The sequence below is a fragment of the Paraburkholderia sp. genome (genome assembly GCF_026225065.1).
In the GTDB taxonomy this organism is placed as follows: Bacteria; Pseudomonadota; Gammaproteobacteria; order Burkholderiales; family Burkholderiaceae; genus Paraburkholderia.
Genome location: NZ_JAMFSB010000367.1, coordinates 1 through 51426, shown reverse-complemented (window position 1 = coordinate 51426; position 51426 = coordinate 1). Strand labels below are relative to the sequence as shown.

Below are 51426 nucleotides of genomic sequence, written 5' to 3'. Positions count from 1 at the left end.
TTGCAACAGCCATTGTTCGCTTTCTTGTCCGTCTTCTGTTTCGTCATCGCCTTTGCCGGTCAATTTCCGCTCAGGACCAATTGTAAGCATATGCAGCCAATTGACACAACACAAGCATATGCTGATAATTGTCGCCTGTCGTATTGGAACTTCGCTGCCACTGGTCGGGAGAGCTGATATGCCGCTCGCACGCGTCGAATTGAAGAAAGGGAAAGATTCGGATGACCGAATGCTGAACGTCAAATGGGATCGCGAAGATGACTAACATCGCAGCCAGTGATGCCGCCGACCCGGCACAGCGCGGGGCAACTGGAGTGCCCGTTGCAGGCCTGACGCCGTTGTGGGTCGTGGTTGGCCTGGCGATGGGGCCGGCGGTGGCGCTCGGTCTGGCTCGCTTTGCCTATGCGCTGCTATTGCCCGCGATGCGCGCCGATCTTGGTTGGAGCTTCGCGGACGCAGGTTCGATGAACACCGCCAATGCAGCGGGCTACCTGGTGGGTGCGCTGGTGGCGGCGCCCTTGGGAAAGCGTGCAGGCGACAAGGTCGTTTTCGTCGTCAGCCTGTTGCTGACCTCGCTCGCTGTCGGCGCAGCGGGTTTGACCGCCCACTTTGCAGTGCTGCTGGCATTGCGTCTGGCGGCAGGCTTCACCGGCGCGCTTGCCTTCGTGTCTGGGGCGGCCTTGACTTCCGCAGCGGCAGTGGGTGGCTCGAAAAGCCGCGCGCCGACACTGTTGGGGCTTTATTTTTCCGGCGCAGGTGTCGGCGTGATGGCGTCCGCGCTCGCGGTGCCGCCTTTGCTTGGGGCGCTAGGCTGGCGCGGTGGCTGGCTCGTATTGGGCGCGCTTGCGCTTGTGGCCACCCTATTCGGCTCGCTCGTGGTGCGGCACGCTCCCGAACCTTCCTACGCGCCGGCGGGTGCGGCACGCGGGGGCTGGTCGCCGCGTTTCATGGCGCGCAAGCTGCTGGCCTACGGCCTGTTCGGCGCGGGTTACATCGCGTATGCGACTTTCATCATCGCCTTTCTGCGCAGTGAAGAAGGATTCACGAGTGCGGACATCACCCGCTTCTGGTCGATACTCGGTCTGGCGTCCGTGCTTGCCGCGTTCGCGTGGGGGCCGGTCCTCGGCCGGCTGAAAGGCGGTTGGGGAACGGCGGCCACGCTCGCAGGCGTGATGATTGGGGCCGCGGTGCCGCTGATATGGCGCGGAGCCGCCGGTGCGTATCTTTCGGCAATACTCTTTGGCGGCTCGTTTCTCGCCGTTCTCGCCGCTGTGACATCGTTCGCACGCCGCGCGGCCAAGCCGCATGCCTGGACAGCCGCGATTGCCGCGCTGACGATCGCTTTCGGGCTGGGTCAGTGCATCGGTCCGCTGTTGAGTGGCGCGCTCTCGGATGGGGCCAGTGGCCTGCGGGCCGGGCTCTGGCTTTCGGTAGGCATCCTTGCGGTTGCCACTTTCGTTGCGATGCTTCAACCCGAACCGGCGGAGCAGCGATAAGAGCGCAACCTAACGCACATTTGCTCCGGCGTACTTAATAAATTCCCGGACGGCATAGGCACGCTCATGTCGTCGAAACGTAAGGGCTATCTCCGAGACAACAGGTTTGCCGCCAAGCGGTCGATAGACCACGCCCGGTAAGCGCAGGCAGTCGCACAATGTCCGGGGTACGACGGCCACAAAGCTGCCAAGCGAAACGCACGCGAGTACCGCAGCCAGCGGGCCGGGTCTCGGCCCCAGTTTTGGCTGGAAGCGTCCACGCCTGCCTACCTCAAATGTGCCGAACTCCTGCTCTGGGAGCGCGAAGCACGCATCACGCAGTTGCGACGGATTGATGACCGCATGATCTGCAAGCGGCGAGTCGTCCGGAAGGGCTAGCACGAACTCGTCCTGATAGACGCTGACGGCCCGTATTTCCTCCGGAAAGTCCAACGGCGGCCGTATGTAGGCAACGTCCAGTCGGCCGTCGGCAAGCATCCCCGGAATCTGGGTCATCGGTGCTTCGATGAGCACGACATCTACCTTAGGGCGGTGCTTGCGGAAGCCTCGTATGGTCTTCTGCATGATCCCCGCAAAGGCCGCCGAGGCTATGAAGCCGATCTGGATGCGGCCCAGTTCGCCTCGTTCCGCCAGCTCTGCGAGTTCCTGACCGCGCTGAAGCGAGGCGAGGGCAGCTGTCGCTTCGGGCAAATACGCTTCCCCTGCCGCTGTCAACGCAACAGAGCGCTTGGTCCGATGGAACAGACGGACCTGGAGCAGCCGCTCCGTCTCCTGAATCTGCTTGGTAAGGGACGGAGGCGCGATGCCGAGCTCTTCGGCTGCGCGAGCGAAATGGAGGTGCCTCGCGACTGCGATGAAGCAGCGAATGTGGCGCAACTCGAGTTTCACAGTATTAATCCTTTTGTGAATATTTTCGTGTCATTAGCTTGTCAGCTGGAAAGAGGCGAGTGGCTGACATTTTCGCATGGCAACTGGCACAACAGTCAGCGCCGCTGCCGGTAAAAATTTTTGCGCTGAGCGGAATGTTTGCGCCAGCGCTGTGTTTGCTCCTAAGTACACCAGAGTGCAGCGTCCGTTTGGCGCCCCGCAAGAATCGACCGAATGATGATCGCCTGGGTATGGTTCGTCTATCGACTCACCACAATGAGGTGAACGAAATCAGCGAATCTCGTCCTACACATGCTTGGGAGAAGTTTCATGAAGTTGAGTTCGTTTGTTCTCGCGGGTTTGACCTGCGCCACGCTGGTGAGCGCCACGACGTCATTCGCGCAGGACAGCGCTGCGGCCCCGTCCGCACCGATCAGGAATGTCGTGCTGGTTCACGGGCTGTTCGCAGACGGATCGAGCTGGCAGAAAGTGATTCCGCTGCTGCAGGCGAAGGGTCTGCACGTGACCGCGGTGCAGAATCCGACCACCTCGCTCGACGCGGATGTCGACGCGGTCAAGCGAGCGCTTGCGCAACAGGACGGTCCGACCTTGCTGGTCGCGCACTCGTACGGCGGCATGGTGATCAGCCAGGCTGGCGACGATCCGAAGGTGGCCGGCCTCGTGTACATCGCGGCGCGTGCGCCGGACGCCGGCGAGGACTATCCGGCGCTGACGAAGAAATTCCCGGCCGCACCTGCGTCGGCGGGGCTGCAGTGGTCGGCGGATGGCTACGGCAAGCTGTCTGAGCAGGCATTCGTACATGACTTTGCGGGCGATCTGCCCACCGTTGAAGCAGAAACGTACTACGCGGTTCAGCAACCAATTGGCAAGGCGATCACGATGGCGAAGACGAGCGTCGCCGCGTGGCACGACAAACCCACCTGGTATGCGGTGTCGACTGAAGACCGGACGATCAACCCCGATCTGGAGCGCTTCATGGCGAACCGGATGCACGCGCATACGATCGAACTCGATTCGAGCCACGTGTCGCTGCTGTCACATCCGACTGAGGTCGCGAACCTGATCCTCGAAGCGACCGGTCAGCAGAAGTGAGACTGTCGTCAGGCCCGTCCGCGCCATGCGACGAAGGCGACACCGGCAATCGCCATCAGTCCACCAGCGATCGTCGTCAGCGCGGGGTGCTCCCCCGTCAAAAAGATCGATAGTGCGATCGCGATCGCAGGTACCAGATACAGGAAATTGGACGCCCGGGCCGCGCCGAAGTGGCCGAGGGCGATGGTCCACGTCGCGTAACCGAGCGCGGCCGGAAATACGCCGAGCATGAGGACGGCCCCTAGGGTTCCTGCCGATGCGGAAGGTGCAGCAAGCGCGCTCATGGCGCCCGGCAACCACGGCGATAGCAGCAATGCCCCGGCGAGCAGCATGTAGGCGGTGCTCGCGAGCGGACCGTAGACCGGGATCAGGCGGCGCTGTAACACGAAATAGGCTGAGGATGCCAAAGCAGCGAGCAGGATCAGGGTTGCGCCGCTGCCGGGCTCGAGGCCGCCGGGTTGGCCGCATGCAATCAGGCCGATGCCTGCAAAGCTGAACAGCGAGCCGATCCAACCCCATCGATTGAGCTTTTCGCGCAGGAAAACCGTTGCCAGAATGGCGGTAAAGATGGGCGAGGTGCTCATGATGAAGGCCGCTGCGCCGGGCGCAACGGTCAGTTCGGCCGTGTTCAGAAGCGCGTTATAGCTCGCGATGCCGAGGAAGCCGGACAGTACGAAGAGCAGCGAATCGCGTAACGACGGTCTTTTCGGTCGCCGATAAATCAGCCACCCCACGACCAGCACCGCTGCTGTCGCGAAGCGTGCGGAGGCGAGCTGCATCGGCGAGAGACCTTGCAGACCGAGCCGGATGAAGGGAAACGCGGCGGCCCACGACAGGATTGTGAAAGCTACCGCGGCAGCCGCCGGAATCGAATTCGGCGTGCCAGGCAAGCTCAGTGAAGCGGACGTATTCATGGCGTTTCCCGGTAATGGAATTCGGCTGAAATTCCCTTACCCAAATTGTCTGCGATGACGTCACGCGTGATAAGTGAGGCCGGCGGCGATAGAGAATCCGGGATTACCGGACAATGACGAAATCCATACGCCGTAACTTCTGGTAATGGGATGCTGCCCGATGTAGGTGTTTCGTCATTGAAACGACGCAGTAAACGTCGCATGCTGGCGATGTTGTCAAATGGCGCGCGCGCACGAGTCTCTTTCCTGTGCGGCCGCACATCAGAACATCGACCTATATACGGGGAACATCATGTCCATTTCCAGCATTGCCTCCGCTGGCAGTTCTGCCCAAAGCGTCAGCAGCAAGCCGGCTGCGCAGCAGACATCTGAACCGAAGCGCACACATGGCGGCGGTCACCATGGCCACAAGGTCGCGACGGACGCAGGGTTGAGCACGTCGTCCACGAGTAGTGGATCGTCGACGTCGACCGCCTTGAACAGCATCCTGGGCAGCAACATCAACACGACGGCCTGATCGCACCCCGGCCACTCAGCCAACCTGGCAGCGAGCCGGTTGGTTATAGTTCTCTCAGCGAGGCTGCTTGATAAATGCCTCGAATGCCGCCGCATGGTCAGGATGCCAACGCGACAACGCAGGGCGGTTCTCGACGATATCGCCGGCCGCCCAAAGAATGCGCCGCTCGTCGAGCGCTCGCGGCACGTCGTTGTCCGGGCAGAGGATGTAGAAGTCGCCGGCTTCCAGACGCTCCAGCATGAACTCGACGGTTTGCTCCGGCGTCCACGCGGCGGCCGGCTTCTCGTCGCGGCCATGACGTGTCAGTTCCGTGAACACAAAGCCGGGAATCAGCAGGTGAGCGCTGAGCTGGCAACCCTCGGTATTGCGCAGTTCGTGCTGCAGTGCCTCAGTGAATGCTTTCAGCCCTGCTTTTGCGACGTTGTAGGCCGGATCGCCCGGTGGCGTGGTGATACCTTGTTTCGAACCGGTGTTGATCACTAATCCTGGGCGGCCGCGTTTGATCATCTCCGGTACGAACACCCGAGTGCCGTGGATCACGCCCCACAGGTTGACGCCAAGCACGCGCTCCCAGTTTTCGGCGGGACCGAACATCTTGCTGCCCGGCTGAATGCCCGCGTTGTTCATCAGCACGTCCGCCCCGCCGAATCGTTCGACGACTGCATCGTGCAAGCGCTGCACGTCGGCGACAACGCTCACGTCGGTTTCGAGCGCGAAGACATCTTGTTTGCCGTTCGCGCTTAGCGCGGCGATTTCGTCCACTGCATGCGCGATGCGCTCCGCGCCGAGATCGGCGATGCAGACACGCAGGCCGAGTTGTGCGAAGCGTTTGGCCGCAGCAAGGCCGATGCCGGCCGCGCCGCCAGTGATCACGGCAACTGCGCCGGGAGTGAGAGCAGAATGAGTCATCGGAAACCTCGCTGGTGCTGGAATCGTGGTGCCAAACCATCGACGTCCGCGATTTTGATCGGTTCGAACAGGGGAGCTAATGATCCTAGCATGATCGATTGTTTTGCGTGGCCGTCCGGGTTGGCGCAAGGCACAGCCATTCTCGCGGGGCATCGCAGTTCGTTCACCCGGTGGGACGCAAATTTTTTTATCTACTGAATCTTCGTAAACATTCTTTCCGCGCTGTCGTGAGCTTGTAATAATTTCCCATCCGCCAGCGGCGCGAGACCGGGGCTGCAATGAAGGAGACAAGCGATGAACTGGTACGCGTCGTTTAGCAAAGCGGAGCGCACGACCTTCCATTCCGCCTTCACGGGCTGGGTGTTGGACGCCTTTGACTTCATGGTGTTCACCTTTGTCGTTACCTCGCTGATGACATTGTGGGGCGTCGGCAAGGGCGAGATCGGCTTGCTAAGCACGGTCAGTCTGCTTTGCTCCGCCGTCGGAGGATGGGTGGGCGGCATCCTTGCGGACCGGTTCGGCCGCGTCAAGGTGCTGCAGTGGATCATCGTCTGGTTCTCGGTGTTCACCTTCCTGATTGGCTGGTCACAGAACGTCGAGCAGCTGTTTGTCCTGCGTGCGTTGCAGGGATTCGGCTTCGGCGGCGAGTGGGCCGTTGGCGCCGTATTGATTGGCGAGATCGTTCGACCGGAGCATCGTGGCAAAACCGTCGGCGTGGTGCAAAGCGGCTGGGCCATCGGCTGGGGCCTTGCCGCCATTCTCTACACGGTGGCGTTCTCTGTCCTCCCCGAAGCGCTGGCATGGCGCAGCATGTTCTGGGTGGGGCTTGCTCCGGCATTACTGGTGTTTTATATCCGCAGGCATGTGGCGGAACCTGAGAGCTTTAAAAAAGCGCAGCAGATCATGCGCTCGAGCGCGAGACGCCCCTCGTTTCTGCAGATCTTTGCACCCGGCATCTTGCGCACAACGGTATGTTCGTCGCTGATGTGTTCCGGCCTGCAAGGCGGGTACTATGCGATCGCCACCTGGATTCCCACTTTTCTACGGATGGACAGGCACCTGTCGGTGATTGGCACCGGCGGCTACCTGGCTGTGCTGATTACCGGTTCGTTTATCGGCTACGCAAGCGGTGGCTATATTTCGGACCGGATTGGCCGGCGCGGCAATATGTTGCTGTTCGCGTTCCTGTCTGCGGTCATCACGATCGCCTATACGAAGGTCAACTTCAGCAATGCACAAATGCTCTACCTTGGATTCCCGCTTGGATTTTGCGCGTCGGGAATCTTCGGCGGAGTCGGCGCGCATCTCACGGAACTGTTTCCCGCCGCGCTTCGCGCGAACGGTCAGGGCTTTGCATACAATTTTGGCCGCGGTATCGGCGCTTTGTTTCCGGCTCTCGTCGGTATCCTGAGCGCGAAGACCGGACTGGGAAACGCGATTTGCATTCTCGCCGTCATCGCCAACGTGGCCGTGTTTATGACGGTGTTAGCGTTACCTGAGACGCGAGGACGACGGCTCGATGATGCCGATCATCTGATCCCCGCCCAGCAGCCGGAGTCCACCGCTGAGAAGTCTCTGCCGCACGGAACGTGAGCCATGCGGGGCAAGCTTCGTCTTTAAGCCTGTTTTGGAGCCGCGCGCGTTATGGCCGCGCGGACCGAGCAATCCAACATGCAAGGATCCCTAAATGACCGGTTCAACGGAAAATCATGATGCACCACTGTGTCCGCCACCCGCTGCTGTGCAATCGGGACCGTCCACCTTCGTCATGCCGCCCGGCGCCGTGGATACCCACGCGCACGTGATCGGAGAGCCGCCGCGTTATCCGTGGATGCCCGATCGCTCGTACACACCGCCACCAGCCCCCCCGGCGGCCTATCTGAAGATGCTCGACGACACCGGCTCGCAGTATGGCGTGCTGGTCCAGGTGAGCGTGCATGGGCAGAATAACGCGCTGCTGCTGGAAACGCTGCGGGCGAATCCGGACAGGTTGCGCGGCGTGGTGGTGCCGTCGCTCGGTCTGGGCGACGCCGCGTACCAGGACATGACCGACGCAGGTGCGGTTGGATTGCGCCTGAACGTGCTGTTCGGCGGAGGCGGCATCGGTTTCTCGCAACTGGCCGAGTACGACGCATTGGCGCGCGATTGGGGCTGGCACATTCAGTTCTTGCTGGACGCGCGGAGCTTGCCTGAACTGGCGCCGCAACTCGACAAGCTGCGCTCGCCAATCGTGATCGATCACATGGGCCACATGCCGAGCGCAGTCGGAGTGGCGTCCGAGGGTTTCAAACGTCTGCTGGCACTGGTACGCGACGGCGCGTGGGTCAAGCTTTCCGGCGCATACCGGCTGAGTACCCAGGCGCCTGCTTACGCCGACACCGCCGATTACGCGCGTGCGCTGATCGCGGCGGCGCCGCACCGTTGCGTGTGGGGCTCCGACTGGCCGCATGTCGCCTTGTGGGGCGACATGCCGACCGTCGGGCAGTTGCTCGATACGCTCGCCGTATGGGCACCGGATGAGCAGACCCGTACCGCGATTCTGACGAAGAACGCGCACCGGCTATACGGCTTTCGCTAGCCGAGCCTCACACGGTCTTGAGAATCCGCGGCCTGGCCTCGTTTGCCGTCACGGCGTCTACTGCGGGCCCCGGCGCAGTCGCGCCGTTCGCTCCACGCATGGACAGATACCGCAAACAGCAAACTCGCAGAAAGGACGCGAAATTGGTCGGCAACTCACCGCGCAGCGCGATCAGTTCGTCGTACAGTTTCACGGCGAACTGGCTGGTGGTCATGTTTTCACGTCCGGCGATCTCGTGAAGCACGTCCCAGAACAGGTTTTCCAGCCGCACCGTCGTGATGACACCGTGAATACGCAGCGAGCGCGTGCGCGACTCGTAAAGAATCGGATCAGCGTTGATGTAGATTCCACACATTGCGGGTTTGCCTCCTGAAGCGTTAGATCGAGCGCTTGCTCATCTGCCCGGTGATGTAGTCGGCCTGTCTTATCGCCAGTGTCACGATCGTCAAGGTGGGGTTTTCGGCGGCGCCGGTCGTGAACTGGCTGCCGTCGGAGATGAACAGGTTCGGCACGTCGTGGGTCTGGCCGTAGCTGTTGCAGACGCCATCCTCGGCCTGGGCACTCATGCGCGCGGTGCCGAGGTTATGCGTGGACGGGTAGGGTGGCACGCGGTACACCTTTTTCGCGCCGGCCGCTGTGTAAACCGCTGTGCCTTGCGTGAACGCGTGTTCGCGCATTGCCTCGTCGTTCGGATGGTCGTCGAAATGCACGTTGGCCACGGGTTGCCCGTATTGGTCCTTGACGTCGCCATTCAACGTGATTCGATTGGTTGCGCGTGGCATGTCCTCTCCGACAATCCACATCCCTGCGGTGTAGGCGTATTCGTCCATGGCTTGCGTGAACTTTGGACCCCATGCGCCGGGATCGAGGAACGCGGCGTAAAACGGCAGCCCTAGCGAGATGGTTTCCATATGGTACCCGCCGGCAAAGCCACGCTTCGGATCGAACACGGCTTCGTCCTCGATAATGCCGGCCATCGTGGTGCCCTTGAACATGTCGACCTTCTCGTCGAACACCGCGTACACGGAGCCCGTGGTGTGACGCATATAGTTGCGCCCCACCTGACCTGACGAATTGGCGAGTCCATCGGCAAACCGCCCCGAGTGCGAATTGAGTAGCAGGCGCGGCGTTTCAATCGAATTGCCCGCTACCGCAACAATGCGCGCTTTCTGCCGTTGCAACTGGCCGTTGCTATCGTAGTAGACCACTTCTTTCGCTTTGCCGCGAGCATCGTGCTCGATGCGAACCACGTGCGCTTGCGTGCGTAGTTCCATATGACCGGTTGCCTGAGCGCGCGGCAGTTCGGTGTACAGGGTCGACCACTTGGCGCCGGTGCGGCAGCCCTGGAAGCAGAAGCCGCGCTGAAAGCAGTGACTGCGGTCGTCGCGCACCGTGCTGTTGATCGCCATGTGCCCGGTATTGCATTCCTTGTAGCCCACCTTCGTGGCGCCGGCGGACATGACCTTGAAATTGTTGTTGCCCGGTAAGCCGGGCAAGCCGTTGGTGCGGGTCACGCCCATTTTCTTTTCGGCGCGGTCGTAGTACGGGTTGAGTTCTTCGCGCGTCAACGGCCAGTCGAGCAGATTGGCGTCCTTGATGTCGCCGTAATTCGTCTTCGCCTTGAACTCGTGAGGCTGGATGCGCAGGCTTGCCCCGGCCCAATGCGTGGTCGTGCCGCCTACGGTCTTGCAAATCCATGCAGGCAGGTTAGGAAAATCCTGGGCCACACGCCACGTTCCGGAGGTGGTGCGCTTGTCTGTCCATGACAGCATCTGGAACGCGCCCCATTCGTCGGTAAGGAAATCGCCTTGTGTGTGCAGTGCGCCGGCTTCCAGCACCACGACGTTGACGCCCTTCTGCGCGAGTTCGTTCGCGAGCGTGCCGCCGCCCGCGCCAGAACCGATAATGACGACGACGTGGTCGTCGTTGTGGGAGAACTTCACTTTATTGTTGTCCTGGTTCATCATTCGTCTCCATGCGTTTTCTATCGCGGTGTGGTTAGCTATCCGAAGGGATCGGGCCGCTGTCGGAGGCTGGCGGATTAGGCAGCCACGACAGACTGTTGAACCCCTTGTACAGATAACCGGCGTCACCTTCGGATGCCCCGTATCCAAAATGCGTGTACGCGAGCGTGTTGGCATACAGCGAAACCACTGCGGTGCTGCGTACGGTGTTGAAAAACGGCGTGCCGGCCATTGATGCAACATCGCGTGCCTGAGACGCGGTGTCCCGCTTGGCCCAGTTCGAACCGCCGAGCGCATCGAGTTGCTGGACACCGCTCGCGAGTTGTTGCTGCACCATAGGGTCTTTGCGCGCCTTTGCGTCCAGGTCCTTCACGACGAGTGCGTACACGGCGTCGTCAAGTGTTGGATGGGGATAGACCTGGCGCGTGAAAGCGAGAATCACCTCACCCTGGTGGCTGTCGAGGCCCTGCAATTCGACCGCCCAGACGCGGCTTGGCGCGAGTGCGGCGAAGATCGAGGAAAGCGCTAGCGTGCCTGTGATGACACCCGTCCCCCTCAACAACTCCCGGCGCGTAAGCGGGATTTTCAGCACGACCGAAGCCGCGTGCTCTGCGTGTTCCATATGCTCATGGGGTTCGGCACGTTGCACGTGGCCGGACGCGATGGGGATCACCCTTGTATTCATCGTTGTCTCCTTGGTGTGATTTGAACCGGGCACTACGGCGACGGGTTTTATTGGTAATGGCCGTGGCGCTCCAGGACTTCAATCTTGTAACCGTCTGGATCCTGAATAAAGAAGTAGCGGGCGAGCAGTTCGCCGCTGTCGTTGCGAAACTCGCGTACGTCGGTGGGGGACATGCCAAGTTCGACGAGACGCTGGCGCTCGGATTTGACATCGTCGACACAGACCGCGACATGGCCGTAGCCATCGCCGTGTGTATAGGGCTCGGTGCGCCCTTTGTTCCAGGTCAGTTCGATTTCCTCATCCGTTTCTGCGTTGCGCAGATAGGCGAGCGTGAACTCGGGAAAATCGAGCCGGTGCGAGACCTCGAGACCGAACGCCTGGCGGTAGAACTGCAGCGAACGTTCGAGATCCACAACACGGATCATCGTATGGATTAACTTGGCCATTACCGTATCCCCCTCCTTGTGACTCAAGTTTAGGTGGAGGGATCGGTGGGAGGGTAATGCCCGGCTAAACGGCGCTAGGGACTTGCCCTATGCTGCACGCGCGACGGATCATCAGGCCGGGCGGGTTTGACGATGCGTGAGGGGCATGTGGGGGCAGCGTCGCGAGGCAGCGTGCAGTGCAACACAGCACAGCATGCGGGGCGTATCTTCGGGCGCCGTCATCGATGGGCCTGCTGACCGGTCACGCCGCGCTTCGGGCGAAGCAACGCGTCAAGGTCGCGCAGGCCGAGCCGCGGACGAAAGTACCATTGCAATCTATGCAGGCGCGATGCCGATACAGGTCGCCTGGCATGTGAACGTGATTCTGATCTGTTCATCCTGGTCCTCTGGACAGCGTGCATTAACTACTCGCGTATCGACCGGAATGTGTCCGTGCTTTAGGTTTCGAAAGACTTCGAAAGTTAAAAGAGTGCGAAGAGTACGTGACGCGAACTGAGACGTTTGCGTTTCACGCTGTCCAAATCGCTATCGATGGAATGGAACTTGCACTCTCCGGGTTGGAAGCAGGGCTATGAAGCCGAATCGAACTCACCAGGGAGAAAGGACATGACATTCAAAGTTATCGTGCTGACCGCGAGCATTGTCTTGATGGCAATGGCCGGAGAAGCGACCGCTGCGGGATGCCTGAAAGGCGCAGCGGCTGGAGGCGTTGCGGGCCACTTTGTTGGCAACGGTCACGCAGCGGTTGGCGCGGCAGGGGGATGTGCGGTCGGCCATCATATGGCGGCGAAGAAGGCGAAGCAGGATGCGGCTAGAACACAGGACCAGCAAGCGGCTCAGCAGGGGCAATCGCAGGCTCGGTAAGCTTGCCCGGCAATAAATTCCCGCGGGTGGTTAGCTTTGCTGCTGCAGGGCTAACCTGCTTGAGGTTGTCGCGGCTACGCAGAGCCCGAGCATCGTAAACATCAGATCATTCGTTGACAGGCTTCACCTGGCGCCGAGGCTTCTCGCAGGCTGCTCGGCTTTAGGAAGGAGCGCGCCGATCATAAAGCCTCTCTCCGTTCTGCTCATGATCACACGGCCTCTATGTTTGGTGGCGGTGAAATTGACAAATGCCAGACCCAGACCGAATCCGCTTGCTTCATTGATCACGCCGGAAGGCAGCCGGACAAAGCGTTCCGCGACACGGTCGGTTTCCCTTGCCGGAATGCCCGTGCCTTCATCCTCCACACCTATAAGCAGGCCCTCACGCGTATCCGCGAGGATGCAGCGCACGGTAGCGTCACGCGGTCCGTATTTCAATGCATTGTCGAGCAGGTTGGTGACGAGGCGGGTCAATAGCAGGCTGTCGGCAAGACACACCAGTGACGTGTCTGGCGCTTCAATGGAGATGCGGCATCCTTTAGCGACAGCCTTCTCGTAGAGCTGGTCGACGGCGACGATCAGTATCTCGTTCAGGTTGACTATTTCGAATTGCCGCGATTCCGACTGTGCACGCGCCAGATTGAGGAAGCCGTCCGCCAGTTCCAGTGCATTGGTGGCATGCGTGGCAATACGTTCGAGCAGCGGCGTGAGCGTGCCATGTTCCATGCGATAGAATTCGAGCAGCGCCAGAATGGACGTTTGCGGCGAACGCATGTCGTGGGAGAGAAAATCCATTGCATCGTCGCGCTGACGCAGACTAATGTAGGAAGCCGAATGATATCGGATTCGTGCGATCAGCTCGATTGAATCGGGTAGTTTGACCAGGTAGTCGTTGGCGCCGGCAACGAATGCTGCGCTTTTGACCGTAGGCTGTTCCCGCGAGGACAGCACGATAACCGGCACATTTGCCGTGACAGGGTGAGTGCGATAGCTGCGCACGATATCCAGCCCATCTATGCCTGGCATGATGAGATCCTGAAGGATCACCGTGGGCCTTATCCGGCACGCCATGGAAAGGGCTTCGCGCCCCTCGGTGCAGACATGGAGGTGGATGCCGGTTTCGTTCTCGAGGGCGCGTCTTATCACCTCTCCAACAATCGGTTGATCGTCGACCAGTAACACGGTTGCGACAGGGACGATTGGAGTCTGAAGTGTATCCATGGTGGCGATAGGCGATCGGACGAACCCGAGCGCGGTCCAGATCGAAACGTTCGGGAAAGGAACGCGGCGATGTCCAGGCTGGTCTGGTTATATTTCGCGGCAGAGAGCCCAGTTTAAAGGCAACGAACACCAGCCGGGAGATCGGGTTCGTTAAGGATTGTTAATTGATCCCATATCGCTATGGCGCAATCCGCTGGTGTCGGAGAGAAGCGGCCTAAACGGCAGGGATAGCTGGATTTTTGAAGCGCTCGACCAGAAAGTCTACGAACGCTCGTGCGCGTGCGGACTGATTGCGTTTGCTTGGATAGTAGACAAAGAGGTCTGCCGAGGGCTGCACAAACTCTGGCAGAACAATGCGCAGTCGTCCGCTCTCCAGGTATTTCGCCAGGTCCCATTCCGAGCGGATCAAGATGCCGTGTCCGTCGAGCGCCCAACCCAGAACGATGTCGCCGTCGTTGCTTGACAGCGTGCCTTGCACTTTTACCACCTCGGTGTGTCCTTTGTGCATCAGGCGCCAGATTCCGTAGGCGTCGTCGTTCTGGCGATGGACGATGCACTGGTGATCGGAAAGGTCGGCAAGCGTCGCAGGCGTGCCGTGCTGCTCCAGATACCGTGGCGATGCGCAGAGGAATCTGCGATTCGACATGACGCGCCGCGCGTTGAGCCGCTTGTCGGGCAGCGAACCGAAGCGGATGGCAAGGTCGACACCGCTTTCTACAAGATCGATCGGCCGGTCGGTAACGTCAAGCTGCACTTCCACATGCGGATGACGTTTTGCGAACTCGGAAACAAGCGGTGCGATCGTGGTGCGGCCGAACCCCAGCGTCGCGTTTACGCGCAGCAGTCCTCGCGGCATTGACCGGCTGGACGAAACGGCATCTTCCATCTCCCGCACCTCGGCCAGAATCCGCGTCGCGTGGTGCAGGTAGGTTTCACCCTCAGCGGTCAGGCTGACGCTGCGCGTGGTGCGGTTCACCAGTCGCACGCCGAGCCGCGCCTCCAGCTGGGCGAGCCGCTTGGTCGCTGCGGGCGGCGTCAGATCGAGTTCGCGTGCGGCTGCGGTCAGATTGCCGTGTCGTGCGAGCAGGACGAAAAACTGCAGATGGGAGGCTAGGTCAGTCTTCACCGTAAGTTAATAAAGAAGTCACTTTCAGTGAATCATAACGCTACTCGCAGGGCATAACCTAGCGGCTCTTACAGCCCGTTGCATCGACGACGCGCGATGCCGCCAGGAGACCCGCATGAAAATCGTTGAAATCCGCGAAAAAACCGTCCTCATCAGCTCACCGATCCGCAACGCCTATATCGACTTCAGCAAGATGACGCTGAGTCTGGTCGCCGTAGTGACCGACGTCGTCCGTGACGGTAAGCCGGTTGTCGGGTACGGCTTCAACTCCAACGGCCGCTACGGGCAGGGGACACTGATGCGCGAGCGCTTCATTCCGCGTCTGCTCGAAGCCGCTCCGGACACGCTTATCAATGACGCTGGCGACAATCTCGACCCCCACAAAATCTGGGCCACGATGTTCTCGAACGAGAAGCCGGGCGGTCACGGCGAGCGTTCGGTCGCCATCGGCACGATCGACATGGCGGTCTGGGATGCCGTCGCGAAGATTGAAGGCAAGCCGCTCTTCCAGTTGCTGGCCGACCGCTACGGCAATGGTCAACCCGAGCGTAAGGTTTTCGTGTACGCCGCGGGCGGTTACTACTACCCGGGACAGGATCATGGAAAGCTCAAGGACGAGATGCGCAGCTATCTCGACCGGGGCTATACGGTGGTGAAAAAGAAAATTGGCGGAGCATCGCTCGACGAGGACCTGCGTCGCATCGATTCGATCCTGAGCGTGCTGGGCGACGGCCAGAAGCTTGCGGTCGATGCCAATGGCCGCTTCGATCTCGACACCGCGATTCAATATGCGAAGGCGTTGTCGCAGTACGACCTGTTCTGGTACGAGGAACCGGGTGATCCGCTTGACTTCGAACTGCAAGCGACACTGCGCAACTATTACGCCAATCCGATGGCGACCGGCGAAGACCTGTTTTCGATGCAGGACGCCCGCAACCTCATCCGCTATGGTGGCATGCGCCCGGATCGCGACTGGTTGCAGTTCGACTGCGCGTTGAGCTACGGGCTGGTCGAATACCTTCGTACGCTCGACATGCTTCGTCAGCATGGCTGGTCGCCGAGCCGCTGCATCCCGCATGGCGGTCACCAGATGTCGTTGAACATCGCGGCTGGCCTTGGGCTTGGCGGCAACGAGTCGTATCCGGATCTGTTCCAGCCGTATGGTGGGTTCCCGGATGGCGTGAAGGTCGAGAATGGCCATATCACCATGCCCGATTTGCCGGGTATCGGCTTTGAGGGCAAGGCCGATCTCTTTGCGGAGATGAAGAAGCTTTCCGCGTAAGCCGTCAGCGAAACCGCGCCGGCTCAAAGTGCCGGCGCAGCGTCCATATAAAAGCAAAGAGGACGACAGGAGACAGACATGCTGGTTTCAACGATTGGAAAGTATCTTTCCAGGCTTTATGTACAGGTCCTGATTGGCATTATCGCCGGCATTCTGGTCGGACACCTCTATCCTGAGACCGGCGATCAGCTCAAGCCGTTAGGGGACCTGTTCATCAAATTGATCCGGATGTCGCTTGCGCCCATCATCTTCGCTTCGGTGGTGGTCGGCATTGCGCGCATGAGCGATCTTCACGAGGCGGGTCGAGTCGGCGTCAAAGCGCTTCTTTACTTTGAAGTCGCATCCACCATCGCGCTCGCCATCGGTTTGCTCGTCGTGAACGTCATCAAGCCTGGCAGCGGGATGAACATCGACCCGGCGCATATCGATAGCGCGTCGATTGCAAGCTACACCCACGCGGCGCAGCAGCACGGTACGCTCGATTTCTTGATGAGTATCGTGCCGAACAGCATCGTCGGTGCGTTCGCTAACGGGGACATGCTGCCAATCATCTTCTTCTCAGTGTTATTCGCGATCGCCCTCGCTAAACTGGGGCCACGTACCGCGCCGCTGGTCGACATGCTCGATATGTTCCTGCAGGGCATGTTCGGCGTGGTTCGAATCGTCATGTATGTCGCACCGATCGGCGCTTTCGGCGGCATGGCGTTCACGATCGGCAAGTACGGGATCGGCACGCTGGCATCGTTCGGTCAACTGATGTTCTGCCTTTACCTGACTTCGACCGTCTTCGTGGTCGTCGTGCTAGGCGCCGTCATGCGGCTATGTGGGCTGTCCTTGTGGAAGTTTCTCCGTTACATCAAGGACGAAATCCTCATCACGCTCGGTACGGCTTCGACCGAAGCGGTGCTGCCTCAGATGCTCATTAAAATGGAGAAGTTGGGTTGTTCGCGGCCCGTCGTTGGAATGGTATTGCCGACGGGTTACACGTTTAATGCGGATGGCACGGCAATCTACCTGACGATGGCGACTATCTTCATTGCGCAAGCCATGAACATTCACCTGACGATCTGGGATCAGCTGTTGGTGATGAGCGTGCTTCTGCTGACCTCCAAGGGCTCCGCCGGTGTCGCGGGTGCTGGCTTCGTCGCACTCGCGGCCACGCTGTCGACCATGCACAAGGTTCCTGTGGCCGGCCTGGTGCTGTTGCTAGGCGTCGATCGTTTCCTCAACGAAGCGCGCGCCGTTACCAATCTGATCGGCAACGGTGTGGCAACCATTGTGGTGGCGCGATGGGAGGGCGCGCTCGATATGACGACGGCGCGAGCGGTACTCGATCGCGATATTGATACCGGCATTGATGCTTCGACCCCGCCCGTGAAAGATGAAAGTTTTTTTAGAAATTAAATTCTATTTTATAAATGGCTTTGATTTATAAATTTCAATTAGCCGACGCTTAAATTTCAAGCGATAAGCTTCCGTTAATTCTGTTGCGTCTTATGAGAGGATGCAGCGCTGGATGTAGTTAAATTGAGACATGAAGCGCGCGGCTTCGCGGTTCACGGGCCTGCGATATCTCCTCTCGATGCATGCGTTTTTAGTACCGTCCATTGAGTAGCCGCGTCAATAGCCATTGAATTCAGGAACGTTAAAGTTTTATGAATTTTTGCCCTCAAAAACAGGAAGGCTGATTTCCACGATTTGCGCAGTCATTGCAATTGGGCCCAACCCTATACTCCACCCGTTTTCATGGCGGTCGCCGATCGCTAGATGGGAAACACGAACTTGAATATGGGGTGAGGTTTTGATCAAGATGCGATATCTGGCCGCTGCGTCGGCCATGCTTTTGGCTGGAGCGGCACACGCGCAAAGCAGCGTCACGCTCTTCGGGCTCATCGATACCGGCGTCGTTTACCAGAACAACGCGCGCGTGTCGGAATCGAGCGCCACGTCGCCGGGGGCTAGCTCCTGGTCGATGCAAAGCGGCAACGTCTTCACGTCGCGTTGGGGTCTGCGCGGCTCGGAAGATCTTGGCGGCGGGCTTGCCGCGGTCTTCTGGCTCGAGAACGGTTTCAACGTTGACAGCGGCGCCCTGAAGAACGGTGGCGACCTGTTCGGCCGGCAAGCCTGGGTCGGTCTGCGTTCGGAACAGTACGGCACGCTCTCACTCGGTCGTCAGTACGACTTCATGGTCGACTACGTTGCACCTTTGAGCGCGACTGGTTCGGGCTTCGGCGGCAACCTTGCGTCGCACGTGTACGACAACGACAACCTGAACAACGACTTGCGTCTGAACAACTCGGTCAAGTTTAGCAGCGCTTCGTATGGCGGCTTCAAGGCAGGCGCGATGTATGCGTTCTCCGGCGAGGCGGGTGACTTCTCCAACAATAGCGCGTACAGCCTGGGTACGAGCTATACGTATGGTCCGTTCAATGTCGCGGCCGCGTACCTGCAGATCAACCGCACGGCGCAGTCCGCACTGGCGAACGCAACGGGTGCAGTCAGCACGGGCGACGGCGACCAGCTCACGACGGGTGGCAGCCAGCAGATCTACGGCGCGGGTGCCCAATACAAGTTCGGCAAATCTTCAGTTGGCGTGGTGTGGACGCATTCCGTCACCGACAACGTGACGGGCATCTGGCAAGGCGGCAGCACTTCCACGGGTGCGATCGGCGGCAGCTATATCAAGTTCGACAACTTCGAAATCAACGGCCGCTATTTCGTGATGCCGGACTTTAGCCTGGGCGTGGCGTACACGTACACGACGGGCGGCTTCGGCGGCGCGACGAAGGGCTTCACGTCGGCCACGCCGCATTGGAACCAGGTGATGGCTCAGGCCGATTACTTCCTTTCGGCTCGCACCGATGTCTACCTGGAAGGTGTCTATCAGCGCGTTGGCGGCGGCAACGGCAATGCAGCGTTTGACGCCAGCGTCTACAGTCTGGATCCGTCCTCGAATAACACGCAGGTGGTTGTTGCGGTTGGTTTGAAGCACCGCTTCTGATCTCGTAGCTAGCGGTAGGCACGGCCCTGCAGGGCGCCGCGAGGCGTGTTGCAGGGCCGTGGTTTTTGCAAACTTCCCCGCGCCGCCGATATGAGGGTACGGGTTGCGCGCTTTTGAGCGTGACTTGTTAGCGGCGACCGCTGCGCCCCCACACATACCGCACCCAACGCTGCCATCTGCTGCGCGGCATGGTATTAGCATCATGGCCGGCGCGCGCTTCACGATCGCGTTCGACGCTCTTTTGCACCTGTTCGTGGATCTGGCGCAACGACATGCCGCCAGGTCCTTTCAGTTTGTCGGGATCAGCATCAGTGTCGGGATCAGGATCGGGGAGGTCTGTCATGGGAATGACTTGTCAGGAATGGATCGCCCCGATCTTGAGCCTTCTGGACGTTCACGGCAAGCGGGCACTGCCGAGGCGCTACCCGTCTTCCGCGCGGTATGAGTCTTTTCGCGGGGGAACAACTTCAAATCCGCAGGGACTGGCACAATCGGGGCGACCTTCGATCCTTTGGGAATCCTCATGCCAGACCCCGCCCCGGCTTCACGGCGTATTGCGCCGCTGTTTGCCCTGTTTCCCTTCCTGCGTCCTTATGCCGGACGCTGGGCACTCGCGTTTCTCGCCCTGATCACCTCGGCCGGGGCGACGCTGGTGTTGCCGGTGGCGTTCCGATACCTGATTGACCGAGGCTTTGCGAGCGGTGAACGCGTGCACATCGATCGCTATTTCCTCGCGATGTTTTTCGTTTCGCTGATCCTTGCTGCCGCGACGGCGCTGCGCTTCTATCTGGTGTCATGGCTAGGGGAGCGCGTCACGGCCGACTTGCGGCGCGCAGTCTACGAGCACGTGCTGGGGATGAGCCCGCAGTTCTTTGAAACCACGCAGACCGGCGAAGTGCTATCGCGGCTTACGGCTGACACCACGTTGATCCAGGCGGTGGTCGGCACGAGCCTTTCCATGGGCTTGCGCAACTTCTTCATGCTAACCGGCGGCGTGGCCATGCTGGTGGTGACCAGTCCCGTGCTGTCGGGCTATATCATCGCCACGCTGCTCGTGGTGGTCGCGCCTATCATCATCTTCGGACGGCGCGTGCGGCGGCTCTCGCGTGCCAGCCAGGATAAGATCGCGAACACGAGCGCACTGGCGGGCGAAGTGCTCAACGCCATGCCGACTGTGCAGTCCTATACGCAGGAGCCTTTCGAGGCGAAGCGGTTTGGCGGCGCGGTGGAAGTGGCCTTTGAAACTGCGCTCACGCGTATCCGGGCGCGCGCGTGGCTGACCGCCGTGGTGATCGTGCTGGTGTTTAGCGCGATCGTCTTCGTGCTGTGGCTCGGGGCGCAGGCGGTGCTGGCCGGCCGCATGACCGCCGGCCAATTGTCCCAGTTCATTCTCTACGCGGTGTTCACCGCTGGCGCCGTGGGGGCGATCGCGGAAGTGTGGGGCGACCTGCAGCGTGCAGCTGGCGCGACTGAGCGGTTGCTGCAACTGCTGGCCGCACGCTCGCCGGTGGTGCAGGCCGAATCCACTATTACGTTGCCGGCGCGCGGGGACGGCATCCGTTTTGACAACGTGAGCTTCTCGTATCCGTCACGTCCTGGCATCGCTGCGCTCTCCGCGCTCTCGCTGCATGTGCGTGCGGGCGAGCATGTTGCGCTGGTGGGACCTTCCGGCGCCGGCAAGACCACCTTGTTCCAGTTGCTGCTGCGCTTTTACGACCCACAGGGCGGCACGATTCTGATCAACGGTGTGCCGACGGGGCAGGTGCCGCTCGATGAACTGCGCCGCGAGATTGGTGTGGTGCTGCAGGAATCTGTGATCTTTTCGGGTAGCGTGCTCGACAACGTTCGCTACGGTGCGCCCGAAGCGACGCTCGCGCAAGTGCAGCGCGCCGCGGAAATGGCCGCGGCGGCGGGCTTTATCGAAGAACTGCCGCAAGGCTACGACACGTTTCTCGGTGAACGCGGCGTGCGGCTTTCAGGTGGACAGCGGCAGCGCATCGCAATTGCTCGCGCGATCCTGAAGAATCCGCCCATCCTGTTGCTCGACGAGGCCACCAGCGCGCTCGATGCCGCCAGCGAACGGCTCGTGCAGAAAGCGCTCGACAATGCCGCGCAAAACCGCACCACGCTCGTCATTGCGCACCGGCTCGCGACCGTTCAGCAGGCCGACCGCATTGTCGTGCTGGAACATGGCCGCATCATTGCGCAGGGACGTCATGCCGAACTCCTTCTGAGCTCACCGCTTTATGCCCAGCTTGCGGCCTTGCAGTTCGGCGAGCCGCTGGCGCAGACGGCCGCGGCCGGGAGTCATCAACCGAACTTCTGATAACATCTTGCCCCTTCCAGCCAGTACGGCTGGGCTGAACACAACCTGCAACGGCGGTGACCCAGCGAGGGCGGCATGTCTCAGATCGTGGTGGAAGGGCTGGCTAAAACCTATCGCATCGCAGAACGGCAACCGGGCCTGCTCAGCATGGTCCGGCGTCGCTGGCGCGAGGTGGAGGCGCTCAAGGACGTCAGTTTCAGCCTGCAGCGCGGCGAACTGCTCGGCTTTATCGGCCCCAACGGGGCCGGCAAGTCCACCACCATCAAGATCCTCTCCGGCATCCTGCGGCCCACTTCCGGCAAGGTCGTGGTCGAAGGCCGTGTGCCGTACAACGATCGCATCGCGCATGTCGCGCGCATCGGTGCGGTGTTCGGCCAGCGCAGCCAGTTGTGGTGGGACCTGCCTGTCATCGACGGCTTCGATCTGCTGCGCGACATCTACCGCGTCGAACCTGCAGCGTACATCAGGACTCTTGACGAACTGGTCGCCATGCTGCGGCTCGAACGCATACTCGATCAACCTGTGCGGCAACTGTCGCTCGGGCAGCGGATGCGCGCCGAGCTTGCCGCGGCGCTGCTGCATGCACCGCCGATTCTCTTTCTCGATGAGCCGACCATCGGCCTCGACGCGCCGTCGAAGCTGGCGGTGCGTGAGTTCGTCAAAAAGCTCAATCGCGAGCGTGGCGTCACGGTGCTTCTGACTACGCATGATATGCACGATATCGAGGCGTTGGCTCAGCGTGTGATTGTGATTGGGCACGGCCGAGTGTTGGCCGACCAGTCGTTCGATGCGCTGCGTGCCGGTGCGCTCGCCGATCGCCGCCTGCTGGTGGATTTCGCCGGCGAGGCGCCAGATGTGTCCATCGATGGTGCGCAGTTGCTTCGACGCGAAGGCCGTTCGGTAGAACTTGCCTTCGATCCCCGCGTGATCAGCGCACCGGCTCTCATCGCACGCATTGCTGCCGAACATGCCGTGGAGGATATCCGCGTCGAGCAGCCTGCAATCGAAGAGGTGATTGCCCGCTTTTACCATTTGCATGGCGCGGCCGAGGCCTGATTCGATGAACAGCCTTCGTCCCTACGTGGCGGCCTTCGTTGCCCGCTTCAAGACCATGCTGCAATACCGGGCCGCCGCGCTTGCGGGCTTCACCACGCAGTGCTGGTGGGGCGGTCTCAAGGTGATGGTATTCGCGGCGTTTTACGGTCACTCGACGCACCCGCATGCGTCTATGACACTTGCTCAGGTCATCACGTACACGTGGGTGGGGCAAGCGTTGCTTACCCTGCAACCGTGGGGCGGCGACCCCGAGGTCGCGGCGGCGGTGCGCACGGGCGGGGTGAGCTACGACCGTCTGCGCCCTGTCGACACCTACACATGGTGGTTCATTCGCGCCACTGCATGGATGACCGCGCGTGCCGTGCCGCGCGCTGCGCTGATGTTCGCGGCCGCCGCGGTGTTGCTGCCGTGGGCCGGTCTTGATGCATGGGCGTGGCGTGCACCGGCGGATGCAACCCAGGCCGGGCTATTTGCGATCTCGCTGCTACTGATGATCCTGCTAGGCGCAGCGTTCACCATGCTGATCAATCTTTGCATCACGGCGACGCTAACCGATCGCGGCATCAACACGCTCGCGCCCGCACTTGTGATTCTGTTCTCCGGCAATCTGATCCCATTGGGTCTGTTTCCCGACGGGGTACAGCCGCTGCTGATCGCGCAACCGTTCGCAGGCATGCTCGACATACCCACGCGAATCTACATTGGTGCGCTGAGTGGCGGGGCCGCCTGGGGCGGACTTGCGTTGCAGGCGTTCTGGACACTGGTTTTTGTCATACTCGGCCGTAAAGGAATCGACAGTGTGATGGCACGTCTCGAAGTGCAAGGGGGCTGAGCCGATGAACGCCTGTTACCTGTTGCGCCGCTACTTCATGACCTCGATCCGCGCGCAGCTCCAATATCCGGCCTCTAGCCTGATGTTGGCCTGCAGCGCATTCCTGACCAGTGTCATTGAACTCGCGGCAATCTGGGCGCTGTTTAATCGCTTCGGAGAGGTACAGGGCTGGCGTTTTGGCGACATCTGCCTGTTCTTCGGCATGGTCAGCATCAGCTTTTCGATTGCGGACTTCATGAGCCGGGGTTTCGACGTGTTTGGCAATGAGTTCGTGCGAACCGGGGATTTCGACCGCGTGCTGCTGCGGCCGCGCACGGCAACGCTACAACTCATCGGATACGATTTCCGGCTGCGTGTTGTAGGGCGGTTACTGCAGGGTCTGCTCGTGTTGGGCGTTGCCACCCGAGCACTCGAGTTTCACTGGAGTGCCAGCGCGGTTGCGTTGGCGCTCTGGACTACCGCCGGTGGTGTTGCGTTGTTCTTCGGGTTGATTGTCCTGCAGGCGACGCTTGCGTTCTGGACCGTGGAGAGCCTCGAGGTGGTCAACGTCGTCACGTATGGCGGCGTGCAGGCCGCGCAATATCCCCTTGGCTTATATACCGGCTGGTTTCGCAACTTTCTGATCTTCGTTGTGCCGATTGCGTGCGTCGCCTACTTCCCCGTGCTCGCGATCTTGCACAAAGCCGACCCGCTCGGTGCACCCGGCTGGTTTTTGCCGCTGGCGCCGGCGGTCGGATTTGTGTTTCTTGCGGTAAGTTTTGCGGTATGGAGCCTGGGGGTGCGCAAGTACACGTCAACGGGGACTTGACGTTCAGGGGCACCGACTCCTGCGCCCAACGGCGCGATCAGCGTGCAGGCTAGCGACGCGGTGATTGCTTTCGGCGTCACCACCCCTACGGCGGTTACGATCAGCAACGGCGACCTGCAAGGCGGCGTGATTCAGCTGACGGACGATGGCGCGGTCGAGACGATTACGGCTTCCGGTGCGTCGGCGGTCAACGTTGTCGTGACGGCGGGCGGCCAGACGGCGACGTATTCGGAGAATGTGGACAGTCTTGAGCAGTTGACTGGAAGCTGAGCGGGAATCGGTGCGGGCCGTAGCGCGGGGTTTCGGCCTGGTAGTAGTGACCTGATTGCGCTTAGTATTAGTAGCGGTAGAACACGTCCTGCAGATCGGCGTTGCGTTGTTCGCTGCCAAGCGAGAGCATCAGCAGGAGCCGCGCTTTCTGCGGCACCTGATCGTCGACGACGAGCCAGTCGTACTCGTCGTCCGGTTGCGCGGCGTTGCGTATCACGATGCCGCTGCCGGTTCGCGAGGCTCGCACGATCTGCACGCCGCGGCGTCTTGCGCGCTGCAGCGCGCCGACCACATGCGCCGCAACATTGCCGTTGCCGGTAGCCGCATAGATCAATCCGCGTACACCGGATTGCGCGGTGGCGTCGATCACGGCGGCGTCGATGCCGCCGTGTGCATAGACAATGCCGACTTCCGGCAATTCGTCGATCGTATCGATCGACCACTGGGTGTCGACCGTATGGCGGCGCGCCGGCGTGCGGTAATAGCGCGGGCTGCCTTCGACGATATATCCGAGCGGGCCATAGGGCGAGCGGAACGATTCGAGCTTGAACGTGCTGGTCTTGACGACATCGCGCGCGCTATGAATCTCATCGTTCGAGACGACCAGCGTGCCCTTGCCATGAGAGGCCCGACTGCCAGCCACGAGAATCGCGTTATACAGATTCAACGGACCATCTGCGCTGAGCGAAGACGGTGGCCGCATCGAGCCGACCACCACCACGGGCTTCGAGCTCTTCAACGTTAGATGCAGAAAGTAAGCGGTCTCGTCGATCGTGTCGGTGCCATGCGTTACCACGATGCCGTCGATATCGTCCTGCTTGAGCAGCGTATCGATGCGCTTGCCGAGTTTCAGCAGATGCTCGGTTGAAAAGTTCTCCGAACCGATCTGCATCAGTTGCTCGGCGCTCACGCGCGCAACGGTTAGCGCTTGCGGAATGCCTGATAGCACCTCGTCGATCGACAGAACGGAGCACGCATAAGCGGACGTGTTGACCGACGATGCACCGCGTCCTGCGATGGTCCCGCCTGTACCGATCACGACGATGTGGGCCTTGTCTTTCATGACAGGCAATGTACGGGTAAAGCCGGCAATGCGATTGCACCAATCTGCAGAAAAATAGAAGAAAGGCGACAAGGAGCGTGGGTTGCAGTCACGCGTCCGCTGCTGGCACCCCCACCGAGGCGCGCAGTTTTCCGGGCGTCACACCGTAGGTTTCCTTGAACACGCGAATAAAGTGCGCGGAGTCGGCGAAGCCGCACTCGTACGCGACATCGGTGACCCGTCTGGCGGTATTGAGCAACATCCAGCGCGCGTAGCGCAGGCGCATCTGGCGATAAAACTCGTTGGGCGACGTTTTCATGGCCGTCATGAAGGCGCGCTCGAGTTGCCGTACGCTGGTGCCGCTCATTTTGGCGATCACGGCGATATTGAGCGGCGCTTCGAGGTTCTCTTCCATCAGGATGATCGCGTGCCGCACCGTCACGTCGTCAACGGAGAGATAGCCTAGCGCGCGACGCCGTTCGACGAACGAGCTGCCGCTTTGCCGGCTGACCGTCATCTGATGAATCACCTTCGATGCGCGGTCGGCGCCGCAATGCAGGCTGATCAGGCGGGTCGCGAGTTCGATGACCGAGATGCCGCCGGCGCAGGTAATGCGATTGCCGTCGATCAGGTAGTCGCTGTGCGTGATGACGCGCAGCGCGGGGAACATCTGCTGGTAATCCTCGAGATGAAAGCTGTGTACGCAGGCCACGTGGCCTTCCATCAGCCCCGCGCGTGCCAGCACGAAACTCCCTGTGCACATGCCGATTAGCGGAATTCCCGCTTGATCCGCTTGCCGAAGGTAATCCCAATAGCGTGGCTGGGCATCGTCGAGATGCGGCAGCAGGCCGCCAATCGCGACGATGTAATCGAACTGGTCCACCGCCGGAAACGCGGCCTGCGCCGTTACCCTGACGCCGCAACTCGCCTCGACCACCTCGTTCTGTTCGCCGATGATGGTCCATGAACAGCGCAAGGGCCGGCTCTGATCGCCCAGATCGGCGGCGTGCCGCAGCGCATCGCACAGCCCGGCCAGCGAGAGCAGCGGGAAGCGCGGCCAAAGAAGAAAACCCACGTTGAGCTCAGCAGAGCTCGAGCGTTTGCAACACTGTTCCGGCATGTCCACGGCGTGATCCAGACGTTCGACCAGTTCGCGGCCCGCGGGGAGATCGTCGCCGCGAATTGCATTTTCGGACTGGCGCATGGCGGTTTCCTGATCGAAGAAACAGGGCTTGAGTTGAACGATAAATTGAACACGGCCAGTATAAGGCCGGCTGCCCGCATCAATAAGGGTAATCCGCGCTGCCGCAATTCTTCTGTTTTCGGGCCGATCGGTTCAATGCCGATCTTTTCGTTCTGACTACATTCGCCCTAACCCATGAGCCATATCGCATCTGGCGAGCGTGGCTGGGGTAGGTGAACGCGCAAGGCATCGTGGTCCGTTGCAGGTGTTTGTCAGTTGCTTCGCGCAGCGCGTTCCTGATTGAACCAACACTATGGCGGGTGAGGTATGAGCATGTTCGTAGGGTTTCGTCGTATGACGACGATCGGCGTTCTGGGTGGGCTGGTCACGGCGGGCATGGGTTTGGCCCGGGCGGACGAAGTAGTCAAGATTGGCCACGTCGCACCGCTGACCGGGGCGAACGCCGAGTGGGGCAAAGATACGGAAAACGGCGCACGTCTGGCCGTGGAGGAAATCAACGCGAAAGGGCTCGTCATCGATGGCCACAAGGTGACGCTCGAACTGGACGCCCAGGATGACGCCTCGGATCCGCGTCAGGGCACCCAGGTTGCGCAAAAACTGGTCGACGATCACGTCGCCGCAGTGGTTGGCCATATGAATTCAGGCACCACGATTCCGGCTTCGAAGATCTACAGCGATGCCGGCATCGTCGAAGTATCGCCCTCGGCAACCAATCCGGTTTATACGCAACAGGGCTTTAAGACTGCGTACCGGGTGGTGGCGACGGACGCGCAACAGGGACCCGCGCTGGCGAATTACGCACAGAAGGATCTGAAGGCGAAAACCGTGGCGATTGTTGACGACGCAACCGCGTATGGTCAAGGGCTCGCCAACGAGTTCGAGAAGCAGGCGAAGGTGGACGGGCTCACCGTGTTGTCGCATGACGCGACGAACGACAAGGCGGTTGATTTCCGGTCGATTCTCACGAAGATCAAGGGCGAGCATCCGGACATCATCATGTATAGCGGCATGGACGCCACTGGCGGACCGTTTGCCAAGCAGGCGCGTGCGCTCGCTATTACTTCGCGTGTGCTGGGTGGCGATGGCCTGTGTGCCGACTCATTGGCGAAGCTGGCGGGCGACGCCGCCGACAACGTAGTGTGCTCGATTGCCGGCATGCCGCTTGAAAAGATGCCTGATGGTCCCGCGTTCGAGCAGCGTTACGAAGCACGCTTTCATCAACATGTTCAATTGAACGCACCGTTCGCCTACGACGCTGTGTACATCATCGTCGATGCGATGAAGCGCGCGAATTCGACCCAGCCCGCAAGCATTCTCGCAGCGATGCCGGCGGCGAATTTTGTCGGCGTGCTGGGGCGGACCCAGTTCGACGCGCATGGCGATCTGAAGCAAGGCGCGATCTCGCTCTATGACTACAAGAGCGGTAAGCAGACGCTGCTTACGGTGGTGAAGATGTAAGCGCAATGCGACGCTACACGCCAAGGCGCGGTAAAGTCCGGTTTCCGGTGATGTGTTTGCAACTGTTCCCCGACAGACTCGCAACCCCAGCCGCGACCGGCTCGTGATGGAGACAGAGCCCGCGGCCTACAAGGAAGCTGGCGCATATGAAAAAGCTCATCAACGATGTTTCCGCGGTAGTCCCCGAAATGCTCGACGGACTCGCCGCGCTCAACCCCGGCCTTTCGTTGCTGCAGGGCGGCACGATCATCGTGCGAGCCGATGCCGAAGTGGCTGCCCGGCGCGGCGAGGTTGCGCTGATTTCCGGTGGTGGCTCAGGCCATGAACCGGCACACGCGGGCTACGTCGGCGCGGGCATGCTCAGCGCAGCGGTGGCCGGTGAAGTGTTCACCTCGCCGTCGACGGACGCCGTGCTCGATGCAATCCGTGCCGTAGCGGGTCCCGCGGGCGTGCTGCTGATCGTCAAGAACTACACGGGCGACCGCTTCAATTTCGGCCTCGCCGCCGAGATCGCGCGCGCCGAGGGCATCAAGGTCGAGATGGTGATTGTTGCGGACGATGTCGCGTTGGCCGCAAGCGGCGAGCATGCCGGCCGGCGCGGCCTGGCTGGCACGGTGCTGGTTCACAAGATCGCGGGCGCGGCTGCCGCCGAGGGACGTCCGTTAGCAGAAGTGGCCCAGGCCGCTCGCGAGGGCGCCAGCAAGCTCGGCACCATGGGCGTGGCGCTGACGCCGTGTACGGTGCCGGCGGCAGGCAAGGCGGGTTTTACGCTGGCCGATGGTGAGATCGAGTGGGGGCTAGGAATCCACGGCGAGCCAGGTGTCGAACGCGGCGCGCTGGAGCCTGCCGATGCAATTGTCGCGCGGCTGCTTGCGAAGATCGTCGACGACCTTGCGCTGCAAGCGAACGAGCGGGTCGCGTTGCTGGTGAACAACCTCGGCGGTACGCCGCAGAGCGAGTTGAGCATTGTGGCCGCTTCGGCGCTGCGCTACCTTGGGGAGCGGCACATCAAGGTCGAGCGCGCGTGGGCTGGCACTTTCCTGAGCGCGCTGGAAATGGCCGGTGTTTCGCTTACCTTATTACGTCTCGATGATCAGCGACTGGCGTGGCTCGACGCGCCTGCGCATACTTCGGCGTGGCCCGCTTTGAGCGGCCATGTCGCGCGGCGGTCTTTCAAAGACGCACCGATCGCGCCTCGTGAAAACAACGACGCGCGGCTCGCACGCGAATCCGCGTTGCGCCGTGTAATCGAAGCGGTTTGCGCGTGTCTGATCGATGCGGAGCCGGTCCTGACCGAGATGGATCAACGCGTGGGCGATGGCGATCTGGGCATCAGCCTCTCGCGCGGCGCGCGTGGCATCCTCCACGAAATGGACAATTACCCGGCAGAGACGGCGCCGGGCGCGGTATTGCGGGCCGCGTCCGCGACAGTCCGGCGTGTCGTGGGTGGGACCTCGGGGCCGCTCTATGCGGTCATGTTGCTGCGGGCGGGCAGCGCGCTCGATCAATCTAACGGGTTCGATGCGAAGCGTTGGGCGGACGCGTTTAGTGCGGGTGTTTCGGCGCTGATGGAACTCGGCGGCGCGCATCCTGGCGATCGCACCATGGTGGATGCACTGCAGCCTGCCGCCGAGGCGTTGCAAAGTGCGCTCGCGCGATCGGCTGATGCCGACGCAGCCTTGCTGGCCGCAGTCGATGCAGCCGAGGCGGGCACGGAACAGACGGCGTCGATGAGTCCGCGGCTAGGGCGTTCCAGTTACGTCGGCAAGCGTGCGCTCGGGTTCGCCGATCCTGGTGCGCACGCGGTAGGACTTTGGCTTGCTGCAATACGAGCAGCGTTGCAGGGTCTCTAACGCCTCAGCCGGGAATCATGTCGGGAATCTCCGCCACGAGGGCATCGATCGCGCAACGGGTCTTGAGCGGCAGATAGCGCGTCTTGGGCCACACCGCATGGATGTCCTGCGCCCGCACGCCACAGCGCTCCCTCACGACGGCGAGCTCACCTGTCTGCACGTGGCGTTTCAACAGCCAGCATGGCAAGTGCACCAGGCCGAAACCGGCAATGCCGGCGTCTGCAATTGCCTGGACGTCGTCTAGGCTCAGTTGCGGCGTGATGCGCAACTCCTGTTGATGGCCGTCGCTATCGAGCACGCGCCAAGGCGCCGATACTCCACCGCGCGAATAGGCGATTCCTGCGTGCCCGTGGAGGTCGTCGAGGTCCGCGGGCATGCCGTATTTCTTCAGATACGACGGCGCGGCGCCGATGCTCATGTGCTGCACACCGAGACGGCGAGCGGCGAGACTCATGCTGTCATGCAGGTCGCCGATGCGCACCGCGAGATCAAACCCTTCCTCGATGAGATCCACGGCCCGGTCCGTAAACGACATGTCGATCTGCAGTTGCGCATGCTTGCGTGCAAGTTCGAACAGCACGGGCGCGACGCATTGATGGCCGAAAGCAATCGGTACGCTGACACGTAAGCGGCCACGCGGGTCGGTGCGCTCACTCTCGAGATCGGCCTCTGCCGCTTCAAGTTCGGCTAGCGCCCGCACGCAGCGGTCGTAATAGGTTTGACCTACTTCGGTCAGCGTCTGGCTGCGTGTAGTGCGATGCAGAAGACGCACGCCGAGCCGGCTCTCGAGCCGCGTAATCACCTTGCCGACCGCTGAACGCGTGAGGTGCATGCGCTCGGCCGCCAGCGTGAAACTGCCCGCGTCAACCACCTGTACGAAGGTCGTCACGCCATCGAGCCTGTCCGTCATATTGGGTCCCTACAGGAATAATTCACGGGAAAAACTCTCGTCAATGGGGAAGTACGGTCCCGATATATTAATCCTGAACTCGCGCTCAGCGCGATCGGACCTTACTCAACCTCCGGCGGTATCCATGACGCACACCCGTAATCCGAGAAACGCCCTCGCACTGGCGGCGGTTTGTTTGACCTCATTGATGTTCGGCCTCGAAATTTCCAGCGTGCCGACTATTCTCCCAACGCTTCAGACTGTGCTGCATGGCGATTTCAAGTCGATGCAATGGATCATGAATGCGTACACGATTGCGTGCACAACCGTGTTGATGGCAACCGGCGCACTCGCGGATCGCTTCGGTCGAAAGCGCGTATACGCCACCACCATCGTGCTGTTCGCGATTACGTCGTTGCTTTGCGGAGTCGCGCAGAGCGTGTCGGCGCTGATCGTCAGCCGGTTTCTACAAGGAATCGGCGGGGGCGCCATGTTGATCTGCCAGGTGGCCGTGCTTTCACATCAGTTTCAGGAAGGTCGCGAACGTAGCAGGGCGTTTGCGGCCTGGGGAATCATCCTGGGCATCGGCCTTGGTTTCGGTCCCATCATTGGCGGTGTGATCGTCGCGGTATCGAACTGGCAGTGGGTTTTTCTGATCCATGTTTTCGTTTCGATCGTGGCACTGGGTCTGGTCTTCGCCGGTGTGCAGGAGTCGCGCGATCCAGAGGCGCAACGTCTGGATGTGGCGGGCGTCGTCACGCTTTCCGTAGCGTGCTTCGGCCTGGTTTACTACATCACGCAAGGCCCGGATCTGGGCTTCGCGAGCGGCGCTGCGATCAGCATCATTGCCGTAGCGGTGTTGAGTTTCATCGCATTCCTGGTGGTGGAGAGGCGTAGTCCCCGGCCCATGTTCGATTTCTCGGTGCTGCGCATCCGCAGCTTCTCGGGCGCGTTGTTCGGCTCGATGGGGATGAATTTCAGCTTCTGGCCGTTCATGATCTATTTGCCGATCTATTTTCATGGGGGCCTGGGTTACGCCAGCGTGAGCGCCGGTCTGTCGCTGCTCGCCTATACGTTGCCCACGCTGGTTGTTCCACCGCTAGCGGAGCGGCTCGTGCTTCGGTACGAGGCTCGCAGGGTGATTCCGCTTGGCATGTTCACGATCGGCCTTGGCTTCATCCTGATGAAGTTCGGCAGTAGTGCCGAGCATGCGGACTGGCTCACGATGTTGCCCGGCTGCCTGTTGTCCGGGATCGGACTGGGTTTGACGAACACACCGGTGACGAACACGGCCACCGGCGCAGTTTCTGCGGACCGCGCAGGGATGGCCTCGGGCATCGACATGAGCGCTCGGCTCATCACGCTTGCAATCAACATCGCGGTGATGGGGTTCATTCTTCTGGAGGGTGTGCTGTCGTACCTGAAGCATGCGCTTCCGTCGATTGCCGATGCGGGGCAATTGCAACTGCTTGCCGAAAAAGTGGCTGCGGGTGATACGAGTTTGCTAGACCATGGCGGGGCACTTGCGACGATCGATTCGCATGGCGCGATCGTTCATGCCGCGCTCGTGCATGGGTTTGGTCTGGTGATGCTCTATGGTGGTCTCGGCGTTTGGGCTTTAGCGCTGCTTAGCGCCTTGACGTTCGGTCCTGGTGTGCAGCCGCGCAGGGCAGCGAACTATGTCGCATAACGGGTCGCCAAAACGCTAACCTGTCGAGCAGGTCGTTGCGGCGCGGTAAGCCGGTTGATAATCGCCGCGCTTTCCGCGCCGCCTGTCTGGTTTTTCTGTTCGCTTGCGGCTTAACGTGAACAGAGGGTAGCGGCCTCTACCAGTGCGTCCTGTTGTGCGGGGTTCTGAAAGAACGCATCGAGGCTCGTGTGCTCATCGTTTGCAACCTGCTGAAGGCACAAGGTGTTGTTGGCGCGCACGCTTGAAACCGCTAGAACGGCAGCAATTGCAAACAAAGCAATCGCGACTAGCGTAATCGCGATGCCAATTGTCCAGTGCCGTTTTCCTTCTGCCTTGAGCGCGCGTCGCTGAGAAGCCTCACAGACATTCAAACGCTGTGCCGCAAGCTTTTCCATTCGGGTTCCCTCGATTTGATTAGCAAGGCAATCATCTGTGACGAAGAATGAGCACCGCAAAACAGGCGACCGAACACACGGACGACGCTAATCGAGTGCCTTTCGGACGTCGTGCATGGTGGAGACAGCGGATTCGAACAAGCCGGGCCCAATTTTCCTACGCAACGCTTTGGCAATTTCCGCGCTGGCATCGTTGATGGGTCGCTCAAGCGCCTTGCCTGAGCGGGTGGGGTACACCCCCCATTCCCTGCCGTCCGTTTCACCCTGACGCCGTTCCACTAACCCCTTGTCGTAAAGGTTGTCGATGAGACGGGTAGCGGTGGGACGAGCAATGCCCAGTAGATCTGCCACCTGACTGCTCAAACAACCGGGGGTTGCGAGCACGACACGTAGCACAAACCCTTGCGCCGGTGTGAGTCCAAAGCCGGCGTACGCAGTAGTCCATTCACGCTCGACCAGCCGGCCGAGCGCGACGGAGTTGAAGTAAAGGCAATGATCGAACATGGAGCGTATTAAAGCGCAATATGATTAGCTTGGCAACTAATAGTTTCAGGCAGAGACTACGCTCACCCAGTCTGGTTTCCTTTGAACGCGTTAACCCGAACGCTTGGCGTTGCCGTTGTAATAGTGCAAATCGCTGCTGTTGAGCAGTTGCTCCATGTAGGGACCGTGGCGCATCAAAGGCGCTGTCGCCAGGCATTCCTTCTTTCCGCGCAGCAGGTCGTCCTGCGTGAGGTCTGGATGGGCTCTCGCCGTCGGAGCGTCTTCCGCGCTCGGCCAGTGCTGGCAGAACAGGCTGAGCGGCTCGCAGGCATGCCGGAAGTGCGGATGAACTGGCTCGCGTTCCGGCATGTTGATGATCGCGCGCCGCCCGAAGCGATCGACCACTGCCGCGTACAGCATCTTCTCCAGAATGTCGCCGTCTTTCACGCGCAGCCCTGACAGCATCTCCAGGAACGCGGGCGTTGCCTTGGCAATGAAGAACTGGGTGGAGAGCGACTTTCTCTCGCGAATCCCATAGCGGATTCCAAGCGGCCTGACGGCGCTAGCGAGCCCGGCGCGCAGCCGCCTTCCAAATGAAGGCGAGCGTTTCCACTGCGGGATGCAATCGGTGCTCCAGGAGGAGGCAGCGATCAACGCATGGGGCTTTTCCGAAAGCTTCTCAAGATACCGCCTGATGACGTTCTGATCGAATATCCAGGTGTCGGCTTCGAGATGGATGACGTAATCGGCCTGAAAGCGGTTGACGGCAGCCGTGACCGAGGCGAGCAGCAGATCGGCGGCGCCGGAGGTCAGCGGCCGCGGCTCGCGCTTGACCAGAACGTCTTCGATATAACGCGTATAGCCGTCATCCGAACAGGCATGAACCACAGGCCATTTGTAGGCCCAGTTGAGCTTGATGATCTCCATGGAGATGCGCGCGCAATCGATACGATTGAACGAGGTCAGGCACACGACGACTTGCATGGTTGGAAATGACGGTCAGAAAATGAGCCGGACGGCGTGATGCATAGGGGAATCCCCATGGTCAAAATCGAAAGTGGACGTGGCCGCGCAGCCCGGTCGATTCCACCGGCATAGTGCATGAAGCGCGCCGCGTCACGCACTCAGGAGTCTTACCGAAAGTTTCAGGGCTTCGCGAGAAAGCGCGTACCGTGCGCGGTGCTCGAAGAGGGCAGAGTCGCGCCGGTGCTAGCGCTTCGGTACGCGGCACGGGCCGGCTGGCTGGGCGCGGCAAGCACCTCAAGAAATGCTTCGAAATCAAATCGCCGAAGCGGACCGCCTGGTTAGCTTCGCGCGCAGGTTCTCCAGGCTTTCAAAATCGAAATATGGTGCAAGACTCCGAAATCCGTGATTTAGCGGTTCTTGTGGCAACATTCGATCCAATCGACTTTGGCCGGATTGAAAGTATGGGGAACGACAAGGCGCATCAGGCGGATCGCACTGGTTTGATCGACAGAGGCTTGCCTGACGTGCAACCCGGCCCGCGCAGCGTAGCGTTCGTCATGTCGCCTGCCTTGGGCGACAGCCTGAACCTGCTTATCGTCGCGAACAATCTTGCTCTCGCCGGCTGGCGGGTGGACGTTTTTGGCGCCCACGCTCATGCGCTTGCCGCGTGGTTTCCGAATCTGAGCGTTGCCCCCGCGCTCGAGCCAGGCGCCGCGCGCAGCGTGCTCACCGGCTATCAACATGTCATCCAGATGCACCGCGACCGGCCGCTCGCGCAGGTGGGAGACTGGCATCCCGGCTTTATCGATTTGCACGACGTGGAGTACGCCGATAACCCGCATTGCATGGCGAAACGCTTTGCCGATTTCGCAGCAGCGCGATTCGAGCTTCAGAACGTAGTGATTTCGAATGGCATGCGGCCACCGGCCGATCTGGTGTTTCGCAAGCATGGCTCGCGCGTGGCGATTCATCCGGAGGCCAGTACGCCTGACAAACGTTGGTCGCCGGAGCGCTTCCTCGGCGTGTTTCGCCGTCTCCAGCTAACCGGGATGCAGGTGGAATTCATTCTCGCTGAGCGCGAGCGTTCGCGTTGGGAGCAACGTACTGACCCGCTGCCGCCGCTCCAGTCGTTTGCTTCCTCGGCTCATCTGGCGGAATGGCTCTACGAATCCGGCTGGTTTATCGGCAACGACTCTGGCGTCGGACATCTGGCGTCCGCGCTCGGCATTCCGACGTTGACTATTTTCCGACGGCGTGGCGTTGCGCAGCGTTGGCGTCCGGGCTTCACAGCCGGAGTTATTGTTTTGCCGTCCTGGTGGGTGCCGACGGCAAGACTAAAGGAGCGCTGGTGGCGCGAGAGCATCAGCGTTCGACGCGTGATCAAGGCCTTTAGCGGTCTGCGCTCTCGTGCGGCGAGATAGTTAGGCAAACATAAGAAGCTCAACGGGGATGTGTTGAAGATGAAGGCGACGCTTGAAAGGGCTACGTCGATTGCCGTAGCAATGCCGACGGCCATCGGCGATGCGTTGTTGATGATGGTGCTCGTCAACAACCTGATAAGGAACGGTTACCGCCTCACCGTCTTTAGCTGGGTGATAGCGGATCTGGCCGACTGGTTTCCCGGCGTCGACGTGCGTCACGAGCGGGAGGCGAGCGGAAAATTCGATCTGGTGATCCAGCTGCGCTCGACCCCAGTCGGCGCATCGCTTGCGGCTAATGGCGAAGTATGCGAAATCGTCCGCTGTGAAGCCTTTCAGGCGTTTGGCCATATGATCGACATGATCGTCGCTGCGGCGCGCGACAACTTTGGCCTCGCCGATGTCACTCGCCACAATGGCATTGCCGTGCCGAACTGGATTCGCTTTCGGGTCCACGAGCGGCGAGTGGCGATTCATCCCACCGGCAGTCACGTGGAAAAAATGTGGCCGCGCAACAAGTACCTCGCACTGGTGCGCAAGCTTGTGCAGCGCGATTTTCAGCCGACCTTTCTGGTTGCGCCTTGCGAACGGCACACCTGGCTGATGGACCACGAGGCTGCCCAACGGCTCCAGTCATTCGACAGTCTCGCGGATGTGGCGGCCTGGATTGCTGAATCCGGATGGTTTATCGGCAACGATTCCGGTCTCGGGCATCTGGCATCCGCCCTGGGGGTGCCGACTTTATCGCTGTTCATGCGACGCGGCATCGCACGGACCTGGCGCCCTAACTGGGGACAGGGGGCGATTGTGTTGCCCTACAACCTGTTCCCCGGCGGCGCACTCAAGGAGCGCTACTGGAAAACGGCGCTTACCGATGGCCGTGTGTTGCGTTCGTTCGATCGCCTACGCCTCGAAGTGGATCCACGCTGAAGGTTAGCGCGGCGTACGCTGAGGGGGATTGGTGCGCGTCTCTTGCGACGCGGCCCCGGCGGTCTCGCGTTTGGGCGCTTCAAGTTTCAGCAGTTGCTGCTCCAGGCGACCGATGCGGTTGCGCTGCTGCGGCGCGATCGAGGCCTGGCGCAGCGAATTGAGGCGGCTGCGCCAGTACGTAAGCGATGGGACCGTATTGGCGGCCGTGAGGTGTCCGAACACACATTCGAGGTGCCGAAGTTCTTGTTCCACGTCTCGGTGATTCATTGTTTTTTCGCTGTGGTTTCGGGATTGTTTTGACAACCGGATGCTCACCCGGCGGTGGCGTTTTCCTGTTCCTTGGCTAATCGAAGCGCTTCAGAGGGCGAGACGCCCATTTGCATCGATTCGATCAGCCGCGCGGTCGCGGCTTCGCGTCCGCAGGCCAGTGCCGCTATGACGATGTTCGCCTTCACAAACAGGGCGAGGAAGCGGTGCTGCTCCAGATCGCCATCAATGGTCACGGTGTCCCAGCCGCTGGCGTGCCCCAAGTATTCAAAGTTCTTGCCGTAGTGATAAGTCCAGAAGTACGGTACGCCCGTGTAAGGTTTGCGTGCGCCGTGCATGTTCCGCGCGGCGATAAATCCATGCTGCTGCGCGAGGCGCCAGTGTTCGATACGCACGGGTTCCTGATCCTCATATAACGGAAACGCCGCGATATCTCCGGCAGCGTAGAGACCAGGCGCTGCCTGCATGCCAGCGTTGACCAGCACACCGCCGTCCTTTTGCAACGGCAGTCCTTTGATGAAACCGGTTGCAGGCGAGACCCCTGTGGCAAGCAGGACCACGTCCGCAGCGATGCGCGTGCCGTTCTCGAGCACGACATCCCGCACGCGCCTATCACCGGTAAGCTCCGTCACCTTCTCGTTCAGTCGGAAGGTGACGCCATGGCTCTCGTGCAGGCGCAGAAACAGCGCGCCGAGGCCGGCGCCGAATTGACGCTCGAAGGGCACTTTTTCAGGCGACACGATGGTGACCTGAGTGCCACGCTCGCGCAGCGCTGACGCCACTTCAAGTGCGATAAAGCTGCTGCCGACGATGACGGCGTGCTGTGCCGATTTCAGCGTCTCGCACAACGCACTGGCGTCCTGCAGATTGCGCAGCAGGTGCACCGATTCTAGGTCGCAGCCCGGGATGGGGGGTGCCTTGGGCGTGCTTCCGGACGCCAGCAGCGCGGTGTCGTACGCCAGTTCGCGCCCGTCCTTGAGGCGAATCTGGCGCTTTGGAACATCGAGCTCGGCGATCGTCGCGGTGATCCGCTCGATTTGCTCGTTCTCCAGCCAGTGCTCGGGTAGCAGCGGCGGCACATCCTTGACGGCCATCTCCCCCGATGGCACGAATTTGCTCAGCGCGGTCCGGTCGTATGGCTCCTGAGATTCTTCTCCGATTAGCGTAATGCGCCCATTGAAGCCCCGCCTGCGTAGCTCGGAGCAGGCCGCCGCGCCTGCCGCGCCCGCGCCGATCACGACGAATTTCGGTGTGTCGGTGGGCGTTGTCGCGCGCGGTCTTTCCATCTTTTGCGGCGTAACCATCACTTCACCATCCCGCACTTCTGCCGGGTAACGGTCCAGCCCCATGAGTGCGGGCGGTTCGAGGACGTCTCCGCTGGTGGCGTCAAACGTTCCCTTGTGCCACGGGCAAACGATATGGCCGTTGCAAAGGGCGCCTTCTTCGAGTGGCCCGCCGGCATGGGGGCAGTCGGCACCGAAGGCTCGCACCGTGTCGCCGTCGCGTACAAGCAGGATCTTCTCGCCGTCAACCTCGACGCGTGTTGCGTGCTCTGTGGCTAGTTGCGTCAGGCTGATGACGCGCCGGGCATCTGTTGGCATGATGGCTTCCTCGAAGAACACGAATCAGGCAAGTTATGTGGGCTGCAGACGCACTGTTGCGACCCGTGCAATAGGTTGCGGCGGCGCGAGCGCCGCCGCTTCATGTAGCGCATCTCTGCGCCAGGTTACTGGCCGTTCTGCATCGTGCTGTTCGGCGCCATCTGGTTCGGGCTGGTGCTGTTGTTACCGGGGCTTGTAGCCGAGTTAGGCGATGCGCCCGAACCCGTACCCATGCCGCCGCCGGTTGCGGTCGTGCCGGGCGAACCATAGCCGCTGGTGTCGGCCGGGCTGTGCACGGTGCCCGCGCCGCTCGGCGCAACCGGCCCGCCTGCGCCAACCCCACCACCATTGCCGCTCGCTCCGCCTACACCGGCACTGCCTCCGGCTCCAGCACCTGCGCTACCCGCACCCGCACCAGAGCCGCCAGCGCTACCCGCCGCATACACACCACCAGACAGGGCCATGACGAGCGCCGAAGCAAGAATTTTCTTCGTTGTGCTGTTCATTTTCAGATCCTCCAGAAGGTAAGGTAGTCACGCAGACAGATAGCCATCTGCTCACTTTTATCGGCCGCAAGCAGCGTGCCTTACCTTGGGGCGGCATGCAGGCGCAGATTGCGACGACAGAAAGAGATGCTCAGGCGATTGATGCCTGCGCTGGGCGTGGATAACGCCTGTCTGGCGCTACGTGCTGGGGAATGGAAGATGTGCGAAACAACAATGCATGGATTGCCGGGGCAGTGTAAGAATCACTGCGCGATGCGGGCGGGGTGTTGCCAGTAGTTGGGACTGTGGTTGGACTGCGGACGCTCAATTGGGCGCGTAGCCCGCCAGTTTGACAAAACAAACGGTAAAACTGACGGGCTACGCGTTCCGCGGTGTCGCTATATGTGGGTTATATCTGCCCCATCACGACCAGAACGATCACGACGATGACGACAATGCCGATGGTGCCCGTCGGCGCATAACCCCATGAGCGGCTATGCGGCCATGCCGGAAAGGCGCCGATGAGCAGCAGGATCAGAACGATCAGAAGAATGGTTCCCAACATAACGCCTCCGGATAACTTGTGGTTGATCATGACAGGGGCGTGAGTCCCTGCGCTTGCAGGTACCTGCTGCAAGTGCCATGCCAGGGTCGAAGTATGCGGAAGCGAACCTGTTGTCAGCCGGCGGGATTGTCGTCGTCAAGTTGAACGGGCGTGCCTTCAGCAGGCGCGCCGATGATGCTGATCTGGAAGATGCGTGTGCCCGCGAGCGATTGCAGGCTCGAATCCTCGGGGATGTGCACGAGCAGCGGCAGGATCACCGAGCCGCCAATCACCGCGCGGCGGCTGTTGTCCGACGGTCGCAAGCCCCACACGTCCTGATAGACCACGGGCACCACTTGACCGTCGCGCGTGGCGTTGCCGAGATACAGCATGACGTGGCCGCCGATATAGATGAGTGTGCGCATCGGCACGCCGTGCTGGGCGAGGTAAGCGAGGCGTTGCGCCGGCGTGTCGGCGGACAGATCGGTCATGCTCCCGGCGCTCATCTGCGTCGACGAGTGACGCGGCAGCCATACACCGAATGCGGCGAAGATGCCTTGCGTTTCGGACGAGCAATCGTTGTAGAAGTCGGCATTGCCCCAACCATACGGCCGGCCGATCAGCGCCTTGATCAGCATCGCCAGATGTCGCGGCGTGGCCGTGAGGGGCGCGGTGCTCACCTGAGCATCGCTTAGTTGTGCGATGCGTGCCACGGCGTGACCGTTCGCGTCGCGGGCGGGGACCATCACGCTGCGCTGGGTTGCGCTATCGTCGGGTGCGACCGGTAGCAAGGTGCCGGCGGGTGCATCGAAACGGAAGGTGCCCTGGTTGTCGCGCACGGGCGCCGATGCCACGATGACGGCGGCGAGTCCGTTGCGTGCTGCGCTGCGCCAGATGTCGATAAACGCGTCGTTCACGAGGCCGACCTCGTCACTGCGCACCCAGCCTTGCACGTCGGGCGTCTGCACGTAGTACCAACCGCCGTCGAGACTGCTGCCCAGCACATAGAGCGGCGTGCCGGGATGGGCTGCCGAGACTTGCAGATTGTCGAACGGATAGCCTTCGCCAGCGAGGCGGTGATCGTAGAACGACGGGTCGATGGTCGGCAGTTCACGCACCAGCGCATTACCGGTTGCAATGGCGCGGCGCGCAGAGGAATAGCCAGGCGCACGTTCGAATTGGCCGACGTCCATGTTCTGCTCGATGGCGTCGATCCAGGCCTTTGTGTGAGGCCGGAAATTCTGGCCGTAGCCGAGTTCGTCGGCGGCCTTGCCGGTGTTGTCGAACTCCGCAATACGGCGGCGCTGCAGGGCGGCGATGTCCGCTCCACCATCGCGGTAGACGCGTGTGTCGACGTAAGCGCGATTCCACGGCGAAGCATCGCCTTCTGCTGTGCCGAAGTAGCGGGCGCGCAACGCTTCGAAATGAGTGCGCTGGTCCGCAGCACTCAGGAACGGCTGATCGTAGCTAGCGCTGGCTGGGTCGATCCAGTGATCGACGTTCTGGTCGTAGGCGTCCATCGGGAACACGCTGACCGGATCGACGCGCGCCTGTATAGCGGGCGTAGACGGCGGCGTGACGCACGCCGCGAGTGCGAGGCACAGCGCGACGGTGGGCAGGCACAGCCACGTGCGGGTGCGAGCCCGCCACGAAGGTGGCGGGGCAACGCGAGGCGATAGCGGAGATGCGGATTCGATGCGGGGCGCTGCGGCAGACGGCATGGTGCTCGACGGTGGGTGGCCAAGGTGCAGATGATACGACGGTCTGCCTGCCGTCCACCAGCGCGAACCGCGCAGCGCGCTAGTCAGCGAGCCGCGCGCTTAACCACTCAGCCAGTCACGCAGCGGACTACTCAGCCAACCCCGGCGAGCGGATTACTGCGCCTGAGACGAGGCGTGCGGCACCTCGGCGCCTGCGTGCTCGCCGTGCGGCGCACGGTTGGCCTCGACGATATCCTCGGCGAGGCTGGTACGCAGCGTTGCGATGGCCTGATCCGGATTCGCCGGCTTCAGTTGTTCGCGCGCGAGAGACTCATAAACGAAGTGCCGCAACATCGGGTCTTGTGTCCTGGTGAGCACATCGTGATAGACCCCGATGATTTCGCTTTCGTGTCCAGTCATTGCGTAAAGCCTGCGCAACTGTTCCAGGTCGTTGATAACGGCGAAGCCCGGACCGCGGGGCGGCGGCATGCCTTCGCCGTGAGGGGGCTGCCCGTGACCCATCAGACCGTCCATCGGAGGTGGCGGCGAGGCGTCTTGCTGCGCGGTTGCAGAGAGCGTGGCGGTGGTGAGCAGCGCGGCCAACGCCGTGCTCAGAAAGGCCTTTTTCATATTATCGATTCCATCGGATCAGCGTCGGCGCGACAGTGCGCCGACCATGTAGACACGATAGTGGAGATAGCCGTTTGCAGGGTTACGGAAGTCCGTCTGCACCTTACACAACCTTGCAGCCGGGCACTAACATTGCGCGGCGAAGTCGCGAAGAGCTCAGGAATTCGCTGCTTCGGCCGTTGCGGCAGAAACCACGCGGTTGCGGCCGGCAGCCTTCGCGGTGTAAAGCGCAGCATCGGCGCGCCGCATGAATGCTTCAAGCGAGGCGTCGCTCGCCTGGTCTGCCGTGCCGCAACCGATGCTCACGGTAACGGCCGGAATGCGTCGCTGGCCGGCGGGGTCGTGGCACACCTCGACTTCGCGCCGGATCGCCTCGGCAACGTTGAGTGCGCCGCGCTCGCCCGTATTGGGCAATACCGCCACGAACTCTTCTCCGCCGTAACGCGCGACGGAGTCGCCGGGGCGCTCCAGGTGCTGTGCGAGCGCTGCTGCAATGCGCTTTAACGCGTAGTCGCCCACTGCATGACCGTGCTGGTCGTTGTACTTCTTGAAGTGGTCCGCGTCGATGAACAGCACCGACAGCTCGCGTCCGGTCCGCTTCATGCGAAGCCATTCGGTCAGCAGCGTTTTGTCGAGTGCACGGCGGTTGTCGAGTCCGGTCAACGAATCCGTCTGCGCCAGATGCTCGAGTTGCGACTGCATCGCGGAGCGGTCGCGCAATGCGAATGCCAGCAGCCACACGACGACGATAAACGTGGTACTGACAAACAGCGCCGGCGCGCCGACGATTTCGGAGCGCCGCCGCCACTCGCCGAGTACGTCCTGTTCGGCTGGCGCGACGACCGCAATCAGCGAAGTGCCTGGGATGTGCGCGAACGTGTAGTCACGGGTCATCCCGTCGATTGGCGAAACCCCGGGATACGATCCGCTCTGGTTGTCGAGCATCAGGTGAAAGGTCGGCGAGCGAAGCGTGAAGAAGTGCGTTTCGCCTTTGATCTCGGGACTGCGTGCGACGATCGTCCCATCGGTCCGGATAATGGCGGTGATGCCGTTCGGGCTGGCTCCCAGTTTGTCGAGCAGTTGCTGAAAGTACTCGAGGTTGACGGCGATCACGGCCACGCCGCCAAACGAGCCGTCCGCGTTATCGACCCGGCGGCTAAGCGCGATCGAGCGTGCGCCGTTTCTCAGACGTGAGTGGTACGGCTTGGAGATGTACAGGCCGAGCCGCGGGTTCTGCGCCTGGAGGTAGAAGTAATCGCGATCTGCCATATTGGCGTTGGGCGGCGTAGTTCCTTCGAACTCGATCACATTGCCGTTCCGATCCAGCGCCGACACCGCGCTCACATACTCTGCCGTGATGGTCCGGTCGAACAGGACCTTGTGACGGATATCGGGGTCGAGCTTCATCACGAGCGGATCGCGCAAACCTCCAGCGACCGCCTGAAGCGAAATATCCGCAAGTTCGAGATGACGCTGGACGTCATTGCTCAATATGGATACCACGTTGCGCGAAGTCTCGCGCGCATGGTCGATTGCGTCCTCGCGTCCGTCGTACAGCGTGACCAGTGTGAGGCAACAGGCGCCCAGCGCCAGCAGCGTGCCGAGGGCACCGATAGTCAACGGGTGGCGTCCCGCGAGCACGGCACCCTGGCTGATGCGCGCCTCCAGATAAGCTTGCAGACGTCGGAGTCCGCGCATGGGCGGGGGTGCGGCTCTGTCGCTGGTTTGCATAAGATCTGATTGGCCGGCTCACGGCGAGCGCTTTTATTTTTACTGCTCGACGAGGGGGCTGAGACGCTGGTTAGCGAGAGCGTCGCGAGTATATCGGCCGAAGCTTACAGAATTTTCCGGCAGGCAGGTTTGATGAATCGTGAGGCCTTGGCCTGTCTCGAGAAGCCTCCGACGGTGCGCAATCTGTCGTGATCGGCGATCGCGCACCGCGGGTGGGGTCAAGCGTTAAAACGTCTCCCAGTTGTTCGAACCCGCCTCTGACAATGCAACGGCAGGTTGAGCGGCCGCGGCGAGCGGTTCGCGTTTGACTGCGGGACGCACGACGGGAACGCGCTTTTTGGCGGGAGCGGCCACATCACGCTGCGCACGCGGCGCGACGCCTGAATGGCTCTCGGTCACCCTGAACACGGAGACGGCCCGCTTTTGCTGCGCGGCCTGCTGTTCCAGCGACTGGGCGGCAGCCGATGCCTCTTCGACCAGTGCCGCGTTCTGTTGCGTCACTTCGTCCATCTGGCTCACGGCCTGGTTCACCTGTTCGATACCACGGCTTTGCTCATCGGACGCGGCAGAGATTTCGGCGTTGATATCGGCGACCCGCTTGATGGCTTGCTGCACCTCAGTCATCGTGCGGCCCACTTCTTGGGCCTGGGTCGAGCCGCTGTGAATCGTTGCGACCGAACTCTGGATCAGGTCCTTGATCTCCTTCGCAGCACTTGACGAACGCTGCGCGAGACTGCGCACTTCGCCCGCCACGACTGCGAAGCCGCGCCCTTGTTCACCGGCACGCGCTGCTTCCACGGCGGCGTTCAGCGCAAGAATATTGGTCTGGAACGCGATGCCTTCGATCAACGTGGTGATCTCGGCAATCTTCGACGAGCTCGCGGTGATATCGCCCATTGTCACCAGCATGCGCTCGACAACGGTGTTGCCCTTGTCCGCGATCTCCGATGCATTGCCGGCCAGCGTGGTGGCCTGGCGTGCGTTTTCGGAGTTCTGTTTGACGGTGGCAGTGAGCTGCTCCATGCTGGCAGCGGTTTCTTCCAGCGACGCGGCTTGCTCTTCGGTACGCGAAGACAGGTCCATATTGCCGGCGGCAATTTCGCTCGAAGCCACCATGATCGATTCGCTCGAACTCTTGATGCCGCGCACGATGCCGGCAAGCTGCGTGTCCATCTGCTTGAGTGCGCCGAGCAGGTGACCGAATTCGTCCTTCGAGTGAACGGTGAGCTCGTTTTCGAGTTGTCCTTCGGCGATGCGCTGCGCGACATTCAGTGCCGCTCGGAGCGGAATCATGATCGTCTTCAGCAGATACATGGATGCCGCGATGGCGACGATCAGACCGAGCACGATTGCGCCGATGGAGACCCACAGCAGCATGTGGAACGTGTCCACGCCCTGATCCGCGGTCTGCTTGACCTGGGTCGCGTTGATATCGATGTCCTGATCGATGGTATCGGACAGCGCGTTGCCCACGTCGCGCATTTTGTCGAGGGACGTATTGCTGGCGTCGAACGTACCGCCGTCGACAGCGGCGAGGACGGTGTCGACCTGCGCTTTGAAGTCGGCGGATTGTGCGGCGATCTGATCGGCGATCTTGCGTTCGTCATCAGCGGAGACCTTGCTCGGGTAGTAGTCGGTCCACGAGGCGTTGAGTTTTTTCTGCAATTCGCGAACCTGCGCGACTGCCTGTTTTTGTTCGTTCTGGTCGTGCATGCCCATCAGACGGCTCAGCATCAGGCGAATTTTCAGCGCATCGGCTTGCGTGGCAGCGAGGTCTTCGATCGGCACGGTGCTGCCCGTGTACATGGAGTTCATGTCGGAGCTCATGGTCGAGAGCCCACGAACGCCCATCAAACCGATAGCGATCATCAGGACAATGCACGCGCCGAGCGCGAGAATGATCTTGAACCTGATGGTGTTGGTCAACTTGTTCATGCGGGGATACCTGTGACGATGGTGTAATCAATCTTTACGGAGGGAATGCGTGCGCGTGTTTGTCTGGCCGGAATCCCCATCGCGCGCCGCTGGGTCGTACCCGTGTAAACGACCTGCAGGATGAGTTCTTGAGGTATGGCGCCGCAGAATTACACATCGCCTCGAAGATGACGCGACGCTAATTTCATTCTGTTTACGATCGCCTGAAAAATCGCCGACAATGCGCACAAGTGTGGTGAATGTGCGCTGGCCGAGTCAGCGTAGTAAGGGCCAGTAAGAATCGTGCAACGCGGACCGATCACGCACGGTTCTGTCCCTTAGCTGGCGCAATAACGGCAGAAGGCGCATGATTACAGCGTGTGCTCGCATGACATGTAACTATCTGCTCTGGAGGAAATAGCATGGAACGATTTGACGCCACCAATCCGTTTGGCGAATTCACCAAAATGCTGGAGCAGTTCAAACTACCTGGCTTCGACGTGCCCGCCATTATGGAAGCGCGACGCAAGGACGTCGAGGCGCTGGTCACGGCGAATCAGGCTGCGCTGCAGGGTATGCAGTCGCTCGCGCAAAAGCAGGCCGACATGCTCCGTTCAACTCTGGGCGAGTTGCAGACCCTGGCGGGTCAGTTCTCCGCTACCGGAGGCGCACCCACGCAAACGGCCGAACTGGTCCAGCAAAGCTTGCATAAGGCCCTTGCCGATATGCAACAGCTCGCGCAGGCCGCGTATCAATCGCAGGCCGAGTCGTATGCGGTGATCGCAAAGCGCGTAGAAGAGAACGTGCAGGAACTCAAGACGCTTTTGCAACCGAAGCAGTAACAGACTGGCGGCTTGCCCTCGCCTCGCGAGCAGGCAGATGCGGTCGAACAGATGCCGGTGCTGACTGGAAGTACGCAGTCATCGCCGGCATTTTCATTTGTAGGCCGGAACGCGGGAGATTACGGTTAGCTTTCCGTTGCAGGTCCACCTGAATTCACATGACACCGATGCCGGGCTCCCCAAAGAAAAATAAAGTTCGCAGAACGAAAAGTATGAGGAAAACCTGCTCCGGCGGCATTTATGTAGCGTCTATTTAATAAAACGAGATCAAGCGTCGGCGCACCATAACTTTTTTGCTGCAACTCTTGCCCGTGTGGATGCTGTTCGCTTAAAACGCGGACACTATCGAAAATCGACGCGTATGCACCGCTGGTGTTAGCACCGATTCCATAAATCAAACGCCCCTCGTAGCCACGCCGGTTTGGATTCCCCGCCAAACGATTGCGAGAGCGATTTTCCTTCACTAAAGTTTCGCTCCGCCACTCCGTAGACGCATTCACGCAACCTCTCCAGGCGTGATTGCAGCACCAGTGCCCGCCGGTCGAGAAGTGCGCCCCTAATTCGTCGTTCGCGGTCGCGATGGGGATCACGAGCGCTTTCACCTCGAAGGAATTCACTTGAAAACGATGCTTCATACAGGCATTGCTTGCGCAATGCTCGGGGCAATCTGTGCGCTTTCTTCGCCTGCACAAGCCACGTTGGGTCAGAAAGTCAGCAGCATCAGTAGCGACCAGGCGGTGATGCATGCCATATCGCATAGCAGTACTTCGCAATCCGCGTATACGGTTCATCTGATTACGCTGCCCTCCGGCACGGTGGTGCGCGAGTACGTCGCACCCAATGGCACGGTGTTCGGCGTTGCATGGGAAGGGCCGACTCTGCCGGATCTGAAGACCACGCTGGGCATGGCGTTCGACCAATACGTCGCAGCCACCGCGACGCGCCGTGCGACGCCGCTGGCCGTGTCGAACAGCGATCTCGTGGTGTTCTCGGGCGGTCATCTGCGTGCCTTCGCGGGACATGCGTACCTGCCGCAAGCGGTGCCCGCGGGCGTCGATGTCAATGTCATTCAATAACGGAGCGACCATGCGCCCTTCTGACTCGTTCCTTAAGTTGCTCGTCGTTGCAGTCTTCGCCTTGTTGCTCGCCGCGTGCGGTGGTGGAGGCGGCGGTGCGAGCACTAGCGCGTCGAGTGCGTCCACCTCGACGCAGACCGCCACCACGACGACGCCCGCCGCTCAGGTGCTGGCTGCCAACGTCGCGGCAGTGACCGTCGACTCCGGCGTGACGGGCGTGCCGAACATGCCCTTCGTCAGCGTGACGGTTTGTGCGCCCGGTTCGACACGGTGTCAAACCATCAATCACGTGCTGGTCGACACTGGCTCATGGGGTCTGCGGCTGTTCGCGTCGCAATTGCCGGCCTCGGTGGCGTTGCCGCAGGAGCAGGATGCTCTCGCCAATCCGGTGGCCGAATGCATGCAGTTCTTCGATGGCTATACGTGGGGTTCTGTGCGGATCGCCGATGTGCAGATTGGCGGTGAGAAGGCGGCTTCACTGCCGATCCAGGTGATCGATCCGAACTACAGCGCCGTGCCGTCGGACTGCAGCAGCGTCGGCGCGTCGCGCAACACGCCTACCGCGCTCGCCGCCAATGGCGTGCTCGGCATTGGCGTGTTCAAGCACGATTGCGGCTATAACTGCGTGCAGCAGGCTGTGCCCGCAACCTATTACGGTTGCCAGGGGACTACATGCACGTCGCTCGCCCTCGCGGAAGCGCTGCAGGTGGCCAATCCGATTCCTTATTTCAGCACCGACAATAACGGCGCTGTCCTCATGTTGCCCACCGCCGCCTCGAGCGGTGCGGCGTCGCTGGCCGGACAACTGGTGTTCGGGATCGGCACCGAGACCAACAACGGATTGGGCAGTGCGCAGGTGATCGGCGTCAATCCGAACAACGGCACCTTCTCGACCGTGCAAAACGGCACGACCTACACGAATAGCATCATGGATAGCGGTTCGACCGGCCTGTTCTTCCAAACCACTGGATTGCCGGTCTGCGCCAGCCCGAATAACGCGTACTACTGCCCAGCCTCGACTGAGCAGTTGAGCGCAGTGATCGAAGGCGTGAACGGCATCAACAGTGCGGTGTCGTTCGATGTAGGCAACGCCACGGCGCTAACGCAGGTTTCCAGCGGGGATGCGGTGATGCCGCTGCTGGCGGGGCCGGCGTTCGTGACCTCGGCTATTTTCGACTGGGGCCTGCCGTTCTTCTACGGCCGCAGCGTCTATGCAGCGGTCGAGCAGCAATCGACGCCGGGCGGCACCGGGCCGTATATCGCGTACTAGGCACACCAGGCCCGCCACATCTGCCGATACGCCGCCTCGACGGTGCGCGCGAAACGCGCGCCGTCCATCAGCGGCGATTGCTCCATGCGCGGCCGCAGGGTTTGCCGCAATGCGGCCAGACGCGGCCGGTCGGCGGCCAGTTCGACGGCGATGCGTACAAACGCATCGTCTGAGTACGCTGCCAGCTCGGTCAGTCCCAGATTCGCAAGTTGACTCAGCCCGCCACGTCCCACGGCAGTCTCACCGACTCGTGTCACAACCGGCACGCCCATCCACAGCGAGTCGAGGCTCGTGGTATGACCGTTGTACGGAAACGTGTCGAGGCCGAGGTCGATCTGGTGATACGTGCGCAGATAATCGGCGCGCGGCTGAAATGGCACGAAGCCGACGCGCTGCGTGTCGATGCCTTGCTGTTCCATGCGCTGTGCAAGATTGCGGTGCGCGTTGCCGGCTGGCGCCATCAGGAGCAGACGCGCGTCGGGCACTTCGCGCAGCACCGTGCTCCACATGGCAAGCGTGCGATCGGTCAGTTTGCATGGATTGTTAAGGCATCCGAAGTTAATGTGGTTCGTCGTGGCCGCGGGCAACGCGTTCACGGCCGGCTCGTTCGTCAGCGGGTCGTAACACCAGAAGGAGTCCGCGAGGCGCAGTGAGCGCTCGGTATAGTGGCTGTCGTTCGCGGCTGAGCCGTTTGAGTCGAGCGGGTCGAGATGAGGGTCGGTCAGGCGGTAGTCGATCGCCTCGATGCCAGTCGTGCCGGGATAGGCGAGCCACGCCACCTGCACTGGCGCCGGTTTGCGGGCAAACAGCAAAGGCCGGCCGTCGGCCATATGCATGGCCAGATCGACGAGGATGTCGATGCCATCCACGCGGATCTGTTGTGAGAGGCCTTCATCGTCCAGTTCACGCACATCGCGCCACACGTCGGCATAGCCGGCGAGACGTCGCGTCAGATCGTCAGGCCGCTCGACGCTCGCATAGCAGTAGATCTCGAACTGTTCATGATCGTGGTGCGAGAAAAACGGCACGGTGAAGAGCGATTGGCAGTGGTCGCGGAAATCCGCCGCCACGTAGCCGATTTTCAGACGGCGGCCGGCCGTGCGGTCGTTCGTATGCGGCGCGCGCGCGACACGCAGCGGCGCTTCATGTTGCGCGGACCAGCGGCGGCATTCTTCGAGCACTGCTTCGCCATGCTCGGCCTGGAACGTCAGCGCATACGCGAGATTGCTATGCGCGACGACGTTGCCCGGATCGCATTCCACCGCACGCCGGTAGTGGACGATGCCTTCGTCGAGCGCGCCGCAGTCTTTCAGCACATTGCCAAGGTTGTTGTGCGAAGCCGAGTGATCCGGATCAAAGCCGAGTGCGGCTGTGAAGAGCGCCTCCGCATCGGCGGTGCGGCGCAGCGTGCGCATCAGATTGCCGGCATTGTTATACGCGGCGACAAACCCCGGACGCGCGCGGATTGCCGCGTCGAACGCGTCAGCGGCGGCTTTGTATTCGCCCAGTTCCTTGCTGACGTTGCCCAGATTGTTGTAGGCGTCCGCGTGGTGCGGGTCGAGCGCGATTGCGTTGCGGTACTGCGTCTGCGCATCGCGGCGCTGGCCGAGCGCATGCAGCGCGTTGCCAAGGTTATAGGCCGCTTTGGGAAAGCGCGGCTCGACTTCGAGCGTGCGCATGAGCAGTGCCGCCGCCTCGTCGAACTGGCGACGCTCGCACAAAGCTACGCCGAGATTGAGCAGGCACGACGGCGAATCGGGCGCGACGCGCAGCGCCTCGGTGAGCAGTTGGATTGCTGCGTCGATCTGGCCGTTCGCTTGCAGCAGGGTCCCGAGGTTGGTCAAGGCATTCGCGTGATCGCGCTGAACTGCAAGGGCGCGGCGATAGGCGTCTTGTGCGCGTTCAGGCGCGCCAAGTTGACGATGGCAGTTGCCCAGATTGTTCAACGCATCGACCTGCGCGGGGTCGAGCAAGGCTGCGGACTCGTAGGCCGCAGCGGCGGCGCGCAGGTCGCCGCCCGACTGCAGCGCGTTGGCGAGCGCGAACCAGAGATCGGCGGAGGTGGCATCGAAGGCGAGGAGGGCGCGGTAGGTGTCGATGGCGTCGTCGAAGCGTCCCATCGTCGAGAGCACCTGGCCACGCGCGAAATGATAGCGGGACTCCTGCGGCGCCAGCGCAATCGCGCGGTCGAGCCAGGCGAGGGCGTCATCGTAGGCGGCGCATTGCAGGCCGAGCACGCCCAGGCGAAACATCACGTCGGCATTGGCCGGCTCGTCGGCGAGGACGGTTTCGTAGAGCGTGCGTGCGCCGCTGAGATCGCCCGCGAGGTGACGCTCTTTGGCCAACGCGAGACACTGGTCGGTCCGCATCGATGTCCTGCCTTGTTCTGAGGGGCGGTTTGGGCGGAGTCAGCCGAGGCCGACAGCCTGTGCCACTCCGCCAGAACGGGCAGGATAGCGAGCGTTTCACTACCAAGGTTTACTATTGGTAACAATATATTACGGAGCGGTTGCGGGATTTGGCGTGGGCGCGTCTTGCGGCGCTTGCTGCGATTGCTCCGGTTGCGGCGCCGATGCCGTCGCCAGCGCTGGCGCAGGCTCCAGCGTTTGGCCTGCTTGGACCTCTGGCGCCGGTATGGTCGCTTCCGCCGGGTGGGCGGCTTGTGCGGGCTCCGCCGCTTGAGCCGCTTGCGCCGCCTGCGCGGGTTCCACTGCTGCCGCCGATTGCGCCGCAATTACCCGGTGCACCAGCCGCAGCTTCTCG

The 51426-nt window shown here is 61.2% G+C and carries 48 protein-coding genes and 1 pseudogene; 23 read left to right on the top strand and 26 right to left on the bottom strand.

Annotated elements, in window-relative coordinates:
* A partial coding sequence (locus tag M0954_RS25765) for a hypothetical protein (protein WP_297356252.1) occupies nucleotides 1–265 on the top strand: 265 nt, incomplete at its 5' end.
* Nucleotides 258–1496: a YbfB/YjiJ family MFS transporter gene (locus M0954_RS25760; protein WP_297356250.1), complete on the top strand. Its 1239-nt coding sequence runs from the start codon at nucleotides 258–260 to the stop codon at nucleotides 1494–1496. The genes M0954_RS25765 and M0954_RS25760, both read left to right, overlap by 8 nt.
* A gap of 9 nt (nucleotides 1497–1505) precedes the next feature.
* Here M0954_RS25760 and M0954_RS25755 read toward each other — a convergent pair whose 3' ends face one another.
* Nucleotides 1506–2384, bottom strand: coding sequence for a LysR family transcriptional regulator (locus tag M0954_RS25755; RefSeq protein WP_122156763.1), 879 nt, complete (start codon nucleotides 2382–2384; stop codon nucleotides 1506–1508).
* A 309-nt stretch (nucleotides 2385–2693) separates the two neighbouring features.
* On the opposite strand from M0954_RS25755, the gene M0954_RS25750 reads away from it, so the two are divergent.
* Nucleotides 2694–3476, top strand: coding sequence for an alpha/beta hydrolase (locus tag M0954_RS25750; protein ID WP_122156762.1), 783 nt, complete (start codon nucleotides 2694–2696; stop codon nucleotides 3474–3476).
* Nucleotides 3477–3484: 8 nt separating this feature from the next.
* On the opposite strand, the gene M0954_RS25745 is transcribed toward M0954_RS25750, so the two are convergent.
* The gene (locus M0954_RS25745; protein ID WP_297356249.1) at nucleotides 3485–4390 is read right to left on the bottom strand and encodes a DMT family transporter; all 906 of its coding nucleotides are present in this window, start codon (nucleotides 4388–4390) and stop codon (nucleotides 3485–3487) included.
* Between the two features lie 292 nt (nucleotides 4391–4682).
* On the opposite strand from M0954_RS25745, the gene M0954_RS25740 reads away from it, so the two are divergent.
* Nucleotides 4683–4907: a hypothetical protein gene (locus M0954_RS25740; protein WP_297356247.1), complete on the top strand. Its 225-nt coding sequence runs from the start codon at nucleotides 4683–4685 to the stop codon at nucleotides 4905–4907.
* Nucleotides 4908–4961: 54 nt separating this feature from the next.
* On the opposite strand, the gene M0954_RS25735 is transcribed toward M0954_RS25740, so the two are convergent.
* On the bottom strand, nucleotides 4962–5816 hold the full coding sequence (locus M0954_RS25735; protein ID WP_297356245.1) for an SDR family NAD(P)-dependent oxidoreductase: 855 nt from the start codon (nucleotides 5814–5816) through the stop codon (nucleotides 4962–4964).
* A 294-nt stretch (nucleotides 5817–6110) separates the two neighbouring features.
* On the opposite strand from M0954_RS25735, the gene M0954_RS25730 reads away from it, so the two are divergent.
* On the top strand, nucleotides 6111–7409 hold the full coding sequence (locus M0954_RS25730) for an MFS transporter (protein WP_297356242.1): 1299 nt from the start codon (nucleotides 6111–6113) through the stop codon (nucleotides 7407–7409).
* Nucleotides 7410–7503: 94 nt separating this feature from the next.
* Nucleotides 7504–8394, top strand: a complete 891-nt coding sequence (locus M0954_RS25725; RefSeq protein WP_297356240.1) for an amidohydrolase — start codon at nucleotides 7504–7506, stop codon at nucleotides 8392–8394.
* A 7-nt stretch (nucleotides 8395–8401) separates the two neighbouring features.
* Here the strand turns inward: M0954_RS25725 and M0954_RS25720 are convergent, their stop codons facing one another.
* The 4 genes from M0954_RS25720 to M0954_RS25705 are packed head-to-tail and all read right to left on the bottom strand — an operon-like array spanning nucleotide 8402 to nucleotide 11489.
* Nucleotides 8402–8749 carry a ribbon-helix-helix domain-containing protein gene (locus M0954_RS25720; RefSeq protein ID WP_122156757.1) on the bottom strand — a complete coding sequence of 116 codons (348 nt, stop codon included), beginning with the start codon at nucleotides 8747–8749 and terminating at the stop codon, nucleotides 8402–8404.
* 22 nt (nucleotides 8750–8771) lie between these two features.
* Nucleotides 8772–10358 carry a GMC family oxidoreductase gene (locus tag M0954_RS25715; protein ID WP_122156756.1) on the bottom strand — a complete coding sequence of 529 codons (1587 nt, stop codon included), beginning with the start codon at nucleotides 10356–10358 and terminating at the stop codon, nucleotides 8772–8774.
* Nucleotides 10359–10392: 34 nt separating this feature from the next.
* Nucleotides 10393–11043: a twin-arginine translocation signal domain-containing protein gene (locus M0954_RS25710; protein WP_297356238.1), complete on the bottom strand. Its 651-nt coding sequence runs from the start codon at nucleotides 11041–11043 to the stop codon at nucleotides 10393–10395.
* A gap of 47 nt (nucleotides 11044–11090) precedes the next feature.
* Entirely contained in the window at nucleotides 11091–11489 is a 399-nt protein-coding gene (locus M0954_RS25705; protein WP_122156754.1) for a VOC family protein, read from the bottom strand.
* Nucleotides 11490–12095: 606 nt separating this feature from the next.
* Here M0954_RS25705 and M0954_RS25700 point away from each other — a divergent pair.
* Nucleotides 12096–12353, top strand: a complete 258-nt coding sequence (locus tag M0954_RS25700; protein WP_122159280.1) for a hypothetical protein — start codon at nucleotides 12096–12098, stop codon at nucleotides 12351–12353.
* A gap of 123 nt (nucleotides 12354–12476) precedes the next feature.
* On the opposite strand, the gene M0954_RS25695 is transcribed toward M0954_RS25700, so the two are convergent.
* Nucleotides 12477–13574, bottom strand: a complete 1098-nt coding sequence (locus M0954_RS25695; RefSeq protein ID WP_122156753.1) for a hybrid sensor histidine kinase/response regulator — start codon at nucleotides 13572–13574, stop codon at nucleotides 12477–12479.
* 214 nt (nucleotides 13575–13788) lie between these two features.
* Nucleotides 13789–14700: a LysR substrate-binding domain-containing protein gene (locus tag M0954_RS25690; RefSeq protein WP_297356236.1), complete on the bottom strand. Its 912-nt coding sequence runs from the start codon at nucleotides 14698–14700 to the stop codon at nucleotides 13789–13791.
* Nucleotides 14701–14815: 115 nt separating this feature from the next.
* On the opposite strand from M0954_RS25690, the gene M0954_RS25685 reads away from it, so the two are divergent.
* From M0954_RS25685 to M0954_RS25650, 8 genes are all read left to right on the top strand, one after another.
* Nucleotides 14816–15982: a mandelate racemase/muconate lactonizing enzyme family protein gene (locus M0954_RS25685; RefSeq protein ID WP_297356234.1), complete on the top strand. Its 1167-nt coding sequence runs from the start codon at nucleotides 14816–14818 to the stop codon at nucleotides 15980–15982.
* A gap of 78 nt (nucleotides 15983–16060) precedes the next feature.
* The gene (locus M0954_RS25680) at nucleotides 16061–17386 is read left to right on the top strand and encodes a dicarboxylate/amino acid:cation symporter (RefSeq protein ID WP_133894126.1); all 1326 of its coding nucleotides are present in this window, start codon (nucleotides 16061–16063) and stop codon (nucleotides 17384–17386) included.
* A 406-nt stretch (nucleotides 17387–17792) separates the two neighbouring features.
* Entirely contained in the window at nucleotides 17793–18983 is a 1191-nt protein-coding gene (locus tag M0954_RS25675) for a porin (protein WP_123387086.1), read from the top strand.
* A 523-nt stretch (nucleotides 18984–19506) separates the two neighbouring features.
* Nucleotides 19507–21309: an ABC transporter transmembrane domain-containing protein gene (locus tag M0954_RS25670; RefSeq protein ID WP_123386316.1), complete on the top strand. Its 1803-nt coding sequence runs from the start codon at nucleotides 19507–19509 to the stop codon at nucleotides 21307–21309.
* Nucleotides 21310–21384: 75 nt separating this feature from the next.
* Nucleotides 21385–22365: an ATP-binding cassette domain-containing protein gene (locus tag M0954_RS25665; protein ID WP_123386315.1), complete on the top strand. Its 981-nt coding sequence runs from the start codon at nucleotides 21385–21387 to the stop codon at nucleotides 22363–22365.
* A 4-nt stretch (nucleotides 22366–22369) separates the two neighbouring features.
* Nucleotides 22370–23197: an ABC transporter permease gene (locus tag M0954_RS25660; RefSeq protein ID WP_297356232.1), complete on the top strand. Its 828-nt coding sequence runs from the start codon at nucleotides 22370–22372 to the stop codon at nucleotides 23195–23197.
* 4 nt (nucleotides 23198–23201) lie between these two features.
* Nucleotides 23202–24005, top strand: a complete 804-nt coding sequence (locus M0954_RS25655; RefSeq protein ID WP_122156746.1) for an ABC-2 family transporter protein — start codon at nucleotides 23202–23204, stop codon at nucleotides 24003–24005.
* A 42-nt stretch (nucleotides 24006–24047) separates the two neighbouring features.
* Complete coding sequence (locus M0954_RS25650; protein WP_122156745.1) at nucleotides 24048–24275, top strand: hypothetical protein; 228 nt, start codon at nucleotides 24048–24050, stop codon at nucleotides 24273–24275.
* Between the two features lie 67 nt (nucleotides 24276–24342).
* Here the strand turns inward: M0954_RS25650 and M0954_RS25645 are convergent, their stop codons facing one another.
* Both M0954_RS25645 and M0954_RS25640 read right to left on the bottom strand, forming a co-directional pair.
* On the bottom strand, nucleotides 24343–25338 hold the full coding sequence (locus M0954_RS25645) for an asparaginase (RefSeq protein ID WP_122156744.1): 996 nt from the start codon (nucleotides 25336–25338) through the stop codon (nucleotides 24343–24345).
* Nucleotides 25339–25426: 88 nt separating this feature from the next.
* Nucleotides 25427–26521, bottom strand: a complete 1095-nt coding sequence (locus M0954_RS25640) for a GlxA family transcriptional regulator (protein ID WP_297356230.1) — start codon at nucleotides 26519–26521, stop codon at nucleotides 25427–25429.
* A gap of 333 nt (nucleotides 26522–26854) precedes the next feature.
* Between M0954_RS25640 and M0954_RS25635 the strand changes: the two genes are divergently transcribed.
* Nucleotides 26855–27979, top strand: a complete 1125-nt coding sequence (locus tag M0954_RS25635; RefSeq protein ID WP_297356258.1) for a branched-chain amino acid ABC transporter substrate-binding protein — start codon at nucleotides 26855–26857, stop codon at nucleotides 27977–27979.
* Between the two features lie 146 nt (nucleotides 27980–28125).
* On the top strand, nucleotides 28126–29832 hold the full coding sequence (gene dhaK / locus M0954_RS25630) for a dihydroxyacetone kinase subunit DhaK (protein ID WP_297356228.1): 1707 nt from the start codon (nucleotides 28126–28128) through the stop codon (nucleotides 29830–29832).
* A gap of 4 nt (nucleotides 29833–29836) precedes the next feature.
* Here dhaK and M0954_RS25625 read toward each other — a convergent pair whose 3' ends face one another.
* A complete protein-coding gene (locus M0954_RS25625) occupies nucleotides 29837–30742 on the bottom strand; it encodes a LysR family transcriptional regulator (RefSeq protein ID WP_122156741.1) in 906 nt (301 codons plus the stop codon).
* Between the two features lie 124 nt (nucleotides 30743–30866).
* Here M0954_RS25625 and M0954_RS25620 point away from each other — a divergent pair, with 124 nt between their 5' ends.
* Entirely contained in the window at nucleotides 30867–32411 is a 1545-nt protein-coding gene (locus tag M0954_RS25620) for an MFS transporter (protein ID WP_123386309.1), read from the top strand.
* A 110-nt stretch (nucleotides 32412–32521) separates the two neighbouring features.
* On the opposite strand, the gene M0954_RS25615 is transcribed toward M0954_RS25620, so the two are convergent.
* The 3 genes from M0954_RS25615 to M0954_RS25605 all read right to left on the bottom strand — a co-directional run bounded on the left by M0954_RS25615 (nucleotide 32522) and on the right by M0954_RS25605 (nucleotide 34216).
* Nucleotides 32522–32806 carry a hypothetical protein gene (locus M0954_RS25615; RefSeq protein WP_122156740.1) on the bottom strand — a complete coding sequence of 95 codons (285 nt, stop codon included), beginning with the start codon at nucleotides 32804–32806 and terminating at the stop codon, nucleotides 32522–32524.
* An 87-nt stretch (nucleotides 32807–32893) separates the two neighbouring features.
* Nucleotides 32894–33310, bottom strand: coding sequence for a MarR family winged helix-turn-helix transcriptional regulator (locus M0954_RS25610; protein ID WP_297356226.1), 417 nt, complete (start codon nucleotides 33308–33310; stop codon nucleotides 32894–32896).
* A gap of 90 nt (nucleotides 33311–33400) precedes the next feature.
* Entirely contained in the window at nucleotides 33401–34216 is an 816-nt protein-coding gene (locus tag M0954_RS25605) for a hypothetical protein (RefSeq protein WP_297356223.1), read from the bottom strand.
* A gap of 500 nt (nucleotides 34217–34716) precedes the next feature.
* Here M0954_RS25605 and M0954_RS25600 point away from each other — a divergent pair, with 500 nt between their 5' ends.
* A complete protein-coding gene (locus tag M0954_RS25600; RefSeq protein ID WP_297356221.1) occupies nucleotides 34717–35676 on the top strand; it encodes a glycosyltransferase family 9 protein in 960 nt (319 codons plus the stop codon).
* A gap of 39 nt (nucleotides 35677–35715) precedes the next feature.
* Entirely contained in the window at nucleotides 35716–36603 is an 888-nt protein-coding gene (locus M0954_RS25595; RefSeq protein WP_122156737.1) for a glycosyltransferase family 9 protein, read from the top strand.
* A gap of 3 nt (nucleotides 36604–36606) precedes the next feature.
* Here M0954_RS25595 and M0954_RS25590 read toward each other — a convergent pair whose 3' ends face one another.
* The 8 genes from M0954_RS25590 to M0954_RS25555 all read right to left on the bottom strand — a co-directional run bounded on the left by M0954_RS25590 (nucleotide 36607) and on the right by M0954_RS25555 (nucleotide 45496).
* A complete protein-coding gene (locus tag M0954_RS25590) occupies nucleotides 36607–36855 on the bottom strand; it encodes a hypothetical protein (protein WP_297356219.1) in 249 nt (82 codons plus the stop codon).
* A 59-nt stretch (nucleotides 36856–36914) separates the two neighbouring features.
* Complete coding sequence (locus tag M0954_RS25585; protein WP_297356256.1) at nucleotides 36915–38471, bottom strand: apoptosis inducing factor family protein; 1557 nt, start codon at nucleotides 38469–38471, stop codon at nucleotides 36915–36917.
* A 125-nt stretch (nucleotides 38472–38596) separates the two neighbouring features.
* Nucleotides 38597–38977, bottom strand: a complete 381-nt coding sequence (locus M0954_RS25580) for a hypothetical protein (RefSeq protein ID WP_122156734.1) — start codon at nucleotides 38975–38977, stop codon at nucleotides 38597–38599.
* Nucleotides 38978–39365: 388 nt separating this feature from the next.
* The gene (locus M0954_RS25575; RefSeq protein WP_074267705.1) at nucleotides 39366–39521 is read right to left on the bottom strand and encodes a DUF3309 family protein; all 156 of its coding nucleotides are present in this window, start codon (nucleotides 39519–39521) and stop codon (nucleotides 39366–39368) included.
* 113 nt (nucleotides 39522–39634) lie between these two features.
* Entirely contained in the window at nucleotides 39635–41221 is a 1587-nt protein-coding gene (locus M0954_RS25570) for an SH3 domain-containing C40 family peptidase (RefSeq protein ID WP_297356217.1), read from the bottom strand.
* A gap of 153 nt (nucleotides 41222–41374) precedes the next feature.
* Nucleotides 41375–41830, bottom strand: a complete 456-nt coding sequence (locus M0954_RS25565; protein ID WP_133894135.1) for a hypothetical protein — start codon at nucleotides 41828–41830, stop codon at nucleotides 41375–41377.
* Between the two features lie 156 nt (nucleotides 41831–41986).
* Nucleotides 41987–43528, bottom strand: coding sequence for a sensor domain-containing diguanylate cyclase (locus tag M0954_RS25560; protein ID WP_122156731.1), 1542 nt, complete (start codon nucleotides 43526–43528; stop codon nucleotides 41987–41989).
* 258 nt (nucleotides 43529–43786) lie between these two features.
* On the bottom strand, nucleotides 43787–45496 hold the full coding sequence (locus M0954_RS25555) for a methyl-accepting chemotaxis protein (protein ID WP_297356215.1): 1710 nt from the start codon (nucleotides 45494–45496) through the stop codon (nucleotides 43787–43789).
* Nucleotides 45497–45897: 401 nt separating this feature from the next.
* On the opposite strand from M0954_RS25555, the gene phaP reads away from it, so the two are divergent.
* Nucleotides 45898–46317 carry a phasin family protein gene (gene phaP, locus M0954_RS25550; protein ID WP_297356213.1) on the top strand — a complete coding sequence of 140 codons (420 nt, stop codon included), beginning with the start codon at nucleotides 45898–45900 and terminating at the stop codon, nucleotides 46315–46317.
* Nucleotides 46318–46442: 125 nt separating this feature from the next.
* Here the strand turns inward: phaP and M0954_RS25545 are convergent, their stop codons facing one another.
* Entirely contained in the window at nucleotides 46443–46952 is a 510-nt protein-coding gene (locus M0954_RS25545; RefSeq protein ID WP_148079469.1) for a hypothetical protein, read from the bottom strand.
* Here M0954_RS25545 and M0954_RS25540 point away from each other — a divergent pair.
* Both M0954_RS25540 and M0954_RS25535 read left to right on the top strand, forming a co-directional pair.
* On the top strand, nucleotides 46944–47393 hold the full coding sequence (locus tag M0954_RS25540; protein WP_297356254.1) for a DUF2844 domain-containing protein: 450 nt from the start codon (nucleotides 46944–46946) through the stop codon (nucleotides 47391–47393). The two genes, M0954_RS25545 and M0954_RS25540, sit on opposite strands and share 9 nt — an antisense overlap.
* A gap of 10 nt (nucleotides 47394–47403) precedes the next feature.
* The gene (locus M0954_RS25535) at nucleotides 47404–48663 is read left to right on the top strand and encodes a DUF3443 domain-containing protein (protein ID WP_297356211.1); all 1260 of its coding nucleotides are present in this window, start codon (nucleotides 47404–47406) and stop codon (nucleotides 48661–48663) included.
* Here M0954_RS25535 and M0954_RS25530 read toward each other — a convergent pair.
* Nucleotides 48660–51032, bottom strand: a complete 2373-nt coding sequence (locus tag M0954_RS25530; RefSeq protein WP_297356209.1) for a tetratricopeptide repeat protein — start codon at nucleotides 51030–51032, stop codon at nucleotides 48660–48662. The two genes, M0954_RS25535 and M0954_RS25530, sit on opposite strands and share 4 nt — an antisense overlap.
* A gap of 129 nt (nucleotides 51033–51161) precedes the next feature.
* A pseudogene (locus M0954_RS25525) lies at nucleotides 51162–51426 on the bottom strand (hypothetical protein); the annotation flags it as partial.

Coding starts and splice junctions, on each gene's coding strand:
- M0954_RS25760 (WP_297356250.1), top strand. CDS start 258: ATGACTAACATCGCAGCCAGTGATGCCGCCGACCCGGCACAGCGCGGG.
- M0954_RS25750 (WP_122156762.1), top strand. CDS start 2,694: ATGAAGTTGAGTTCGTTTGTTCTCGCGGGTTTGACCTGCGCCACGCTG.
- M0954_RS25745 (WP_297356249.1), bottom strand. CDS start 4,390: ATGAATACGTCCGCTTCACTGAGCTTGCCTGGCACGCCGAATTCGATT.
- M0954_RS25740 (WP_297356247.1), top strand. CDS start 4,683: ATGTCCATTTCCAGCATTGCCTCCGCTGGCAGTTCTGCCCAAAGCGTC.
- M0954_RS25735 (WP_297356245.1), bottom strand. CDS start 5,816: ATGACTCATTCTGCTCTCACTCCCGGCGCAGTTGCCGTGATCACTGGC.
- M0954_RS25730 (WP_297356242.1), top strand. CDS start 6,111: ATGAACTGGTACGCGTCGTTTAGCAAAGCGGAGCGCACGACCTTCCAT.
- M0954_RS25725 (WP_297356240.1), top strand. CDS start 7,504: ATGACCGGTTCAACGGAAAATCATGATGCACCACTGTGTCCGCCACCC.
- M0954_RS25720 (WP_122156757.1), bottom strand. CDS start 8,749: ATGTGTGGAATCTACATCAACGCTGATCCGATTCTTTACGAGTCGCGC.
- M0954_RS25715 (WP_122156756.1), bottom strand. CDS start 10,358: ATGAACCAGGACAACAATAAAGTGAAGTTCTCCCACAACGACGACCAC.
- M0954_RS25710 (WP_297356238.1), bottom strand. CDS start 11,043: ATGAATACAAGGGTGATCCCCATCGCGTCCGGCCACGTGCAACGTGCC.
- M0954_RS25705 (WP_122156754.1), bottom strand. CDS start 11,489: ATGGCCAAGTTAATCCATACGATGATCCGTGTTGTGGATCTCGAACGT.
- M0954_RS25700 (WP_122159280.1), top strand. CDS start 12,096: ATGACATTCAAAGTTATCGTGCTGACCGCGAGCATTGTCTTGATGGCA.
- M0954_RS25695 (WP_122156753.1), bottom strand. CDS start 13,574: ATGGATACACTTCAGACTCCAATCGTCCCTGTCGCAACCGTGTTACTG.
- M0954_RS25685 (WP_297356234.1), top strand. CDS start 14,816: ATGAAAATCGTTGAAATCCGCGAAAAAACCGTCCTCATCAGCTCACCG.
- M0954_RS25680 (WP_133894126.1), top strand. CDS start 16,061: ATGCTGGTTTCAACGATTGGAAAGTATCTTTCCAGGCTTTATGTACAG.
- M0954_RS25675 (WP_123387086.1), top strand. CDS start 17,793: ATGCGATATCTGGCCGCTGCGTCGGCCATGCTTTTGGCTGGAGCGGCA.
- M0954_RS25670 (WP_123386316.1), top strand. CDS start 19,507: ATGCCAGACCCCGCCCCGGCTTCACGGCGTATTGCGCCGCTGTTTGCC.
- M0954_RS25665 (WP_123386315.1), top strand. CDS start 21,385: ATGTCTCAGATCGTGGTGGAAGGGCTGGCTAAAACCTATCGCATCGCA.
- M0954_RS25660 (WP_297356232.1), top strand. CDS start 22,370: ATGAACAGCCTTCGTCCCTACGTGGCGGCCTTCGTTGCCCGCTTCAAG.
- M0954_RS25655 (WP_122156746.1), top strand. CDS start 23,202: ATGAACGCCTGTTACCTGTTGCGCCGCTACTTCATGACCTCGATCCGC.
- M0954_RS25645 (WP_122156744.1), bottom strand. CDS start 25,338: ATGAAAGACAAGGCCCACATCGTCGTGATCGGTACAGGCGGGACCATC.
- M0954_RS25640 (WP_297356230.1), bottom strand. CDS start 26,521: ATGCGCCAGTCCGAAAATGCAATTCGCGGCGACGATCTCCCCGCGGGC.
- M0954_RS25635 (WP_297356258.1), top strand. CDS start 26,855: ATGACGACGATCGGCGTTCTGGGTGGGCTGGTCACGGCGGGCATGGGT.
- dhaK (WP_297356228.1), top strand. CDS start 28,126: ATGAAAAAGCTCATCAACGATGTTTCCGCGGTAGTCCCCGAAATGCTC.
- M0954_RS25625 (WP_122156741.1), bottom strand. CDS start 30,742: ATGACGGACAGGCTCGATGGCGTGACGACCTTCGTACAGGTGGTTGAC.
- M0954_RS25620 (WP_123386309.1), top strand. CDS start 30,867: ATGACGCACACCCGTAATCCGAGAAACGCCCTCGCACTGGCGGCGGTT.
- M0954_RS25615 (WP_122156740.1), bottom strand. CDS start 32,806: ATGGAAAAGCTTGCGGCACAGCGTTTGAATGTCTGTGAGGCTTCTCAG.
- M0954_RS25610 (WP_297356226.1), bottom strand. CDS start 33,310: ATGTTCGATCATTGCCTTTACTTCAACTCCGTCGCGCTCGGCCGGCTG.
- M0954_RS25605 (WP_297356223.1), bottom strand. CDS start 34,216: ATGGAGATCATCAAGCTCAACTGGGCCTACAAATGGCCTGTGGTTCAT.
- M0954_RS25600 (WP_297356221.1), top strand. CDS start 34,717: ATGGGGAACGACAAGGCGCATCAGGCGGATCGCACTGGTTTGATCGAC.
- M0954_RS25595 (WP_122156737.1), top strand. CDS start 35,716: ATGAAGGCGACGCTTGAAAGGGCTACGTCGATTGCCGTAGCAATGCCG.
- M0954_RS25585 (WP_297356256.1), bottom strand. CDS start 38,471: ATGCCAACAGATGCCCGGCGCGTCATCAGCCTGACGCAACTAGCCACA.
- M0954_RS25580 (WP_122156734.1), bottom strand. CDS start 38,977: ATGAACAGCACAACGAAGAAAATTCTTGCTTCGGCGCTCGTCATGGCC.
- M0954_RS25575 (WP_074267705.1), bottom strand. CDS start 39,521: ATGTTGGGAACCATTCTTCTGATCGTTCTGATCCTGCTGCTCATCGGC.
- M0954_RS25570 (WP_297356217.1), bottom strand. CDS start 41,221: ATGCCGTCTGCCGCAGCGCCCCGCATCGAATCCGCATCTCCGCTATCG.
- M0954_RS25565 (WP_133894135.1), bottom strand. CDS start 41,830: ATGAAAAAGGCCTTTCTGAGCACGGCGTTGGCCGCGCTGCTCACCACC.
- M0954_RS25560 (WP_122156731.1), bottom strand. CDS start 43,528: ATGCGCGGACTCCGACGTCTGCAAGCTTATCTGGAGGCGCGCATCAGC.
- M0954_RS25555 (WP_297356215.1), bottom strand. CDS start 45,496: ATGAACAAGTTGACCAACACCATCAGGTTCAAGATCATTCTCGCGCTC.
- phaP (WP_297356213.1), top strand. CDS start 45,898: ATGGAACGATTTGACGCCACCAATCCGTTTGGCGAATTCACCAAAATG.
- M0954_RS25540 (WP_297356254.1), top strand. CDS start 46,944: ATGCTTCATACAGGCATTGCTTGCGCAATGCTCGGGGCAATCTGTGCG.
- M0954_RS25545 (WP_148079469.1), bottom strand. CDS start 46,952: ATGAAGCATCGTTTTCAAGTGAATTCCTTCGAGGTGAAAGCGCTCGTG.
- M0954_RS25535 (WP_297356211.1), top strand. CDS start 47,404: ATGCGCCCTTCTGACTCGTTCCTTAAGTTGCTCGTCGTTGCAGTCTTC.
- M0954_RS25530 (WP_297356209.1), bottom strand. CDS start 51,032: ATGCGGACCGACCAGTGTCTCGCGTTGGCCAAAGAGCGTCACCTCGCG.